This window comes from Clostridium disporicum (assembly GCF_001405015.1).
In the GTDB taxonomy this organism is placed as follows: domain Bacteria; phylum Bacillota; class Clostridia; order Clostridiales; family Clostridiaceae; genus Clostridium; species Clostridium disporicum_B.
Genome location: NZ_CYZX01000004.1, coordinates 1 through 57,671, shown reverse-complemented (window position 1 = coordinate 57,671; position 57,671 = coordinate 1). Strand labels below are relative to the sequence as shown.

At 28.6% G+C, this 57,671-nt stretch carries 56 protein-coding genes, 1 pseudogene and 1 riboswitch (1 of these 58 running past the window's edge); of the genes and pseudogenes, 10 read left to right on the top strand and 47 right to left on the bottom strand.

Annotation, left to right across the window (positions count from 1 at the left end):
* From ARA56_RS03575 to ARA56_RS03455, 25 genes are all read right to left on the bottom strand, one after another.
* On the bottom strand, nt 1–213 hold the 5' portion of the coding sequence (locus tag ARA56_RS03575) for a D-alanine--D-alanine ligase (RefSeq protein ID WP_055264028.1). It extends 12 nt beyond the left edge of the window; the window shows 213 of its 225 coding nt (coding positions 1–213); the start codon lies at nt 211–213; its stop codon lies off the left edge, out of view.
* A 78-nt stretch (nt 214–291) separates the two neighbouring features.
* Nucleotides 292–1,509 carry an L-cysteine desulfidase family protein gene (locus ARA56_RS03570; protein ID WP_423230661.1) on the bottom strand — a complete coding sequence of 406 codons (1,218 nt, stop codon included), beginning with the start codon at nt 1,507–1,509 and terminating at the stop codon, nt 292–294.
* Between the two features lie 222 nt (nt 1,510–1,731).
* Nucleotides 1,732–2,949, bottom strand: a complete 1,218-nt coding sequence (pepT, locus tag ARA56_RS03565; protein WP_055264024.1) for a peptidase T — start codon at nt 2,947–2,949, stop codon at nt 1,732–1,734.
* A 239-nt stretch (nt 2,950–3,188) separates the two neighbouring features.
* Nucleotides 3,189–3,734 (bottom strand): hypothetical protein, encoded by a 546-nt coding sequence (locus ARA56_RS03560; protein WP_055264022.1) that lies wholly within the window; start codon nt 3,732–3,734, stop codon nt 3,189–3,191.
* Between the two features lie 128 nt (nt 3,735–3,862).
* On the bottom strand, nt 3,863–4,438 hold the full coding sequence (locus ARA56_RS03555) for a hypothetical protein (protein WP_055264020.1): 576 nt from the start codon (nt 4,436–4,438) through the stop codon (nt 3,863–3,865).
* Nucleotides 4,439–4,526: 88 nt separating this feature from the next.
* Nucleotides 4,527–5,882, bottom strand: coding sequence for an MATE family efflux transporter (locus ARA56_RS03550; protein WP_055264018.1), 1,356 nt, complete (start codon nt 5,880–5,882; stop codon nt 4,527–4,529).
* A gap of 191 nt (nt 5,883–6,073) precedes the next feature.
* Nucleotides 6,074–7,102, bottom strand: coding sequence for an FUSC family protein (locus ARA56_RS03545; RefSeq protein ID WP_242855863.1), 1,029 nt, complete (start codon nt 7,100–7,102; stop codon nt 6,074–6,076).
* Nucleotides 7,103–7,205: 103 nt separating this feature from the next.
* Complete coding sequence (locus ARA56_RS03540) at nt 7,206–8,234, bottom strand: FUSC family protein (protein WP_055264016.1); 1,029 nt, start codon at nt 8,232–8,234, stop codon at nt 7,206–7,208.
* 112 nt (nt 8,235–8,346) lie between these two features.
* Nucleotides 8,347–10,158, bottom strand: coding sequence for a WG repeat-containing protein (locus ARA56_RS03535; protein WP_084758943.1), 1,812 nt, complete (start codon nt 10,156–10,158; stop codon nt 8,347–8,349).
* A 158-nt stretch (nt 10,159–10,316) separates the two neighbouring features.
* Nucleotides 10,317–10,772, bottom strand: a complete 456-nt coding sequence (locus ARA56_RS03530; protein ID WP_055264014.1) for an MOSC domain-containing protein — start codon at nt 10,770–10,772, stop codon at nt 10,317–10,319.
* Between the two features lie 4 nt (nt 10,773–10,776).
* Nucleotides 10,777–11,748, bottom strand: coding sequence for a GTP 3',8-cyclase MoaA (moaA, locus tag ARA56_RS03525; RefSeq protein WP_055264012.1), 972 nt, complete (start codon nt 11,746–11,748; stop codon nt 10,777–10,779).
* A gap of 14 nt (nt 11,749–11,762) precedes the next feature.
* On the bottom strand, nt 11,763–12,245 hold the full coding sequence (moaC, locus tag ARA56_RS03520) for a cyclic pyranopterin monophosphate synthase MoaC (RefSeq protein ID WP_055264010.1): 483 nt from the start codon (nt 12,243–12,245) through the stop codon (nt 11,763–11,765).
* Nucleotides 12,246–12,258: 13 nt separating this feature from the next.
* Nucleotides 12,259–13,275, bottom strand: a complete 1,017-nt coding sequence (locus tag ARA56_RS03515; RefSeq protein ID WP_055264008.1) for a molybdopterin-binding protein — start codon at nt 13,273–13,275, stop codon at nt 12,259–12,261.
* A gap of 202 nt (nt 13,276–13,477) precedes the next feature.
* Nucleotides 13,478–13,969, bottom strand: coding sequence for a MogA/MoaB family molybdenum cofactor biosynthesis protein (locus ARA56_RS03510; RefSeq protein WP_055264006.1), 492 nt, complete (start codon nt 13,967–13,969; stop codon nt 13,478–13,480).
* Nucleotides 13,970–14,545, bottom strand: coding sequence for a molybdenum cofactor guanylyltransferase (locus ARA56_RS03505; protein ID WP_055264004.1), 576 nt, complete (start codon nt 14,543–14,545; stop codon nt 13,970–13,972). It lies immediately after the preceding gene.
* Nucleotides 14,546–14,558: 13 nt separating this feature from the next.
* The gene (locus ARA56_RS03500; protein ID WP_055264002.1) at nt 14,559–15,764 is read right to left on the bottom strand and encodes a molybdopterin molybdotransferase MoeA; all 1,206 of its coding nucleotides are present in this window, start codon (nt 15,762–15,764) and stop codon (nt 14,559–14,561) included.
* Nucleotides 15,765–15,930: 166 nt separating this feature from the next.
* Nucleotides 15,931–16,070, bottom strand: a riboswitch (molybdenum cofactor riboswitch).
* A complete protein-coding gene (gene mobB / locus ARA56_RS03495) occupies nt 16,067–16,570 on the bottom strand; it encodes a molybdopterin-guanine dinucleotide biosynthesis protein B (protein ID WP_055264000.1) in 504 nt (167 codons plus the stop codon). It overlaps the preceding riboswitch by 4 nt.
* Nucleotides 16,571–16,924: 354 nt before the next feature.
* Nucleotides 16,925–18,217 (bottom strand): MFS transporter, encoded by a 1,293-nt coding sequence (locus ARA56_RS03490; RefSeq protein ID WP_055263999.1) that lies wholly within the window; start codon nt 18,215–18,217, stop codon nt 16,925–16,927.
* 125 nt (nt 18,218–18,342) lie between these two features.
* Nucleotides 18,343–18,726 carry a lactoylglutathione lyase gene (gloA, locus tag ARA56_RS03485; protein ID WP_055263998.1) on the bottom strand — a complete coding sequence of 128 codons (384 nt, stop codon included), beginning with the start codon at nt 18,724–18,726 and terminating at the stop codon, nt 18,343–18,345.
* Nucleotides 18,727–18,820: 94 nt separating this feature from the next.
* Nucleotides 18,821–20,002 (bottom strand): SAM-dependent methyltransferase, encoded by a 1,182-nt coding sequence (locus ARA56_RS03480; RefSeq protein WP_055263996.1) that lies wholly within the window; start codon nt 20,000–20,002, stop codon nt 18,821–18,823.
* 227 nt (nt 20,003–20,229) lie between these two features.
* The gene (locus tag ARA56_RS03475) at nt 20,230–20,610 is read right to left on the bottom strand and encodes a RidA family protein (RefSeq protein WP_055263995.1); all 381 of its coding nucleotides are present in this window, start codon (nt 20,608–20,610) and stop codon (nt 20,230–20,232) included.
* Between the two features lie 14 nt (nt 20,611–20,624).
* Nucleotides 20,625–21,800: a MalY/PatB family protein gene (locus ARA56_RS03470; RefSeq protein ID WP_055263993.1), complete on the bottom strand. Its 1,176-nt coding sequence runs from the start codon at nt 21,798–21,800 to the stop codon at nt 20,625–20,627.
* 2 nt (nt 21,801–21,802) lie between these two features.
* Nucleotides 21,803–22,558, bottom strand: a complete 756-nt coding sequence (locus tag ARA56_RS03465; protein ID WP_055263992.1) for a MurR/RpiR family transcriptional regulator — start codon at nt 22,556–22,558, stop codon at nt 21,803–21,805.
* Between the two features lie 21 nt (nt 22,559–22,579).
* Nucleotides 22,580–23,887 (bottom strand): PTS sugar transporter subunit IIC, encoded by a 1,308-nt coding sequence (locus ARA56_RS03460; RefSeq protein ID WP_055263991.1) that lies wholly within the window; start codon nt 23,885–23,887, stop codon nt 22,580–22,582.
* A 273-nt stretch (nt 23,888–24,160) separates the two neighbouring features.
* Nucleotides 24,161–24,931, bottom strand: a complete 771-nt coding sequence (locus ARA56_RS03455; RefSeq protein WP_242855861.1) for a class I SAM-dependent methyltransferase — start codon at nt 24,929–24,931, stop codon at nt 24,161–24,163.
* Between the two features lie 174 nt (nt 24,932–25,105).
* Here ARA56_RS03455 and ARA56_RS03450 point away from each other — a divergent pair, with 174 nt between their 5' ends.
* Complete coding sequence (locus ARA56_RS03450; RefSeq protein ID WP_055263989.1) at nt 25,106–25,852, top strand: GNAT family N-acetyltransferase; 747 nt, start codon at nt 25,106–25,108, stop codon at nt 25,850–25,852.
* Between the two features lie 39 nt (nt 25,853–25,891).
* Here ARA56_RS03450 and ARA56_RS03445 read toward each other — a convergent pair whose 3' ends face one another.
* From ARA56_RS03445 to ARA56_RS03425, 5 genes are all read right to left on the bottom strand, one after another.
* Nucleotides 25,892–26,863: an HD domain-containing protein gene (locus ARA56_RS03445; protein ID WP_055263988.1), complete on the bottom strand. Its 972-nt coding sequence runs from the start codon at nt 26,861–26,863 to the stop codon at nt 25,892–25,894.
* Between the two features lie 149 nt (nt 26,864–27,012).
* A complete protein-coding gene (locus tag ARA56_RS03440; RefSeq protein WP_055263987.1) occupies nt 27,013–27,321 on the bottom strand; it encodes a PTS sugar transporter subunit IIB in 309 nt (102 codons plus the stop codon).
* 226 nt (nt 27,322–27,547) lie between these two features.
* A complete protein-coding gene (locus tag ARA56_RS03435; RefSeq protein ID WP_055263985.1) occupies nt 27,548–28,183 on the bottom strand; it encodes a pentapeptide repeat-containing protein in 636 nt (211 codons plus the stop codon).
* A gap of 315 nt (nt 28,184–28,498) precedes the next feature.
* Nucleotides 28,499–29,245 (bottom strand): sulfite exporter TauE/SafE family protein, encoded by a 747-nt coding sequence (locus ARA56_RS03430; protein ID WP_055263983.1) that lies wholly within the window; start codon nt 29,243–29,245, stop codon nt 28,499–28,501.
* Between the two features lie 249 nt (nt 29,246–29,494).
* The gene (locus ARA56_RS03425) at nt 29,495–30,055 is read right to left on the bottom strand and encodes a zinc dependent phospholipase C family protein (protein ID WP_055263981.1); all 561 of its coding nucleotides are present in this window, start codon (nt 30,053–30,055) and stop codon (nt 29,495–29,497) included.
* 235 nt (nt 30,056–30,290) lie between these two features.
* Between ARA56_RS03425 and aspD the strand changes: the two genes are divergently transcribed.
* Nucleotides 30,291–31,925 (top strand): aspartate 4-decarboxylase, encoded by a 1,635-nt coding sequence (gene aspD, locus ARA56_RS03420; protein WP_055264294.1) that lies wholly within the window; start codon nt 30,291–30,293, stop codon nt 31,923–31,925.
* Nucleotides 31,926–32,129: 204 nt separating this feature from the next.
* Here aspD and ARA56_RS03415 read toward each other — a convergent pair whose 3' ends face one another.
* Nucleotides 32,130–33,164 (bottom strand): MerR family transcriptional regulator, encoded by a 1,035-nt coding sequence (locus tag ARA56_RS03415; RefSeq protein ID WP_055263979.1) that lies wholly within the window; start codon nt 33,162–33,164, stop codon nt 32,130–32,132.
* Nucleotides 33,165–33,377: 213 nt separating this feature from the next.
* Between ARA56_RS03415 and ARA56_RS03410 the strand changes: the two genes are divergently transcribed.
* Nucleotides 33,378–35,165, top strand: a complete 1,788-nt coding sequence (locus ARA56_RS03410) for an FAD-dependent oxidoreductase (protein WP_055263977.1) — start codon at nt 33,378–33,380, stop codon at nt 35,163–35,165.
* Nucleotides 35,166–35,279: 114 nt separating this feature from the next.
* On the opposite strand, the gene ARA56_RS03405 is transcribed toward ARA56_RS03410, so the two are convergent.
* From ARA56_RS03405 to ARA56_RS03385, 5 genes are all read right to left on the bottom strand, one after another.
* The gene (locus ARA56_RS03405; protein ID WP_055263974.1) at nt 35,280–35,672 is read right to left on the bottom strand and encodes a DUF3887 domain-containing protein; all 393 of its coding nucleotides are present in this window, start codon (nt 35,670–35,672) and stop codon (nt 35,280–35,282) included.
* A complete protein-coding gene (locus tag ARA56_RS03400) occupies nt 35,656–36,459 on the bottom strand; it encodes a YhfC family intramembrane metalloprotease (protein WP_055263972.1) in 804 nt (267 codons plus the stop codon). The genes ARA56_RS03405 and ARA56_RS03400 overlap by 17 nt, the downstream gene beginning before the upstream one ends.
* A gap of 80 nt (nt 36,460–36,539) precedes the next feature.
* Nucleotides 36,540–37,925 (bottom strand): PH domain-containing protein, encoded by a 1,386-nt coding sequence (locus ARA56_RS03395; RefSeq protein WP_055263970.1) that lies wholly within the window; start codon nt 37,923–37,925, stop codon nt 36,540–36,542.
* A gap of 3 nt (nt 37,926–37,928) precedes the next feature.
* Nucleotides 37,929–38,327 (bottom strand): GntR family transcriptional regulator, encoded by a 399-nt coding sequence (locus tag ARA56_RS03390; RefSeq protein ID WP_055263968.1) that lies wholly within the window; start codon nt 38,325–38,327, stop codon nt 37,929–37,931.
* 222 nt (nt 38,328–38,549) lie between these two features.
* Complete coding sequence (locus tag ARA56_RS03385; protein WP_055263966.1) at nt 38,550–39,143, bottom strand: GNAT family N-acetyltransferase; 594 nt, start codon at nt 39,141–39,143, stop codon at nt 38,550–38,552.
* A gap of 265 nt (nt 39,144–39,408) precedes the next feature.
* On the opposite strand from ARA56_RS03385, the gene ARA56_RS03380 reads away from it, so the two are divergent.
* Nucleotides 39,409–40,155 carry an FAD-binding oxidoreductase gene (locus tag ARA56_RS03380; protein ID WP_055263964.1) on the top strand — a complete coding sequence of 249 codons (747 nt, stop codon included), beginning with the start codon at nt 39,409–39,411 and terminating at the stop codon, nt 40,153–40,155.
* Between the two features lie 77 nt (nt 40,156–40,232).
* On the opposite strand, the gene ARA56_RS03375 is transcribed toward ARA56_RS03380, so the two are convergent.
* The 3 genes from ARA56_RS03375 to ARA56_RS03365 form a co-directional block, all read right to left on the bottom strand.
* A complete protein-coding gene (locus ARA56_RS03375) occupies nt 40,233–41,036 on the bottom strand; it encodes a putative ABC transporter permease (RefSeq protein WP_055263962.1) in 804 nt (267 codons plus the stop codon).
* Between the two features lie 218 nt (nt 41,037–41,254).
* Nucleotides 41,255–43,090, bottom strand: a complete 1,836-nt coding sequence (locus ARA56_RS03370; protein WP_055263960.1) for an ABC transporter ATP-binding protein — start codon at nt 43,088–43,090, stop codon at nt 41,255–41,257.
* Complete coding sequence (locus ARA56_RS03365) at nt 43,083–45,353, bottom strand: ABC transporter ATP-binding protein (RefSeq protein WP_055263958.1); 2,271 nt, start codon at nt 45,351–45,353, stop codon at nt 43,083–43,085. The genes ARA56_RS03370 and ARA56_RS03365 overlap by 8 nt, the downstream gene beginning before the upstream one ends.
* Nucleotides 45,354–45,541: 188 nt before the next feature.
* On the opposite strand from ARA56_RS03365, the gene ARA56_RS03360 reads away from it, so the two are divergent.
* Nucleotides 45,542–45,982 (top strand): MarR family winged helix-turn-helix transcriptional regulator, encoded by a 441-nt coding sequence (locus ARA56_RS03360; RefSeq protein WP_055263956.1) that lies wholly within the window; start codon nt 45,542–45,544, stop codon nt 45,980–45,982.
* 55 nt (nt 45,983–46,037) lie between these two features.
* Here the strand turns inward: ARA56_RS03360 and ARA56_RS03355 are convergent.
* Both ARA56_RS03355 and ARA56_RS03350 read right to left on the bottom strand, forming a co-directional pair.
* A pseudogene (locus tag ARA56_RS03355) lies at nt 46,038–46,727 on the bottom strand (DUF4956 domain-containing protein).
* Entirely contained in the window at nt 46,721–47,473 is a 753-nt protein-coding gene (locus tag ARA56_RS03350; protein ID WP_055263954.1) for a polyphosphate polymerase domain-containing protein, read from the bottom strand. The pseudogene ARA56_RS03355 and the gene ARA56_RS03350 overlap by 7 nt, the downstream one beginning before the upstream one ends.
* Nucleotides 47,474–47,762: 289 nt before the next feature.
* Here ARA56_RS03350 and ARA56_RS16920 point away from each other — a divergent pair, with 289 nt between their 5' ends.
* Both ARA56_RS16920 and ARA56_RS17160 read left to right on the top strand, forming a co-directional pair.
* On the top strand, nt 47,763–48,809 hold the full coding sequence (locus ARA56_RS16920) for a carbohydrate-binding domain-containing protein (protein ID WP_242855859.1): 1,047 nt from the start codon (nt 47,763–47,765) through the stop codon (nt 48,807–48,809).
* Between the two features lie 312 nt (nt 48,810–49,121).
* A complete protein-coding gene (locus ARA56_RS17160; protein ID WP_341379896.1) occupies nt 49,122–49,631 on the top strand; it encodes a hypothetical protein in 510 nt (169 codons plus the stop codon).
* A 240-nt stretch (nt 49,632–49,871) separates the two neighbouring features.
* On the opposite strand, the gene ARA56_RS03340 is transcribed toward ARA56_RS17160, so the two are convergent.
* Nucleotides 49,872–50,741 (bottom strand): tRNA 2-thiocytidine biosynthesis TtcA family protein, encoded by an 870-nt coding sequence (locus ARA56_RS03340; protein WP_055263952.1) that lies wholly within the window; start codon nt 50,739–50,741, stop codon nt 49,872–49,874.
* Between the two features lie 255 nt (nt 50,742–50,996).
* The gene (locus tag ARA56_RS03335; protein WP_055263950.1) at nt 50,997–51,557 is read right to left on the bottom strand and encodes a hypothetical protein; all 561 of its coding nucleotides are present in this window, start codon (nt 51,555–51,557) and stop codon (nt 50,997–50,999) included.
* Between the two features lie 159 nt (nt 51,558–51,716).
* Between ARA56_RS03335 and ARA56_RS03330 the strand changes: the two genes are divergently transcribed.
* A complete protein-coding gene (locus ARA56_RS03330; protein ID WP_055263948.1) occupies nt 51,717–52,748 on the top strand; it encodes a DUF3824 domain-containing protein in 1,032 nt (343 codons plus the stop codon).
* Between the two features lie 134 nt (nt 52,749–52,882).
* On the opposite strand, the gene ARA56_RS03325 is transcribed toward ARA56_RS03330, so the two are convergent.
* From ARA56_RS03325 to ARA56_RS03315, 4 genes are all read right to left on the bottom strand, one after another.
* On the bottom strand, nt 52,883–54,508 hold the full coding sequence (locus tag ARA56_RS03325; RefSeq protein WP_055263946.1) for a Na/Pi cotransporter family protein: 1,626 nt from the start codon (nt 54,506–54,508) through the stop codon (nt 52,883–52,885).
* A gap of 189 nt (nt 54,509–54,697) precedes the next feature.
* Nucleotides 54,698–54,835 (bottom strand): hypothetical protein, encoded by a 138-nt coding sequence (locus tag ARA56_RS16775; protein ID WP_172675735.1) that lies wholly within the window; start codon nt 54,833–54,835, stop codon nt 54,698–54,700.
* Nucleotides 54,836–54,886: 51 nt separating this feature from the next.
* Entirely contained in the window at nt 54,887–55,765 is an 879-nt protein-coding gene (locus tag ARA56_RS03320; RefSeq protein WP_055263944.1) for a cation diffusion facilitator family transporter, read from the bottom strand.
* Between the two features lie 136 nt (nt 55,766–55,901).
* Nucleotides 55,902–56,273 (bottom strand): DUF2500 domain-containing protein, encoded by a 372-nt coding sequence (locus ARA56_RS03315; protein WP_055263942.1) that lies wholly within the window; start codon nt 56,271–56,273, stop codon nt 55,902–55,904.
* Between the two features lie 151 nt (nt 56,274–56,424).
* Here ARA56_RS03315 and ARA56_RS03310 point away from each other — a divergent pair, with 151 nt between their 5' ends.
* Nucleotides 56,425–56,961 carry a chromate transporter gene (locus ARA56_RS03310; RefSeq protein ID WP_055263940.1) on the top strand — a complete coding sequence of 179 codons (537 nt, stop codon included), beginning with the start codon at nt 56,425–56,427 and terminating at the stop codon, nt 56,959–56,961.
* The gene (locus ARA56_RS03305) at nt 56,958–57,539 is read left to right on the top strand and encodes a chromate transporter (RefSeq protein ID WP_055263938.1); all 582 of its coding nucleotides are present in this window, start codon (nt 56,958–56,960) and stop codon (nt 57,537–57,539) included. Before ARA56_RS03310 ends, ARA56_RS03305 begins: the two co-directional genes overlap by 4 nt.
* The last annotated feature ends 132 nt before the right edge of the window (nt 57,540–57,671 follow it).

Below are 57,671 nucleotides of genomic sequence, written 5' to 3'. Positions count from 1 at the left end.
ATATTCTATTATCCTATCTAATAATTCTGTAAAACTCATACCTACTGCTTCTGCACTTTTAGGAATTAAACTTGATTTAGTCATTCCAGGTAAAGTATTTATTTCTAAAAGATATAGTTCTCCATTACTTATTATCATATCAATTCGTGCATAACCCTTGCAACCCAATAAGTCCCATATTTCTTTAGATATATTATTTACTTTTCTCTGCATTTCATCATTTCTATGAGTTTAAGTAAAAATTAAAAGAACCATATTAGTATAACTTTTATACTAATGTGGCTCCTTTTCCTATTCTTCTAGCATTATATCTAATATCTTTTTATCTGTTTCTTTCATACCCTCTTTTCCAAGTCTACCAACAGCTATTATAGTATCCTCTATATCTTCTTTAAGTATTCCTGTATTAGCACGATATGATTGATCTGACATAGCAAGATAATGTGCCATCATAGCAGCATCTATACTTGTTGCTATTTTAGCTGCACATGAAGCTTTAGCTCCATCGCATACTATTCCTGATATATTTGCAAGAGTGTTTGTTACTGTTTTATTGATTTGTTCTAATGACCCACCTTCTAAATAAGTTATAGCAGCTCCACTAGCACATCCAGCACTAACTGCACCACAGAATGCTGAAAGTCTACCTATTCCTGTTTTTTGATGAATAGTCATAAGGTTAGAAAATACTAATCCTCTATATAATTGCTCATCTGTAAGACCTTTTTCCTTAGCATAAATTATAACTGGAATAGATGTTGTCATACCTTGATTTCCACTTCCACTATTAGTCATAACAGGCAACGAACTTCCAGTCATTCTTGCTTCAGAAGCTGCTGCCGCATAAGCTTTTAATTTAGTAACTACAGAATCTCCTGGGAAGCTTTCTAAAATGACCTTCCCTATCCCTATTCCGTAAGTACCTTTTAACCCTTCTTCTGCTATGCTTATATTATAAGCTATTTGCTTATCTAAAAGCTCTTTAACATCTTCAATTTTAACTGTATTTGCAAATTCATATATATCTTTTACATTTAATATACCTCTATCAACAAATACACCTAAATATTTATCTGGAGATTCTTCAACTTCAAGTAAAACTTCATCATTCTTAGTTATTTTACATATATTTGTGTGAGCATATTTAGTTTCTACAGTAACCTTGTCATTTTCACCATATGCTTCTACTAAAATATGAAGTTGAACTTCTGTATCTAATCTCTTAACCTCACAGTAATCTGTTGTAACAAGTTCATTAGCTTTTTCAATGCTAACATCATCAACAACATTAATTACTTCTAATCCTTTACTAGCATCACCAGCTAAAATTCCAATTATAGCACTTGCCTTTATACCTACTAAATCTCCTGTATTTGGAACAGTTACACACTTAGCATTTTTAATTATATTACCACTACACCATACTATAACTTTTTTAGGCATTTCACCTAAAACCTCCTTAGCCTTAGCTGAAGCATAGGCTATAGCTATTGGTTCAGTGCATCCCATTGCAGGTACAATTTCTTCTTTAAGTATTTCTAAATATCCATTGTATATTTTTTCATCTAGCAAAAATAACACTCCTAACATTTCGCCGTCAGGCTTACTTCTTATCTATCGTAATTTTTTATCTACTATAATAACTATTAATATTTCTATTAGAAAAGCTCTAACTTCATAATGTATATTTCTAATTGTCGTTTCTTAAATACTCACCTAAGTCAGCGGGTGTTACTTAGCATAATTTTTCACTATGTTTACAATAACTTCAACAGCTTTTTCCATTGATTCTATAGCTATATATTCATATTTACCGTGGAAATTTTCTCCTCCAGTAAACATATTAGGTGTTGGTAATCCCATATATGAAAGTCTTGATCCATCTGTTCCACCTCTTATTGGTCTAATTTCTGGTGTAACTTCAGCCTCTTCCATAGCTCTTTTAGCGTTATCAACTATGTGTATTACTGGCTCAACCATTTCTTTCATGTTTCTATATTGTTCTTTTATATCTACAGTTACTGTTCCTTCACCGTATTTTTGATTTAAATCCTTTTCTATTTCTTTTAATCTTTCTTGTCTTTTAACAAAAGTATCATTAAAGAAATCTCTTATTATATATTGCATTGATGTATTTTCAACTGTTCCATTTAGTTCTATAAGATGATAGAAACCTTCATATCCTGAAGTCTTTTCTGGAACTTCATCCACAGGTAGCATAGAAGCAAATTCATTTGCAATAGTTATTGAATTTACCATTTTATTCTTTGCATATCCAGGATGAACATTAACACCTTTAATAGTTACCTTAACTCCTGCTGCATTGAAGTTTTCATACTCTAACTCTCCTATAGCTCCTCCATCAATAGTGTAAGCAAAATCTGCTCCAAAATATTTAACATCAAAATGGTCTGCACCTTCTCCTATTTCTTCATCTGGTGTAAATCCTATTTTAATATCTCCATGCTCTATTTCTGGATGATTAATTAAATATTCTACAGCTGTCATTATTTCAGCTATACCAGCTTTATCATCAGCACCTAAAAGAGTATTTCCATCTGTAGTTATCAATGTTTTCCCTATATAATTTTTAAGTTCTGGTGAAAACTTTGGTGATAAAATAGTATCTTCATTTAATTTTATATCTCCACCATCATAATTTTTAACTATTTGAGGGTTTACATCTTTTCCACTATAATCTGGTGCTGTATCCATATGAGCTATAAATCCTATAGTTGGAATTTCTTTGTTACAGTTTTTTTCTAATGTTGCATATACATATCCATATTCACTTATAGTTACATCATTTAACCCCATTTCTTTTAACTCTTTAGCTAATATATCCGCTAAAACAAGCTGTCCTTTTGTACTTGGAGTTGTTCCTGTTGTAGTATCACTTTTTGTATCTACTTTAACATATTCTAAAAATCTTTCATCTACCTTTTTCATATTAATCCTCCATTCTGTAACGTCTTAGTAAAACTATAACTTAAAATCTTAATCTCTGATTTAAACTTACACTTTAAGTATACTCCTACGAATGTATACAAGTAGTAAGTTTTCTTAAGTATACTTATATTATAGACCTTATTTAATATGATATAAATGTTTTCTTAATTTTATTTTTTATATAAAAAAATATATTATGCTATAAAAACACTAGAAGTCTTTCTATAGCATAAATAATTTCATTTAATGTTATCTAGCTTTCTTTTAAGTTTTTCTATTTCATTCTCTAGAGATTCCACTCTCTTTTGCAATTCTTTATTATTACTATCATTAGAGGTTGTAGTACTACTCTTTCCAGATGACCTGCTAGATGTTCCTACTGTATTAGCACCACTTTCATCTACTGTATTTTCACAAAAAGGATTAGAAGCATTTCTATATATAGGATTATAGTATCTTCCTGGTCCACCTTGAAAATATTGTTGTTGTGCATTATAAGTTAATATAGCTTGACCTATTAATTGAAGCCAGTTTCCTAGAGCATTTTGTACATTAAATGGAATTCTACTAGCCGTAATATCCCCTATTATTTGTGCAATTATTATAAATAGCATCGGATTTAAATCTTGAAAACCACCTGGAATATCACTATCTCCACATCTACACTCTTCATCTGCCACTCCTGGTGGCGCTTCTTCGTTATCACTTGAATTATCATCTCTATATTCACTAAAATCATATCCACAATTCTTCATAAAATCATCGAACATCTTATAATAGTCCATATCTTCTCACTCAATAAGTATTATTATTATATATTACTCTTTATTATTTACTTTTGTACATCATAAAATTATATATAAAAATAGCCTCTGAGATATCATACTTTTATATCTCAGAGGCTCATAATACCCTATTTATTAATAGTTTCTAAAACATATTTTTTAAATTCTTCAAAACTTCCGTCTTCAATTGCTATACCTTTATTTATTTTATTGTAGTTAAAGTTAAATTCTACAGATCCATAATTTAATACTGCACTAATTATTGTTATACTTCCACCACTTAATCTATAATTAGCTCCATTTTCAACTGCAACTTTACATAATTCTAAGAAGCTTTCAATGTTTTCTTTCTCTTGTAATCCAGGAGTTTCTAATATAAACTTAATTAATCCATATCCTCCAATTAATTGAGTCATATCACTTTCTGATATATAAAACACCTTACCAGTATTATAGAAATATTTTAAAGGCCCAATAGTTACTGTCTTAAATTGTCCATTAATTTCTACATTTTCATTTTCAAATGATTTTATTGTCTCCTCAATATATAACCATGACTTATCATTATTGCTATCATTATTTTTTATAACTTGTTTAAATCTTTCAAAAGCCTTATCTACATCTTCTAGTTTTTCTACCTCTGACCCATCTATTGAAACTATGTATTTTTTATCTTCATAAACTAGCTCTATTTTCTTACCCATAATTGTTCTCTCCGTTCTATAAATAATAATGATTATTATATAGTATTATACCTTTATTGTAAATATAATAACACTATGCCTTCATTAATTATACTAACTTCTTATATTTCCACTTTCCACTTCTATACCTATAAATAAACAATATAGACCTAACAACCCAGTCAACAGTCATAGCTAACCATACTCCAACAAGTCCTAATCCTAAATCTCTAGCAAGTAAGAAGCTTAAGAAATATCTAAATATCCACATTGAAAAAATTGAAACAAGCATTGTAAATCTTGCATCATTAGCTGCACGTAGAGCATTAGGTAACGTAAAAGATATCGGCCATATAACCATTCCTACTATTGCATGTATCCAAATACATTTTAATGCCAAGGTAGTAGTTTGAGGAGAGAGAGAATATATCCATAATATCTTAGGTGAAATTAATCCCAAAAATAAACTTAATATAGCCATAGAAATAAAAGTTATCTTCATAAGTTTTTTAGTATTATATACAGATTCTTCATAATCATTAGCCCCTATACATTGACCTACTACTGTTATCATAGCTAGTCCAATTGCACTACCTGGTATTATCATCATTTGTGCAATATTATTTGCAACTGCATTAGCCGCAATAGAATATGTGCCAAATGTAGCAATTAAACTTTGTACTAAAATCTTTCCTAACTGAAACATCCCATTTTCTAATCCTGAAGGAATTCCTATTGCAAGAATCTTTTTAATATATTTTAAGTTCCATTTTATATTTAAATAATTATCTATATATAAATCATTTTTCTTTTTGGTTAACATATAAAGAATTATAATACAAGCAATAACTCTAGCTATTAATGTAGCTAAAACTGCTCCTAAAACTCCAAGCTTTAATCCGAAAATAAATATAGAATTTAGTATTATGTTAATGACATTCATAATTAATGAATTTATCATTGAAATTTTTGAATTGCCAATAGCCCTAAATAGAGCAGCTCCTGAATTATATAGTGCTATAAACGGATATGAAATAGCAGAATAGAAAAAGTAAATTTTAGCATTGTACATTACCTTTGAATCAACACTTCCAAAAATTAATCTTAATAATGCTTCATTAAGTATTAAACAAATTATCATAATAGCTACTGATAAAATAGTAGTTATTAAAATTAGTTGTTTTGCTGAAGTTCTAGCCTTCTCTTTTGATCCTCTACCTATTAATTGAGCTGCTACAACAGCTCCTCCTGTACCTAAGGCAGCAAAAATATTTATTAATAAAATATTTATTGTATCAACTAATGAAACAGCAGAAACAGCATATTCTCCTACATTTGAAACCATAACTGTATCAATTAACCCCACTGTAACAGCTAGTATTTGTTCAATTACCAAAGGAATTATTAATTTTTTCAAATTACTATTTGAAAAAATACTTACTTTAGCTTCACTTATATCGTCCATATTTTTTTATTTCTCCTTTAATTTTTAATTAATCTAACTATAAGCTATTTTACCACTTTTACCAATAATATTAAAATTTTATTTTTTATTCCATATATCTTTATAAAAAAATACTGATACAAATTATTATTTATATCAGTATTTTTGGAGTAATATATTTTATTGTAATTCTTTTTAGTATCTTACTTATTTTATTGTGTCTCAATATCTTTTTTTGATTTTCTTAGTATTAGAGCATTTGCTATTAATGATAATATTATTCCTATTATAACATACATTATTCTCTCAACTACTGCATATATGGACCCATTACTAATTGCAAGTGGTGCAACTGCAGATATAGTTACCAATACCACCATATCTCTGTAATCTTCTGCAAAGGAATTTAAATAACCTGCTATTAATATTATTAATCCTCTTAAAATATTATTTTTAATAAACATAAATAATATTAATAAAATTATGGACCCAATAATAGTTCCTTGTAATCTCTTCCAAGCTTTTATCTTACAGTTTTCTGAATAAAGCTCAGTCAAAGAAAATATAGTGTACACCATCCATCTTCCTTCTGCTAACTTAAAGTATTGTTGTATAAATGATGTTAAAGCAACAAGTATTCCAACTCTTATTGCATAAGAAGCCCTTATTGTATGTATTTTTACCTTCCTACCAAATATGTTTACCTCCTTATATACCTTATTACTTTCATTTTCATTAAAACCTATTATAGAGTTTTCTTTTTTAAATGCATTTTCTTTTTTAGCATTAACAATAAATTGACTAATCATTATGATAACTGCCCCAGCTACTAATGCTAAAATTCTTTTAACAAAGACTTCTCCATGCACTGGACTATTTAATAAAAATAGATATTGTAGACCATATGGAAGTATTAGGCCTTTTGTCATTGCATAACTAAAATAATATCCTATTAAAGACAAAGTAAAGAAATCTATAAAGATTCCTATCCATACATTATTAGCTGCAATATATGTTCCAAAACCAATAGCAAGATTAATTCCTAATAGTATAAGAAAATTTTTTAATGGCTTTTGTGTCAAATTCTTTCCTAATAACATAAGTAATATTATTACAGTACATATACCTACGGGCACATTTTCTTGCCCAAATATTAAAGTAAATATTGCTATAAATACCATAATACAAACAAATAATATCGTTTTTGCAATAATATTCTTTTTCACTTCTGATTTATCCATAATTTCATCTCCTTCTATACTGTTCTATTTTTTAGTATATGTATTATTTTCTTTTTTATAAAAAAAATAGAATTACTAAAAAGTAATTCTATTTTAAAATATTTTATTGTAAACCATGTTCTTTTTGAGATTTTCTTAATATAAATCTATTAGCTAATAATGCTAAAATAGTACCTATTATTACATACATTATTCTTTTTAATGCAATATATACTGATCCATTAGTAATTGCAAGTGGCGCAATTGCTGATATTGTTGCTAATATCATTACATCTCTATAATCTGAAGCAAATGAGCTTAAATATCCTGCTATAAGTATTATCAATCCTCTTAATGCAGGATTTTTTATAAACATAAAAGCTACTATAACTACAGCAGAACCTATAATAGTTCCTTGCAACCTTTTCCAAGCTCTAATTTTACAGTTCTCTGAGTATAACTCAGTTAATGAGAATATTGTGTATATCATCCAACGTCCTTCTGGTAACTTAAAATACAATGCTATAAAAGAAGTTATAGCTGTTAAAAGTCCAACTCTTATAGCATAAGAAGCCCTTATAGTATGTATCTTAACCTTTTTACCAAATAGTGCGTATTCTTTATAAACGCTATCAATTTCATCTTTATTAAAACCTATTATTGAATTCTCTTTTTTAAATACATTATTTTTCTTAGCATTTACTATAAATTGGCTTATCATAATAATTATAGCGCCAAAAATTAATGCATAAATTCTTTTTACAAAAATATGTCCATCTACAGGGCTATTCAACATAAATAAATATTGTAATCCATAGGGTAATATAAGCCCTTTAGTCATAGCATAACTAAAATAATATCCTATTAATGATAGAACTGAAAAATCTATAATTATTCCTACCCATACATTATTTGCTGCTATAAATGAACTTATTCCAAGTGCTAAGTTAATTCCTAAAAGTATTAAGAAATTCTTTACTGGATTTTGAGTTAAGTCCTTTCCTAACAACATAAGTATTGTTATTACTGTAGTAACTCCAACTAGCGTATTATCTTCTCCAAATAATAAATTAAACATTACTACCAAAATCATAATTATCAAAAATAATACTGTCTTTGAAATAATATTCTTTTTTAAACTAGCTTTATCCATTTTTACTTTCTCCCTTAATTAGTTTTATTCTTAGTATTAATCTATGTAATTTTCATTTTTTTATAGAAAGAGATTGCTCTTAAAGCAATCTCTTTTGAAAAGTATACTCCTATCATTTATTTATGTCAATGTTTTTATTTACCATAATATCCTGTATTAAACTAAACGGTATTTTAAATATAATAAATCCGGCTGCATATGGTCCTATATCATAAGGTTGGAAATAAATATACAAGTTATTATCATCAATGTAAAAATTTTGTCCTTCATCTATTCCCTTAAATCCATCTTTATATACATACTCATATTGCGGCTCTTTATCTATCATCTTTTGTATAATTGAATCCAATCTATTCTTCCAATCTGAATTTGGATTAAACAAATCTTCTAAGCTATAAAACTCTCCTGTATCAAGATTTATTACAGGTGTTATTTTAGATGATAATCCATGAGCAGCACCTAAAGGATAATAATATCCAGTTAAACTTAATATAAGTATATTCTTCTTAAAGAAAGTTACTTCAAATGTCCCATAATAACTATAGTCTAATACATCATTTTCATTTACACTATGACTTATTTGATCTTCTGCAAATGGTTTGAAATAGGATAATGTTTTTAATTTGCTATTTACTTTCTTCTCTACTTTTCTATTTTTAATACCTTTAATTTGTGGAATATAAATTAAAAAGCTAAAGTTCGGCTTATACTTTTCTTTAATTACAGAATATACATAATCAAGTATAATCTCATCATTTGGCTTATATATAAGCTTACCTGATCTAGTTAAATAATATGGTGAATAGTCTATATTAGCATATATTATATCATCTTTAATCATTAGCTCTCCACTTCCCTTTACCTTTGGTAATGTATTAATAACCTTCCCATTCTTATCTATAAAAAAAGTAGAGATATTATTAGAAGCGTAAGTTACTCCTTTATCATAATTACCTACAGCATAATATTTAAATTGAGTTAAAATATTTCCATTTGTATCACCTATAGCAAATATACTAGGTGCTATAAATTTATCATCTCCTAATGGTTTTCCTATAGGCATACCCAATGCCAATCTATTTTCTCCTAAATATCTAATTTCACTAAATATAGGAGTTAAAACATATTCTCCTTTTTTATTTATAACTCCATAAGGTCCATTATAATTTTCTTCAACTGATACTATAGCAATTCCATCAACAAACTCACTAGTAGATGTAAATCTAGGCGTAATTATCTCATTTCCTTCTATGTCTATATATCCATATGGTCCATCTATCTTTTCAGAAAACATCATAAGTCCATCTCCATATTGAGATACTAAATAATGCTTATAACTATTTAAAACTTTTCCTTCTTTATCAATCAAGCTATACTCGTTATCTTTTACCTTTACCAACGCAATATCATCTTTAAAATCATCAGCTCTTTCAAACTTAAGATGTATTAATTCTTTTCCTTCTCTATCTATATATCCATATTTATAATTTCCTGATTTACTATCTCCAACTACAGCTCTATGGTCATGAAATTCTCCAACTATCCCATATTCTTTCTTAGTTATTACATTTCCATCTTCATCAATTATTCCCATGCTGCCATCTTTACTATAAACTGCTCTACTTTCTCTAAAATTGCTTATACTATCATATATTGTATAAATCTTATATTCTCCTAATAAATCAATTACTCCATACTTATTATCCTTAATTACTATTGCTACACAATTTTCATTAAAGTCATAAGCTCCTTCAAATTTTGGCTCTATTACATATTCTCCCTTATTATTTATATATCCATATATTGCACCATTTTTAGTATTTTTCAATGCTGGATATAACTGCTTTGAACATCTTCTCTTTTTAGCTTTAATTCTTTTTTTCTTTGAGATTTTTTCTAATCTATATCTATCGCTGGAACCCACAAACTCTCTCCTTATATATCAAATAATTAATATTACATTATATGAAAAGCCATTAAATAAATAAACTATTACTCTCGTTGATTTTTGTCCAAATATATATTTTCTTAAAATCAAAAATGGTAGTATCAAACTACTTTTGATACTACCATTTTTTCTTATTATAAACTTAAAGTTTTTCTTTCACTTTCTAGAAGAATAACTTCGTCTCCAACTCTTACTTTCCCGCCTTTTATAACTCTTGTAAATACTCCATTAGTAGGCATTATACACTGCCCAACTCTATAGAATATTTCACATTTATCATGGCATTGCTTTCCTATTTGAGTAAGTTCTAAAATAGTTTCTCCAACTTTAAATCTTTGTCCTATAGGCATTTTAGTAAGTTCTATCCCTGATATAACTAGATTTTCACCAAAATCACCAAAGTTTACTCCTCCACCTTTAGAGTTAAACTCATCTATCTTTTCTAATCCTAAAAGGCTTACTTGTCTGTGCCATTTTCCAGCATGAGCATCTCCTTCAATTCCGAATTCTTCAATAAGATTCGCTTCATCTACCATTTGCTTAGCAGTCCCTTTTTTCTCACTCGTACATACAGCTATTACCTTACACATAATATTATCCTCCAATTTGATTCATAAATCTTATTTCTTCATGCTCTTTATTTTGATTAAATAAATGTTTCTCTGGTTTGTTATAAATAGTCTCTTCAATCTTTTTCTTTAACTCTTCGTTGGATATACCTTCTCTAATAAGGTCTCTTAAGCTTACTCCATAATCAAAGTGTAAACATTGCTTTAAAAATCCTTCTGGTGTAATTCTAACTCTATTACATTCTTCACAGAAGCAATTACTCATAGCACTTATAAATCCAACCTTACCTAAAGCGCCATCTATCTTTATATATTTAGCTGGCCCGCTACTTTTTTCTTTTCCTATCTCAACTGCATTAGCAAAGTTATCCTTTATAATATCTCTTATTTCTTGATTACTAACTCCTTTATAAACCTTTCCTACACCTATTGGCATAAGTTCAATAAATCTAACATCTATAGGCTTATTTATTGTAAGCTTTATAAAGTCCTTAATCTCATCATGGTTTATATCATTAACCATAACTGTATTAAGCTTTACTTTTATTCCAAACTCTATGCACTTATCAATAGCTTCTAAAACTTTTGAAAGTTCACCTCTTCTTGTTAAACTCTTAAATCTATCTTCCTTCAAAGAATCCAGACTTATATTTACTCCCTTAACACCACTTTTAGCTAAAGCCTCAACCTTATCAGCTAAAAGTATTCCATTAGTAGTAATATAAATTTCTTCTATACCTTCAATATTATTTATACTATCTATAAGTTTAGTTATATTAGGTCTAACTAGAGGTTCTCCCCCTGTTATTCTTATTTTCTTTATACCAACTTCAGCACAAGATTTAACTACTCTTAATATTTCTTCATCACTTAACTTCTCAGATGTTTTTAAGAAATTATTTTCTTTTTCATCCATGCAATATATACATCTTAAATTACAATTATCAGTTACAGATAATCGCAAGTAATCAATTTCTCTTTTAAATTTATCCTTCATCTCTAATTATGTGGCTATTCAAAGAAATTGAATTCACCACTTTTCCCTCCTGTTTTCTTTAACAGATGAGTTCCCTCGATTACCATTCTCTTATCTACAGCTTTGCACATATCATAAATAGTTAAGGCTGCAACTGTTGCTGCTGTTAAAGCTTCCATCTCAACACCTGTTTTATCAACTATTTTTACTGTTGCTGTTATATCTATAGCACTTTCTTCTTTATTTATATCAAAGTCAACATTAACGCTAGATATCATTAAAGGATGACACATAGGAATTAAGTTAGAAGTTTGCTTACTAGCCATTATTCCTGCTACTCTAGCAACTCCAAGCACATCTCCTTTTCCTATTTTTCCAGCCTCTATAAGATCTAATGTTTCTTTACTTACCTTTATCTTAGATACAGCTACTGCACATCTTGCAGTTTCTATCTTTTCAGAAACATCAACCATTCTTGCATTTCCACTATTATCAAAATGAGTTAATCCGTTATTCATATCTTTTCTCCTTTTATTTCCCAAATGAGCAATGTGGGAATGTACATACATTGCAATCTAAACATAATCCACCATGTCCATAATGAGCTATATCTTCAAAACTTAATCTTTCATCTGCTAAAACTCTTGGTAATACTAGGTCAAGTACTGTTCTCTTTGAATACATAGCACAACTTGGAACTCCAAGTATTGGTGTATCATTATGGTAAGCAAGTAAGAACATTGCACCTGGTAATACTGGTGAACCATATGTTACAAGTTCTCCACCACTTTCTTTTATCGCTGTTGGAGTAACATCATCTGGGTCAACAGACATTCCTCCAGTACAAATTATCATATCAACTTTTTCTTCTAATCCTTTTTGAATTTCTTCAATTATTCTTTCTTTTTCATCCGGTAAAATTACTTGTCTTACAACTTCACTTCCGTAATATCCAAGCTTAGCTTTTATAACTGGTAAGAATGCATCTTTAATTCTTCCCTTATAAACTTCATTACCTGTAGTTATCAAAAGACATCTTTTAGGCTTTATTTCATCAACCCAAATTACTTTATCATTAACTAACTCTTCAGCTTTTAATATTGGCTTTTCATCTATGATTAAAGGAATAACTCTAGTAGCACCTATCTTTTCACCTTTTTTTATAGGAGTATTATTATGCAGTGTTGATACTATAATTTCTCCTATTGAATTAATAGTAAATAACTTTTCTTTATCAATTCTTAAAACACCATCTCTATCAGCAAAAAAATCAACTTTTCCTTCTTTTATTTCTTCTGATTTAGCAACACCTTCACCCACAACAAGGTTTGAAATTCTTATAGCTGCATCATTTTCATGAAGTTCACCTTCCTTAGGCTCCCATACATAAATATGCTCTTTACCTATCTCAAGGAATTTTTGTATATCCTCCTCTTTAATAATATGTCCCTTTTTAAATACTCTTCCCTTAAACTCACCAGGTATTATTTGAGTAACATCATGAGATAAAATACACCCGATTGCATCCTCAACTCTTATCATTTTCATAGCTAACTACTCCATTCCTATATTAATTATCTATTCATACTTTTTAATATTCTAATAATCAAACTCTCCTTCTGCCATAAGCACTTTGGGACATTTGCGTCAGCAAATATTTTCTCCATTGACGAAATCAATCTTTTCTCCTCACGCAGTGACTTTTCCCCTTTGCGCAAGCAAACTTTTCACTTTACCACAAGTGACTAAACTACTTTCTAGCACACTCGCTTGCTGAACCTAATAATATGTCAATTCCATGTTTTATATCATCTAATACAAAATCTAACGCTTCTTTGCAAGCCTTTGGACTTCCTGGAAGATTTACTATAAGTGTATTTTTTCTTATTCCTGAAACTGCTCTTGAAAGCATTGCTCTCTTAGTTATCTGTAAGCTAAAATATCTTATAGCTTCACATATTCCTGGAGTTTCTCTTTCAATAACCATCTTTGTAGCTTCTGGAGTTATATCTCTTACTGAAAACCCAGTTCCACCTGTGCTTAAAACAAGATTAACACCTAAGTCATCTGCCATATGTTTAAACTCCTCCGCTAACATTTCTTTTTCATCTGGCAATACTACATATCTTACAACTTCAAAACCTTTAGCTTCTACTATTTCTTTTATAACTGCTCCGCTCTTATCTTCTCTTTCTCCAGCATATCCTTTATCACTACTCGTAACGATTCCTACAGTATACATTTATCTTTCCTCCAATTCATTAAATTCTATTGGTGTGTTTACATTTAAAAAATCTTCCTCTTCAAATTTTCTATTGCCTAGTTTTTCGATTACTTTATAATTTGAAGACATTATAAATCTTTGTAGTTTATTTTCGTTTTTTATTAAACTCTCTTCAATTTTACCTAATATATTTTTAGAATATATTGAACAAAGTGGCTGTAATCTATCCTTATATTTAGGCACTAATACATCATAATTTTCATTATAATTCCCTAAGAAATCTAATAACTCACTACTTACAAGAGGCATATCACAAGCTACACATAAAACACAATCAGTAGTAGAACTTTTCAATGCTGAATGTATTCCTGATAGGGGACCATTTCCCTTATATATATCTTCTACAACTCTTAAATTAAACCTTTCATAAACTTCTTTATCATTAGCTACAATAATAACTTCCTTGAAGTTTTTTCCTGCATTAATAATATGTTCAATAAAAGTTTTTTCCTTAAAACTTAAAAAAGCTTTATTATTATAATTCATCCTACTACTTTTTCCACCTGCCAAAATAGCTAGTGTTTTATTTATCAAAGCAACTCACCTCTTAAAATTTAATAATAGTAACTATATCTCCTTTATTAACGCCTTCATTACCAGCTTCCAGCTCTATTAAACAATTAGAATTTAATGTAGAGCTAAGAATTCCATTTCCACTTTTAACTTGTGTTATTTCTACTTTTTGACCATTAACATCAGAAGTTACTGTTCCTCTTAAAAACCTTCTATTCGGACTCTTCTTTTTAAATTCATTAGTTAAAATAGCTTTTTCTCTACTTATTTCTATATGTTCTTTTCCACTTAGCTTTTCTAGTGTTGTTTTAGCAATAAGTTCAAAAGTAGTTAATGCAGCTGTTGGATTTCCTGAAAGGCTTACTATAATTTTTTCATCATATTTGCTACAAAGCATAGCTGATCCTGGTTTAATATTAATTTTCCAAAATAATTTTTCACCATTAATATAATCTATTACTTCTTTTATTAAGTCCTTTTCTCCTACAGATGCCCCACCTGTAGTTATAATAAAATCTGCTACTCTTGAAGCTTCCTTAATTTTATTTCCAATCCCAATAAAGCTATCATTTTCATGATCCACATAGGTTACTTCATAACCTAACTCAGCTAATCTTCCTAATATTGTATACTTGTTGCTATTATATATCTTTCCTCCTATTAATGCTTCATCTAAATCTAATACTTCGTCTCCTGTACTTATAAAAGCTACTCTTGGCTTTTTATAAACATTAACAGTTCTTATTCCAGAACTAGCTAATATTCCTATGTCTGCATAATCTAATTTTTTACCTTTCTTCACCAAAAGGGTTCCCTCTTTTATATCCTCACCTTTTAAACAAATATTTTCTTCAGCTTTTAATACCTTATTTACCTCTATAAAACCATCCTTAAAAGTTACATCTTCTTGTTTTATTACAGCATTAGCTCCAATTGGTATAGGAGCTCCAGTCATTATTTTAATTGCTGTTCCTTGCTTTACTTCACTTTTGCAAACATCACCTGCAAAAACTTGGTCTATAACCTTTAAGGATTTTTTTCCTTCCTCTGTATCAATAGAAATCACTGCATATCCATCCATAGCTGATTTGTTAAATGGAGGATTATCTATCTTTGAAAAGATATCTTCACTTAAAATTCTACCTATTCCAGAAAGTAATGACACTTCTTCAATTCCAATAAATCTAACATTTTCACTTAAAATCTCTATGGCTTCTTCTAAACTAATAAAAGATTTCATAACTTGCACCTCATACTCAAATAATTAATGGAACTCACTACTCACACGCATTTGTAGGAGTGCCTCTACAGTATAACTTCAAAGTACTAACTCATAAATTTGAACTTAAAAAGCTTGCTACTTTACCCTTATTTTGGGTATAAGTAACAAGCTTAATACATTTCTATATTAAATCTACTTATTTTCCTTCCCAAAATACGTGGAGACAATAACTTTTCAATTACTGCCCTGTGAATGATAAACATTCAGGCGTAAAAGTCATAGAAAATTCCTTAGACTTTTACACACTAGAAAACACAAAACTATTTTTCAAATTTAAACTCTTTTTCTTTTTGGACTAAATCTGCTAATACTTTATAATCATCCTTTTTAACTATAGGTACATCACTATACTTAATATGTTCATTACTAGCAATAGCAATTAATTTTTCTTTAGGAGTTAATATCTCTTCACTAACTCCCTCTCTATAAACTTCTATTTTTCTTAAATCACTTTTTTTATATCCTTCAACAAGTACTACATCCTTGTCACTTACCATTTTAATTATATCATCTAAATTAATTTCTTGTTCTAATTCTCTAATCATCGCAAATCTATTTTTAGATGAAATAACTACTGTTTCTGCTCCAGCCTGTCTATGTCTGTATGTATCTTTTCCTTTTTTATCTATATCGAATCCATGAACATCATGTTTTATTGTTGATACAGTTAGCCCTCTATTCTTCAATTCATTAATAAGTCCTTCCATAAGAATAGTCTTACCAACATTTGAGCCTTTTCCTATAACATTGACTACCTTTGCCATTTATATGTCACCCTTTAATTTTTGATTCATTAGGAGTAAGTTTAATTGACAAAATCGCATATACTCCTATAAGTATAAATCTTAAATCCTATATAAATAGAATTTAAGATTTATATACTTTAATTCTATTATATAAATCTTATTATATCAACATTCTATTTTTACCTTAATTTTATATTTATTGTTATGATTTCTCTAATCTTTTAAGTTTTCTACCTCTAATAAAATTAACTAGTGAAATAATAAATCTCTTAAACCACTTAATCACATTGCCATATTCAATATTTTTTATATCATTAGTATCTTTCATCTTTTTACGAAGACAAACTTTTATCAAAGTGATTCTTATTTTATTTAATACCTTCTTCTCTCAACATATCTATGCCTTAGTTTACATGTACAATTTCTTTTATATCTTTCTAATATTATTGCTCTATCTCCAAAAATCTTAGAAATTTTCAAATAAAACATTAAAATTACTATAATCAATACTGAAAAACCATAAATATATATTCCTCTAAAATTTATATTTTCAATTATAAATCCTCCAATAAAGTTACCTATTGCAGAAGCTACTCCATTCACCAATAATTTTACTCCTGCAAATACATCTCTATTCTCTATTTCAATATAGCTCATCATTGAGCTATCTAAAGATGAACCAACTAAAGTTGCAAAAATACATCTAAATATTAATATAGTTACAAAGGGAATAGTATTTAATTTTAATGTTAAAAAAAACATTGTTGCTGCCAAGCATATTAGTGATATCAACTCAAATCTTTTTATTCCAATCTTACCTATTATTGTTGGCATAGCTAGAACGCCCATCATTACCACCGTTGTTATTATGAAGCTAACTATGGACATTGTTGTGTTACTTAAACCAAAGTAATTTTTCATAATTAAATTATTATATGGCCAAACAGCACTTCCACCTATAGCAATAATAAATAAAAAAATTGCAAAAAACCTTATATTTTTATGACCTCTAAGTAACTTAAATGTATCTCCAATAGATTCCTTAATTTCCCCTTCATCAAGCTTTCTTTTCTCATCCCTAGGTAATAAAAATAACCTCATAACAAAAGCTACTAAAGTCATACCTGCTGATAAGTAAAATAATTTTCTATATCCTATAATACTAAATATAGATAATCTATCTATATTCCCTGCCAATAAAGTTCCTAAAGTTGAAGCAATAAAATTAACAGAGGATTTATAACTATATGCACAACATTCTTTGTCTGGTGTTGTATATGAATAAAGTAGTTGCAATTCTGTAACTTGTATAAAACAAAGCCCTATATTAGTTAAGATTTGTGATAGTAAAAGTAATATATAGCTAGTAAATACAGCATATGCCCCTATTCCTATAGAACTTAATAAACATCCTAAAGCTAAAATATTTTTTCTTTCAAACATATGTATAAATGGTCCTACAAAGAAACCTACCATTGAAAATAATGAACCTAAAGAAAAGATGAGTCCAATTTTATCAGAGGGTATATTAATTTCATTTAAATAAAGTATTTGTAAAAATCCATATATACCAAAAGCCGCAGCTAATATCAATTCACTTATTACAATTATTTGTACATTTCTTGAAAAGCTAGCATAAGTTTTAATAGTTTTAAATCTCTCCACAACCTCACCTCTTAACCTAATTTTTCAATATATCTCTATTTAGGTTAAGCTTATATTATAGTTTTTATGTAAACTAAAATTTTCTAAAAAAATAGAGATGTATCTCTACATCTCTATTAATCTAACTATTTATTTCTTATAACTTCAACTTTATAGCCATCTGGATCTGTTACAAAATAGTATCCTGGCTTTTGCCCTGGAAGTCCCTTTAATGGAGTAACTTCATACCCTAAAGTTTTGTGTTTCTCTCTTTCACCCTCTAAATCATCAACACCAACTGCTATATGACTAAATCCATTTCCTAATTCATAAGGCTTTTCTGGATTATAATTATAAGTTAATTCAATCTCATATCCTCCAATTTCATTAGAAAGATACACTAAAGTAAACTTATGCTCTGGAAAATCTTTTCTTCTAGTTTCAACAAGACCTAATGCCTCTCTATAAAACTTTAGAGATTTTTCTAAATCCATAACTCTTATACATGTATGTAACATTTTAACTGCCATAAAATCATCTCCTATATTAATATTTTTATAATACTAATATACAGTAAGAAATACCCACTAACAAGAAATTTCCCTTTATAAAAATATTAAAATACTACTCTTTATATAAATAGTCTCTTGTAAGTGGTAAATCATTATCTATTCCTTTAGTAAATAGAATTTGATGTAAATCTATTATTCCATTATTGAATGTAGCAGCGCAAGAGCATAGATACATACTCCACATTCTAATAAACTTTTCATCAAACATCTCTCTAACTTTATCTATATTATTATTAAAGTTTTTATACCATTCTAATAAGGTCTTAGTATAATGTAACCTCAAGCTTTCTACATCTATAACATGATAATTGTAATCTCCTGAAATATTTATTATCTCTCTTAATGATGGTATAACCCCACCTGGGAATATGTACTTTTTAATCCATGCATCTCCTTCAGATTCTTTTATTCCACTTATATAATGTAATAAGAATACTCCTCCTTCTTTTAAAACTGCATTTACATTTTCAAAAAATAAGTCGTAATTAGGTCTTCCTACATGTTCTATCATTCCTACACTTACAACTCTATCAAATGATAATTTTGATTTCTTTAAATCTCTATAATCCATTAGTTTTACTTCTAAATAATCTTCTAAATTTTCTTCCTTTATTCTTTCACTAAACTTATTAAATTGTTCTTGGCTTAATGTTATTCCTAATCCTTTTATCTTGTATTTTTTAGCTGCTTCAATAAGTAACATTCCCCATCCACAACCTATATCTAAAAGACTTTGACCTTCTTTTAAATTTAACTTCTTTAATATATGATGAATTTTGTTCATTTGAGCTTGATACAATGTATCATTTTCATTTTTAAAATATCCACAAGAATAACTCATAGTTTCGTCTAACCACAAGCTATAAAAATCATTTCCTATATCATAATGAGATGAAACTTCTTCTTTCTGCTTTGATTTATTAGTTATTTTATGAAATATTTCTGGTAATGCCTTATTGTCACTATTAAATTTATTCATGTACTTTAACACTGTATTTAGCGCTAAGAATAAATCTCCTTCAAATTCTACATCACCATTCATATATGCTTCACCAAAAGCTAATGATGTACTACTTAATAAATCCTTTTTATTCAATGGCTTTTTTATATGTACCCTAAATAATGGTTCCCCATTACCTAATACAACCTCTTCTCCATCCCAAAAATCTACTGCAAATGCTTCTCCTTCAAAGTTTTTCAAAAATGTTTTAAGAAAAGTCTTTTCTACGTTCATACTTCACTTCTCCTCCTTTATATATCTTGTAGTATGAACATAATTTTATAAATTTAACCATAAGTGGATTTTTCATTAGTATTTATGTAAAATGTAGATTACTTTACTCTAAAGTAATACATAACTATAATTAAACAAATAGAAATAGAGAACTATATTAAATTGTTGCACATACAATTCATTATAGTTCTCCTATTAAAAGTGTTATTTACTTTCGAAATCTAATATTATTCTGCTATTGCTATAACTTCTATTTCTACTACTGCATCCATAGGTAGTTTAGCAACTTGAACACAACTTCTTGCTGGAGGATTTTCTCCAAAATACTCATTGTATACTTCATTTAATTCAGCAAACTGAGTTAAATCTTTTACAAATACTGTTGCTTTAACAACATTTCTAATAGATGACCCAGCCTCTTCTAAAATACTCTTAACATTTTCTAAGCTTTGTCTTGTAGCTTCTTTAATATCTGTTTTTAATTCTTTAGTTTCTTTATCCAATGGTAATTGTCCTGAGGTAAATATGAAATTACCTACTTTATTACAATGTGAATAAGGTCCTATTGCATCTGGAGCCTTAACTGAATTAATTACTTCTCTTTTCATTTCTATTCTCCTAACTACTTTATATATTCTTTGTAGAATTCTACTATCATTGGAATTGCTTCTTTTAATATTGCTTTACTTGTAGCTACATTTATTCTTAAATATCCTTCATGATCTTTAATAAACCTACTTCCTGTTTCAAGCAATACTTTTTTTTCTTGCGCAAGCTTAATTATGAAATCATCAATATCTGAAATATTATCGAACTTTACCCATAATAAATAACCTGCATCTGGAACCATAGTACTGATTCCTTCTACATTAAGCATGTCCACAGTTAAATCTAAATTTTCTTTTATGTTCATTATAAGTTCATCAACCCAAGGTGAGCCATTTTCATAGCATAAGGTTAAAGCTCTAGTTCCAACTCTATTTGGATGAAGCTTTCTTTTGCTTAACTCATTTGCTAAATCAATTCTCATCTCTTCATTACTACATAAGAATGTTGAGATTTCCAAACCTGCTATATTAAATGTTTTATTCGGTGATGATAAAACTATTATATTTTTATATTGGTTTAAATAATCACTAAAAGTATTGAAATTATTTCCTAAATCTAAATCTCCATGAACTTCATCACTTATAATAATTATGTTTTTTTCCATGCAAATATTAATAATCTCGTTTATCTCTTCTTTGCTCCAACATCTTCCTGATGGGTTATGTGGATTACAGATTATTAACCCCTTAATATCTTCTTTTTCCACTAAAGCTTTTACTTCTTTAAAATCTAAAGTATATTTATTATTATTTAATTTCATTTTATAAGAAACTAAATTCATACCATTATTCGATACAACATCTTTAAATGGTCCATAAGCTGGAGTGAATACAAGTATATTGTCACCTTTTTTAAACAACTTATCTACTATAACATTCATAGTAGATAATGCTCCTATTGAAGGAACAATCCATTCACGTTTAATTTCTGATCTATATCTATCTTTATACCATTTTAATATACTACTATAAAATTCTTCTTTTATATCAAAGTACCCAAAATCACCTAAAGCTATAAATTCCATAAGAGGCTCTATTACCTCTTTAGGTAATTTAAAATCCATGTCAGCAATGAATAGTGGATAATAATTTGCTGCGTCTTTTACTTTGAATCTTTTTTCAATATACTCTTCATTCCACTTCTTAGACCCATTATTTCTTCTTTGTAATATGTCTTCGAAATTATACATTGCTACCTCTTTTCTTCATATTTCTCAATAAATTTCTTTATTATATAATCCATTGCAATATGAAAGTTTAATCGAGTATCTATATTACTATCTGAATCCTGAGTATACGCTGTATAAACCTTATACTTACATAACTTTTCAAAGGTAGAATTTCTAGACTCTGTTATAAGTACTACGTCAACCCCTCTAAGGTTAGTTTCAACTAATACCTCTAGTAGTTCTGGTGTTTCCCCACTTCTTGATAACATAAATACTAAATCTTCATCTTTATTTAATATTCTACTAGATAATCTCATAAATCTTGAATCATCATGTTGCTCTGCAGGTATTCCTAATAGCTGTAATTTTATTTGAAATATCTTACCTAAATAATTGCTCATACCCATTCCATATATAGTTATTCTTTTGCATTTCATCATCTTTTCAACTATTTCATCGATATCAGATTGCTTAACTAACTTATATGTATCTAACATTAGATTTACAAAATCGGTATCATCTATATTGGGTTTGTTTTCTTCTTCTAATTTATCTCTTTGAAAATAATCATCTTTAAATTGTATAAAACTTTTATACCCTAACTTTTTAGAAAGTCGGTGCACACTTGTATTACTAATAGAAAATTTTTCTGAAATATTAGCTATTGTAAAATTATCATATTTAAATAGCGCGCTATTCTCCAATAATAATTGTAATAACTCTTTTTCTAATTTAGTTAAATACTTTGAGTTCTCTGAAATTCTTCTGTGTATTTTCATATGTGCACCTCACTTTAAATTCTAAGCTTCTATTAACTCCTCAGTTAATTCTTCAGCTCTATATTGCTTATCTAAAGCTAACACAAATGGGTAGTATATTGCAAATGCTGCTGCTATGGCAACTACTTGTACTAATGCACCTTGCCATCCACTTACTAAGAATCCACTGAATATTGGTGGTGTTGGCCATGGAGCTACTACACCGTTAAATGGACTTAAGAATCCTATCTTCATAGCAAATATTGCAATAAGAACTGAAACTATTGGTGCTAATGTTAATGGAATTAACATTAATGGGTTAAGTATTACTGGTAAACCAAATATTATTGGTTCATTTATATTGAATAATGCTGGAACTGTACTTAAGTTTCTCATCATTTTCATTCTTTCAGATCTAGCAACAACTACCATAGCTAAAACTAGTCCCACAGTCATACCTGCTCCACCTATAGTTGCAAATTGGTCAATCATTTGAATTGTTCCGATATTTGCATTTTCTAATGTTAAAGCACCTTGTTTAAATAACTCTAAGTTTTCTACTGAGTTTGCATTTAATAATGGGTTTACAATTGAGTTAACAACTGTTGGGTGAATACCAAACCACCATAAGAATCCATTTAACCCTGCAACTACTGTTATAGCAGCTGGAGATGCTGTTAATCCTTGAAGTGGAACTTGTAATATGTCATATATGAATTCATGCATTGAAGTTCCCATGCTTAAGAATATTCCGTTTATTAGTAATGCATATGCAACAACTATTACTCCTGGTATTAATGATACGAATGATTTATATACCATTGGTGGTACATTTTCTGGTAATTTAATTACTAAGTTCTTTTTAACTACAAATCTATAAAGCTCTGTTGAAGTTATACTCATTATAATTGCTGTTATAACACCTTTTGTTCCAAGCCATGCCATTGGAAGTACTTTATTTATTACTTCTCCTGATTCAGCAGTAACAAATTTAGGTGTAACTATTACGTAAGCTACTATAGAAATAATCATAACTGGTAGCGGATCCATCTTATCATCTTCTGATAATTTGTAAGCTATTGTTCCAGCTAACATAATCCCCATTATGTCAAATGTAGCTCTATATGCAGGTGAAAGGAAACTATCCCAACCTTCACCAAATATTCTTGCCATAAATTCTGGATAACCATTTATAGGGAAGTCTGTTATTAATAAAAATACTGATGCAATAATTGTTAATGGCATTATAACCATAAACCCTGATTTAAGAGCTCTCATATATCTTAGATTAGCAAATCTAGATACTACTGGAACCATTTTTTCTTCAATAAATCTTGAAATAAAGTTCATTTTAATTTCCCCCTCATTTTTAATAACGTTTTCAAGTTTTATTATACGGATTTTATTCCAGATTTGAATTCCTACTCTCGGAAAATTTTCCATACTTTTTTTGGATTTTTTATCACTATCTTAATTCTAATTTATCTATTTGTTATTCTTTTATTATTAAAATAATTATTTTAATAATAAAATACTCTGAAATTAATTTTTTATTAAAGAAATCAATTTCAGAGTATGTATATTAACTTAAATATTCATTTATTTTATAATAAATTTTTGATTTTATTTACTTGCAACAAAGACAATATGGTTACTATATCCTAATAACTCTGTCTTTTCACAAGTATAAAGATGAAATCTCATCCATTCATTAAACTCAGCTTCACTAAATTCATTAATCTTATCAGCCATAAGTTCAGCTAGCCCATCAGCTGCAAACTGTGTAACTTTATTTAAGTTGCTCTTTCTCATTAATTCATCCATTTTTCCTACTGTCATAAAACAAAATGGAGTTTCATCTATTAATTTAAAACTTTCCTTATCATACTCATCACCTAATAAGTGATTTTTAGTATTATAAATAAAAGTTTCAGTAACAAAGACCATATCATTTGAAAGATAAGCAAATAATATTTTACCATCTTTCTTACATACCCTTTTACTTTCTTTAATAGCTGTTAATTTATCTTCATCACTCTTTAAATGATATAAAGGTCCAAAGCATAAAACTATATCAAAACTATTATCCTCAAGATATGATAAATCCAATGCATTTCCTTGATGAACTTTTATATTCATATCTCCAGTAACATTTGATTTTAATATATCAATATTTCTCTTTACTGGTTCAACAGACGTAACATCATATCCCTTTGATGCATAGTGCAAACTATAAGCTCCAGTAGCAGCTCCTATATCTAATATTTTTGAATCTTCTTTTAAATACTTGTCTATAAAGTTTGTAGTAGTTATAAATTCTATACTACTTGCATTTGAAGTATTCAATCTTTTTTCCTCATTGAAATACTCATAAATCTCATCTAATTTCATCATACCCCTTCACCCCTATTACTTAATAATTCTCATGCAAAATTAATATCTAAGTTTGTATTATTTCTATTATACATAAACCTTGTTAACTTTCAACCATTTTTTGTAATATATTACATTTAATTGTGTTAGAATTAGTTTATAGATTAATAAATACCAATAAAGGATGTTGATTATATGCTTACTAAAAATGAAATTTTACAAATTGCTAAAGCCCAATTTGCATTAGACTATAATTTTAAAGATTATGATATTACTAAAGATACTAATATAATTACTGAAAATAGTCTTATTTCTGGTAGAAGAATATATGACAATGATGGATGCTTTTTAAAAATACTATGCTTTAATGGTAAAGCTTTTATTTCAGCTGATCCTAAAATTATTCCTTGGTGTAAAGAAAATCTTTTAACTATAGATGCTGCCTGGCTTTCTGAATACCCAAAATTAAAAGCTATAGATACTAAACTTAGAGAGTTTGGCCACGAAATTGCTGATATACATCATTATTACCTTCCTAAAACAATGAATGAAAAAATTGAAATTCACTTCTCTATAAAATGGTATGAAAAAGAAGAGATTAATCAATTTACAAATGATGATAGATTTGGTGAAGCCTTTGCTTTTGATAAAAATCACCCTGATATTCTTGCAGTGGCAGCTTTTGATGGAGATACTATGTTAGGAATGGCTGGAGCTAGTGCAGATAGTGATACCATGTGGCAAATCGGAATTGACGTTTTTCCTGAATATAGAGGAAAAGGGATTGCTACTACTCTTGTAACCTTATTAAAAAATGAAGTATTAAATAGAGGTAAAGTTCCTTTCTACGGAACTGTAGAAACTCATTTTATCTCTCAAAATGTGGCTATTAATTCTGGATTCTTTCCTGTTTGGGCAGAACTTTATACAAAAGCCCTATAATAAGATAGTAATTAAAAAAGTGCGAAAATTTTTCGCACTTTAATTAAACTTTACAAATACACCTTCTCTTGATTTTTGTAATGCTTGCTGGGTTAATATTTTAATTAACGGTGACTTTTCAGAGGATTTACTTATAACTCCATCTATTATAACTGTAGGGTCAATAATTCTTAACTTATTAACCTGATGTATATCATACTCTTCTTTATTCTCAATAACATCTACATTATAATTTAATGATTGAATCAAACTTCTTATTTCTTGATTTTTAGAATTTTTTAATATATTTAAAACATAATTATCATCCTGAAGTAAATCTTCTAAAGTTATAATATCATTATCTAAAGCTACTTTTAAAGCATTTGATAATCTATTATAAGCATATATATTTAATGGATTTAAGAAAAATCCTATTACCTCCTTATAATAAGTATTTACGAACCATTCTGCTGCATTTATAGTAGTAATAATTATTTCTCCATCTATAACCTGTAAACTTTCTAAGAAATTTTTTATTGCAACTAATGAAATATATCCATAAGAGTACATATCTCTTAAAGTATAATCTATTCTATCTGCACATAAATCTGGAGCTGATCTTTCTAATATAGTCCATTTCTTTTCATTATATAGTATATCCTTATAATCATACCCATGTTTTATAAGGATTTCAGGTATACCTGAATTTTCTATTATTTTTTCATAAATCTCTTCATGATAATCTTCATTACTTTTATTTAATGCAAAATCAACCACATGAGAAAATGCAGTATGTGAAATATCATGTAATAATCCAGCAATTTGTTCTTCTATAGTTCCATTCATCTTCTTAATAAGTAGCATCGTTCCTACTGAATGCTCATATCTAGTAACATTCCAATTTGGATTTACAAGATAGCTTGCACCACCTTGATGAATATTTTTTAATCTTTGAAATTCTTTAGTATTTATTAACTCTTCTAAAACACCTTCTATTTCAAAGTCACCATATATATCGTCCTTTATTTTCATAAGCTATCCTCCTCATAAGAATTAGGCTTTTATCTTATCATTTTAACCAAATCATTACAAACATTTACACAAATTATATTTACTATTTTATTCCACTAATAGAAAAACATTTGCTAATACCAGCAAATGTTTTAATAAATTCATATATTCTATTTTTTGTCTAATAAGTTTAGTACTTGATCTAATATAGCTTTTTCGTTCATCATTCCATATAGTATTACATCTATTACTTTTACTGGAACTCTTCCATTAACTAATGCATTAACTTGTGGCATTTGAAATCTAACTTGTGGTGATAGTAAAACTATGTCAACATCATTTATTACCTCTTCACACTCTGTTATCGGTAAAGCTTTAATATCGATATCAACCTTTTTCACTTTAACGTATTCTCTCATTTTACTAAGTAAGATACTTGTTGACATTCCTGCTTCGCATACTAATAATATTTTTTTCATAAATCCTATCCCCCATCGTCTCAAGAAATTCCTGAAATCGTTTCCTGTTTATATTTTACATTTATACCTTTTACTTGTCAATGTAGTTATATTAAATCAAAGTCTGTTTACTATATATATATATTACAATAATAAACTCTATATTATTTTTTATAAAAAAAAGCTGTAGTTTTTTATATGGTAAAAATCTACAGCAACTCATCATTTTATATTTTAATACTTTGTATTATCCTCTAAAAAATCTTAATAAATAGCTTAATGTATGAAACTCTCTATCTATTTCTTCTATCATATCATTAAATCCTTTTATTAATTCTTCCTCAGTAAATTGTTTTTCAAGCAAATAAATCTTTACCGGATTTATCTTACCTTCCTTAGTATCTAACACTCTAGATGCTTTAATATATTTATTTGTCATAGCCTTATTTATAGCAGCTTCTAATTCTTCACTTATATTTAATTCAGGTATCTCATCAAATATAGTAATATTTAATGCATCAATTCCCATATTAGTACATTTACTTAAATCACACCCAACAAATATAACATCTTTAAATTCTGCATCTCTAAAGTCTACATTATCTAAATTTACTTCTTCAAAAATAGTATTTTCAAATTTTGCATGTCTAAACTTACTATTTTTAAGATTAGTTCCTATAAATTCTGCTCCTTTAAAAGTACATCCATAAAAATCACATGACTTAAAGTGAGCTCCTCTAAAACTTACAAAATTAAAGTTTGATCCAGCAAAGCTACTAGCATAACAATTACTCCTAGCTAAATTATTATACATAAAATTTTTATTCATCTTTTCAACTTTGTTGTAATGAAAATTTCCTTTAGCACTATTATTTCTAGCCATTTCTTTTCTCCTTATTAAGAAATTTTGATATGTATATATCCCTACTATCTTATTCAATAGTATATATCATACTATAACAAGCCAATGGATGTATACATAATTATTTCTCAAACATAATTTGTATTAGAATTTTATTAGCATTTTTACAAATAATATATATTATTTATTGCGAAATGTAAGAAATTTATGCATAGTAACAATACAAAAGAAATATTGAATCATAGAAAAAATATGCATCTAAAACTTCTGATATATACGAAGAAATAACAGCGATAACATTAGCAGATTAAAAAGAGTGCCTTCCAGCACTCTTCTTTACATCATCATCAAAATTCCTGAAATAAATAAAGCTACATATACAAACTTTGTAAATGAATCTCCCTTTATCTTTTTATGTACTATATTACTTACTACTATAGCAACAATTACAAATATCATTGTTATTAAAGACATCGTTACTATACCCGAGGTTATTTCACCTCTAAATATGTTTATAGATAACATAATTGCATTTAGTGTTGCCCATAAAGCACATAAAGTTGCTCTAAAACTTGATTTATCTTTTATATTTGCAGTTGCATATACTACTACAAAAGGACCTCCACAAGTAAATGCTCCATGTACTATTCCACCTAGAAAAAGTACAATATTATGTATAATCCCAATATACCTACTTTTAATTTTCTCTACATTTTCTTCCACTTTTTTTCTACCATCATATAAACCTCTTATAGCCACAATAATCATAAATAAACCAAGTGCTATTTTCAAAGGTCTCTCTGGTAATGATGAAAATAACCACATTCCTATAGGTAAACCTAATACCATTAATGAAGTTATTTTAATAAACTCTTTTTTATTTATATACTTGAAGTCTCTTATTGCTATAACCACTGAAGCTATTAATACTACTATAGTCATTACTGGTACAGTAACTTTTAAACCAGCTATAGCTGATGCAATAGGTAATGCCATTATAGTTCCACCAAACCCAATAAGACCTTCAATAAAATATGCACACATTACTATAATTGCAAATGATATTACTTGACTTAAATCCATCTGTTATCCCCTTTTAATTTTTCTTTTGATTAATTATATTTCATAGTGAGTATACCACCAAATTTAACAAATATAAATAAATTTCATTTTTATTTTTTTGTTAAATCGTTCCACAATTAGTTCTAATATCATGTATATTAGATTGTCTTTTAAGAAAATTTATCTCCTCAAAAAGCTCCAGCATAATTTATATATGCTGGAGCTTTTTATTATTGTAACCTTATCTTTTAAACAAATTTTATATATAATTTACGCCATTACTAGATTGCCAAAATAAACTTGTGTCATATATAAAAGATAGCATGTAGTTTTAATTGTAAAATATATATCATTTATACAATCTTCATCTAATGAAAGATAGCTTTCTCTATTAATATTAAGCTCTTCTAAATAATCTCTATCTTCTTTCATATTATCTAAAACATTATCAAAAATCTCTTGTTTGTATCTTAAAATATTCTTTAGTTTTTTATGCAGTGTTACTTCATACATAAAATGCTTAGCCATATCTTTTCCATAGTACTCTTCTAAATGATATTTACAAAAGCAATCAGCAATATAATGAGCTATCCTTCCTAATGTAAAAGATATTTCATCTGTATTCATATTACCATTTTCTATTAGGTCATTATATTCCTTCATCTTTTCTTTAGATACTGTATAAGTATGTTTTATCTTATTTTTTCTTTTATGCAAATCTGGTTCAATACATCCATATAAAAACTTTCTTTTATTAAGCATTAAATCATATTTTTCATTACATAGATTAAAACAAAATTCTCCTATAATCAAATGTGTATTAATTAACATTTACATATCCCCTTCCCGCATAGCAGGTATTAAATTTCATTCTCTTTTTCTAGTAATAATATTATTATACACTATCTATTAAAAATATAATAAGGATTTTACCTGTATATTTGCCTTTATTATGAATTTTAAAATTTAATGTTTTATCTATAATTTTTTATTAATTTATTATAAAATATATAAATGTGTAAAAATAATAATAATTTAATAATATTTAGTATATAAGGAGATGTTCATTTTGGATACAACATTAACAAAAGAAGAACTTTCTAGAATATATGGTAAGATAAGTCCTTTTGAATTTAAAGACAAGCTTATTTCCGTAGCTAAAAAGAATAATAATAACATTTTAGATGCTGGTAGAGGTAATCCTAACTGGACTGCCGCAACTCCACGTGAAGCATTTTTTACTTTTGGTCAATTTGCTGTTCAAGAAACTAAAAGAACTTGGAATATATCTGATCTTGCTGGAATGGTTCAAAGAAATGGCATTGCAAAAAGATTTAAAGAATTTATAGAATCAAACAACTCTGCTCCTGGAATTGAGCTTTTAAAAGATATAATAAATTATGGTTCTAATGTTTTATATTTTGATAAAGATAACTTTATTTTTGAACTTACTGACGCAATTATAGGTGATAATTATCCATTTCCTGATAGAATGCTTACACATATCGAAAAGATTGTACATAACTACTTAATGAAGGAATTATGTCAAAATAAATCCTTTGAAAGCGAATTCGATGTTTTTGCAGTAGAGGGTGGAACTGCTGCTATGTGTTATATTTTCGATTCACTAGTTGCAAACTCACTTTTAAATCCTGGTGATAAAATTGCACTTATGACACCAATTTTTACTCCGTATTTAGAAATACCTCACTTACCAAACTATAACTTTGAAGTAGTTAATATTCATGCTAATGAAGTAGATTCAGAAGGTTATTCAACTTTCCAATTTCCTAAAAGCGAATTAGACAAGCTTAAAGATACAGATATTAAAGTAGTCTTCGTAGTAAATCCAAATAACCCTGCTTCAATAGCTTTAAGTGATGAATGTAAAGAAAATCTTATAGATATAGTAAATAATCATAATCCTAACCTTATGATTATTACTGATGATGTATACTGTACTTTTGTAGATAACTTTACTTCATTAATAGCAGATTTACCTTATAATACCTTAGCCGTATATTCTCTTTCTAAATACTTTGGTGTAACAGGATGGAGACTTGGTGCTATAATGCTAAATCAATATAATATATACAATAAGCTATTAAGCGAGCTTTCAAGCGAAACAAAAGCAAGACTTAATGAAAGATATACTCATTTATCTTTAAAGCCTGAAAGTCTTCCTTTTATTGATAGAATCGTTGCTGATAGTAGACAAGTTGCATTAAATCATACAGCAGGTCTTTCTACTCCACAGCAAGTTCAAATGGCATTTTTCTGTGCTTTTGCATTAATTGATACAGATAATAATTATAAAAGCTTAACAAAGGAAATATGTAAAAATCGTAAAAAATTATTATTTGATGGACTTGAAACGGAATTAAGAAATCAACCTCATGATGCTGCTTATTATACAGAACTTAACTTATTAGATTTAGCCCGTGAAAAATATGATAATGGCTTTGCAGAATATATAGAAGCAAACTATAGACCATTAGACATAATATACACTTTAGCTAATAACTTCTCTATAATATTATTAAATGGAGATGGATTTGCTTCATCTGAGTGGTCATTAAGAGTATCTTTAGCAAACCTTAATGATGACTCTTACTACATAATAGGTAGTTCGATAAATCAGATGTTAGATAATTTAGCAACTAAATATAATCTAATAAATTCAATAAACGTTTCTATTTAAATAAAATTCGAAGCACTTTAGTGAAAAGTTTGACTTCGTCAAAAGGGAAAAACTCATTGACGTTACAGTTAAAATGTTGCCTATGCAATAGTGAAAAGTATATATATTAACACCTTTCACTGCTACGATAGTAGCATTTTCACCTCGATGAAGTCGACTTTTCACTATGAAGCTTGCTTGTTGCTTTTATTGTATTACAACTTTCTATCTCTCTTCATTAAGTAGCTCTTTTAAGACTTCTAGCTTTACTTGAGTAAAAATACTATCTCTAAATGTATATATACATACAAGCTGTGAATGATTGAATATTTCAATATCAAGCTTATTATCTAATGTTGCATTTAGTTTATTTAAAAGTTCTTCATTTTCTTTAAGTCTTATATATACTCTTTCAGCAATCTTTTTCATATTATCACTATATCTTTTAAATACTGGATTATATTCTTCTAATAGCCTCATACCCTTATTTATAAAAAAATTTAATGTTGGCATTAAAATAGGATTATAAACTAATTTCCAATAGTTTTGAAGTTCAACATTATTAGATAAATCTACACAGTCAGCATATAATTCTTCTTCATAAACATTAATTTCTTCATCTTTTATATTAGCGATTTTTTTACTGAATTTATATTGCTCTATGCAGATTCTATCTATTTGCTCTGGGGCTAATAAATAAATTAATTTCTTAAGATAGCTTAAATTATTTTCTAGCTGTAATTTAAGTTCATTAGAAATCTTATCTAATAAGAAATTATGATATTCACTAGATTCTATATCTGTAAATGGTGCACATAATAATATTGATATCATTCTTGAATCTATATTAGGAAAATACTTTTCTAAAACTAAGTCATTCGATATTCTTTGCTTTTCTAATATATGTAAATGTATTTCTAGATTTTTAGGTGTTGCATTAGCCGGAATATCTTCAATTAACTGATAACTAGCTTGTAACTGTCTTATATTATCATACAAACTTTTTTTTAAATTGTTAATTTGCCTATGAATAAAGAAATTTGTCAGCGTTGGATATATAAATAAATCCTTAATATCTTGTATAGACATACCAATATTTCTAAGGGAAATGATAATTTGTAATTTTCTTAAATCTTCTTCTGAAAATTCGTAATACCCATTATCAATATTTTTAGTTGGCTCTATAAGTTCTTCCTTTATATAAAAATATACCGCTTTTTTACTTAATTTAGTCAATTCTAAAACTTTTTGTAATTTCAAAATTTTCCCCTCCAAAACAGTACCCTAAGGTAACACTTTTTGTATATGTTTTCTTAAATATTAACACTTTGTTAAAAAATAATCTATACTTTTCCTTGGATATGCCCTTATTTTGTCGCAAAAAAATATATTTGACATTCCTCTTAGGGTATCTGATAAGATTATTGTGAAATAAAAAACAATATTTTTTTAACGATTTAGGGGGAAATAAAAATGAAAAGAGCTTTATGTTTATTATTAACGTCTTTAGTTCTTGCTTCTACAGTTACTGGTTGTTCTAGTAATAGTAACGATGGAGCTACTAGCAAAGGTTCAAACAAATATACTCCAGGTGTTTATACTGCTACTACACAAGGAATGCATGGTTCTGAAATGGTAGTAGATGTAACTTTTGATGAAAGTTCAATAACAGATGTTAAAGTTGTAAGCCACGGAGAAACTTTTGGTATCGGATACGGAATGGAAACAACTCCAATTGAAACTATACCAAATAAAATAGTTGAAACTCAAAGTGTAGATCTTGATTCAGTTACAGGAGCGACTTTAACTACTACATTTATATTAAACGCTGTAAAAGATACAGTAGTTCAAGCTGGTGGAACTGTTGAAAACTTATCAGCAAAACCAGAAACTACTAAAGCTGAAGATCAAACTTATGATGTTGATGTTGTTGTAGTTGGTGCTGGTGTTGCAGGTATATCTGCAGCTATCGAAGCAGCAGCAAACGGAGCTGATGTTTTAATACTTGAAAAACAAGGTATAGTTGGAGGCGCTACTACTAGATCTGGTGGTAAGCTTATGGCTAACGGAACTGACATCCAAAAGGCTGAAGGAATCGAAGATTCAAATGAATTAATGTTTGACTACCTAAAAGAAGTAGGTGGCGATTTAATAGATGATGAAAAATTACACGGATTTGTTGATAACTCTTTAGACACATACAACTGGATGACAGATATGGGTGTTCAAGTTCAAGACGTTGAACCAATCCACTCTTCATTAACACCTTACAGAGTTCATAACACTCTTGGTGGTGGCGGTATGACTGATGGTCACGGTGGACAAATTATCGTTCCAATGATGAATAAGTACAACGAATTAGATGGTGATATACTTTACAACGTAACTGCTAACGAATTATTAACTAATGATAATAACGAAATCGTTGGTGTTAAAGGTTTAGCTAAAGATGGTAGCACAGTAACTGTTAATGCTAAATCAGTTATTATTGCAACTGGTGGTTATGCACAAAATAAAGAAATGATGGCTAGATATGCTGATTTCACAACTGGATATTCAACTCAAGTTCCTACAGGTAACGTTGGTGACGGTATAACAATGGCAGAAGCTGTTGGAGCTCAAATATTCAATAGTCCATCTACTCAAACTGTTTATGTAAGCTACACTTGCGGTGTTGGTATAAACGAAGAATCAGGTCTTATTGTTACTGAAGATGGTAAGAGATTTGTAAATGAATATACTTACCAATATCATGTTGGTGATGCAATGCGTAAAGAAAATAGTTCTTTAGGATACTATATTGCAACAAGCAATGATCCAACTCCTACAGTTCAATACGGAATGAGTTTAGAATCAACTGTAAGTGCTGATTCTATAGAAGAGTTAGCTAAACTAATCGAAGTTGATCCAGCTACATTACAAGCAACTGTTGATAGATACAATGAATTATGTGAAAAAGGTGTTGACGAAGATTTCGGAAAACCAGCTGATAAAATGTACCCAATCAAAGGCGAAAAATACTATGCTATAAAACTTAACCCAGCTGTTACAGTTACATTTGGTGGTATAGTTACAGACGTTGAATCAAGAGTTTTAGATGCTAACAACACTCCAATCAAAGGATTATACGCTGCTGGAGAAACTGCATTTGAAGGATTATTCGGTACTGAATACCCAGGATGTGGTGTTGCAATCTCTGCTGGTTCTTACTACGGAAGAGTTGCTGGTGAAAATGCAGCTAACGAAGCTAAAGCAAACTAATTAAATTGCCCTAAAAATATTTTCATTATAAAAAAACCACCTAGTTTTGGTATTATACCATTGCCTAGGTGGTTACTTTTATATTAACCTTAAGATATCTACTGGACTACTTTATTATTTCATATATATTCCTGCTAACTTCATCTCTTTATTAAATGATAATGTAAATGTAACCTTTTTATTATCATATTTAACATTTGTTATAGCAACTGCATATCCGTTCTTTTCAGCTAAAGTCATATTTAATATAGAATTAAACTCTCCTATATCTTTACTAAACCCTTCCCATGTTTCTTGTAGCTTATTATCTGGTAATGAAATTTTCAATTCATCACTACTATCTTCTAAAATCCCATCATAGTTTTTATCATTTAATTCATTAATTACCTCTTCAGCTGCTGCTTTAACTTCATCTTCATTATAAGCATCACTTAATTTTCCAGCGCTACAACTAACAAACATAAATAAGCATAAAATAATTGATAATACTTTAATAAACTTTTTCATTCTCTTCAACCCCTTTAAAATTATCAAATCTACCTTTAACCTTAATAGTGCCAAACAACAGTATAATCGCAAATACAATACATATTAGTTCAACCATATATATACTTGCTCCCGCCTGTTGTACTACTACAACTGTAGTGTCCACTACTCCATGGGCTAATATAGCCCAAAGTAAATATAAAGCTTTTTTCCCCTTATTTATTCCATACAATACAAGCATTGTAAATCCAATATGCATTATAATTGCTGATATTCTCTCTATCCCCCCATATAAAACCATAATACTGCTAGTTGAATCAAATATTCCTCTTACAGTCTCTTCACTTGCTCCAACTAATGATGAATTAAATGTTCCGTTATTCAAACTAAATATTACATATAAATTTTGTATACTTGATATTCCTGCAAATAGAATTGCTTCAATCCCTCCATGTCCTAATCCAAAAGCTATTCCATCATACCATCTCCTATTTTTCTTAAGTCCAATTTCAAAACCGATGAACCTTCCTACTTCCTCAAATATTCCTGCCGTTAACCCTAAAAATACAGCATACAATATTGGATTTAGTACTGACATATTATAAAACCAATCAGTTTTAGCTACCACTCCATTTAGAAGTGGTATTCTTAATACTACCTGAGAAACTAAAAATACCAATGCCCCTACTAAAAAAGGCTTTACAAATTGTTTTTTCTTTATTGCAAAATAAATTAATATCCCCAAAGGAATTCCAATAGATATAATTATATTTACAATAAAACATATTATTAGTGATAAATAATTCATCCCCCTCACCTCTCCCCCTTAATAAATATTATTCAAGTTTGGATTTACATACTACAAAATATATAAATAAGTTGTGAACTTTAACGAATAACATTTTTTATAAATTCTTCATAATATCTCTCTGTTTCTTCTTTGCTTGTCCCAGCTATAAAAATATATCCTTCATCCTTTACTTTAACCATGATATATGGATTCTTTTTATCATATATATACAGTCTACAATTTCCATAACCTTCTACATCAAAATATCCTATAGAGTATTTATCTGTAGCTGCTCCATTTGTTCTTATGTTCACCTTAATGCTATCTACCATCTTAACTTCTTCAATTTGATCTATATTAAAATCAAAGCCATAACTTGGAGTTTCAATTTTAACTACTTCATTATTAATAACTATCTTCATCTTGCTAAAATCTAAACGTAAAGTCATAATAGATATTCCAACTAATAATATAGCTACGAAAATATACATTCCGTAGAATATTCTTCTACCTTTTTTAGTCCCTAAGTTATACGTCATTTTATATCCCACTCTAGGTTCTACTATATATCTTCTATCATTAGGATTGTTATATATATCTCTAAACCAATATTCATCATTATCCACATAAATAGGATTATTACTTGTATTTATTAATCTATTTTGCTCTTCTGTTACTTTATTATTAATATAATAAATCCCTACAAATATAATTGTAGCAGGCACTATTGCTGATAATATAAGCAATATAGTGCTATTACTATTTAAAGTCATTGGTAAAAATATGAATAACATTCCTATACTTTGAACTGTAGCAGCAACAACAGTTCCCATTGTCCACATTCTCTTATAAATTAAGTTATAAGCTATATTAACCTTTGAATCTTCACTATAAATCTCTGTTGGTTTCTTACAATATACTCTATAAACTATTATAAATATTACAGTTCCAATAAATCCTGTTGATGCTGATATTAAAAGTCCAAAACTAAAATTTTTATTTATAACAACAATAGCTATTGGAATAAGAGATATGATTATACTCGGAATAAACCACAATGCTGAAACCGGCATTTTATCTTTAAGCCTTGTAACTTCCGTATCTATAGTCAAGAGTCTAGTTTGTGAAATGAACCATTTATTTTCTATCTTCAAAATTTTTAGTCTCTTATTATACTTATCAAATAATTTATAACTTAATAGTTCCATAAAAAATATCCATATAAACAAATATATCATTTTAAGTGATGGATACTTTATAAGAACAATAGGAAAAAATACTATAATACCTATTAAAGCAAATATCTTATTACCCTTTTTATATTCTTCTACAATCTGTAATACATCTTTATTTTTAATTTCAGAATAAGGTAAAGTTACTCCAAGCAAAACACCATTTTTAGCTTTCGTTGCCGTATTGTTTTCAAAATAAAATGCTATTAATGCCACTAAAATAGCTGATCCTAATATTAAATCAAATATCATATTCTACCCCTCATTACCCACTATCTTTAACCCATTCATATTATTAAAAATATCTTCACACATTTTCATAAATTCTTTATAATCAATTCCCTTAATAGCTGATTCAGCAATTATAAGTTCAAGTTCCTGCTCTACTTTTTCCTTAAACTCCTTACTAGTATCTAAAGCTGGATTAACTTTAGCTCCATGTCTTCTATCGATTTCAATATATCCTTCAGCTTTTAAAATATTATAGGCTTTATTTACTGTCATCATATTTACCCCAATATCATCAGCCATTTGTCTTACAGTAGGAAGACCTTGCCCTATTTCTAACTCCCCTCTTCCAATTCCCATCACTATCTGATTTCTAAGCTGAACATATATAGGAATACTACTTGTCATATCTAATTTTAAAATCAAAAACATCACCTATCCTTTGTATACTTTGTATTACTAATAGTAATACAAGGTATACAAACTTGTAAATATATTTCTCAATAATTTCCCAAAGAAATATACCTAATATATATATGAATTAATATTTATAATTTCATCTTCTTTCTATATATTATTTAAAAATAAAAAACTCTTTTATTTCTTTATATTGATATGATACATTATAAAATAACATAAATTTTATTATTAAATCACCTTAACCATTCGATATAAGTTGTGTGAAAAATATCTTTCTTCTTTTTCTAATTTATAATCTAACTTAGAATAAAATTTTATAAGACTCTTATCTTTTGCTAATAATGAACATCTTTCATACCCTTGTTCCTTAGCCATTTTCTCTGCTAAAATCATAAGGGATTTTCCGATACCTTTTCCTCTTACCTCTTCATTAGTTGCAAGATTAGCTACATATATTTCGTGTTCTCCACATTCGTCTAATCTAGAAGCTAAAATAATATCCTTTATAAATTTAATTTTTCTTATTACTCCTTTTATAGACAAAAATAATTTTATACTTGTAGTAATGTCTAGCCTTGGTATATCATCACTTTTTAATAATATTATAACTCCACAAGGTTTACCATCTAACTCAGCTACCTTTATATTCTTATAATAGTATCTTGATCCTTCTACCTTTACTAAATAACCAATCCTGTCTAGAATTTCCTCTTTACTGCCTTCACCCCATTCATGATGTGGATCATCTTCCGTAACATAAACTAGCTCGGCTATAATGGGGGCATCACATTCTGAGGCATCTCTTAAATTTAAGTTGTTCATAAATTATCCTTCCTTCTTTTTAATCTTTTATATTTGTTAATAGTATAGTCTTACTCAATCTTAAAATTAAGGCTTTATGGTCCAATAAGTTTGTACTTTTGTGTTATCTTTTTATTCTTATTTCTAAATATTATTAATATAAATGTACAAATACTAGATACCTTTAATCCACTTTATGGAATATTTTTTCACATTATATTGACTTTTGCTTATTATTAGTAGATAATTATTATTAATTAATAATAAAATTAAAGGAGGTTTTTATATGATTAACGGTTCTTGGAATGGTTTTAGAGAACTTATCTTAGTAGATAAAGTTGAAGTGTGCCCAGAAATAATTTCTTTCTATTTTAAATCAAAAGATGGTGGTAAACTTGTAAAGCATAAAGCAGGTCAATTTTTACCTTTTAAGATAAAAACTAATGACCCTAAATATAAAGATATTATTAGAACTTATAGTTTATCAATGTTTCCAAATGATGAACTATATAGAATTAGTGTTAAAAAAATTGACGGTGGTTTAATAAGTACTTATTTACATGAAAATCTTAAGGTTGGCGATTCAATAGAAGCTATGGTGCCAACTGGCTTATTCACAATAAGCAATTCTTCAAAAAATACTCCTCTAGTTTTAATATCTGCAGGAATTGGTATTACTCCTCTATTATCAATGCTATATGAAGAATCTTCTGCTAGAAATAATATTCATTTTATTCAAGCAGTTCAAAATTCCACAATTCATCCTTTTAAAGATGATATTGCTTCTATAGCAAAAGTACGAGGTATAAAAAATACTATTTTTTACTCTAAACCTTTAGAAAATGATAAACTAGGTATAGATTATGATTATTCAGGATATGTTAGCAAAGATTATTTGGAAAACAATGTAGATTTGAACTCTGATTTTTATTTCTGTGGTCCTCCTCCATTTATGAAAGCATTAGAAAATTCTTTATTAAAATTAGGAGTTCCGACTACTAGAATTCATTATGAACTTTTCTCCAATAAATAATATATTCTGCAAATAAAAAACTCCCAAATGGGAGTTCTTTATTTTCTAATAATTAATTTCACAAAATATTTTGCTACTTATTTTTTTATCTTTTTATTAATAATTTCTTTTAGTCCAATAAACTGTTCTTTATACTTTTTATGCTCTATATTGGGAAATGCTTTAAGTATCCTTCTTTGTAATATTGATCTAACGTTTAACTTTTTATATCTATCATAAATTTTTGTTAATTGATCTATTACATATGTTGATTCATTTTTATCTTTAAGCATTTTTATAACCTCTTCAAATTCATGCTCATTTAACTCTTTTAATTTAATATTCATACTCTTTAGCTCTATTAAAACTTGGATTAAGTCATTCAATTTTTTATTTAACTTAATCATAGCAATTAATGTAGTAATAAAATCTAATAAAAATATAATCATTGCTACACATGCTAAAACTACATTAACCATCTTTGGTATACTATTTACTACTGTAGTAATTCTAACATTTATTACTTCTATAAGCACTACTGACAATAATCCAAAAAGTGTTGAGTTTAAAAGACATACTCTACCATGAATATTAAATTTATGTTTAGAATAATCCCACCATTTTGTTTGGAATGCTGTCTCCAATATTACAGCAGTTATATACTCAACAACAGATGTAACTATCATCCCTAAGAAAAATATAGCAAAAATATCTCCTCTATATTTATTTAATAAAGCTATAACTAATAATGCCCCAAAACCATATACAGGACATACAGGTCCATTTAAAAATCCTCTATTAACAAATTTTCTATCAAGTATAGAGCAATATATAGTTTCACATATCCATCCTAAAAAACTATATATTAAAAAGTATAAAATAAATTTAATAAGTGTATACATACTAACAGCCCCCTCAAGTTAACATATTAATCCATTAACTGCCTAATATATTCTTATTATTAACTTTTTAATTTAATTCTTAATCAAATCACTTTAAAAGAAAAAACTCCCCTTTAGGGAGTTTCTCTATAATTTTACTGTTACTAAAGGAAACACGCTACTCAAATACGTTTGAATGAGTAAGTTCGCCTTGCCAAATCTAAGATTTGGAGGCTCACTTACGCTTCTACTTCTTCGAATTGGCTATTGTATAGATTTGCGTAGAATCCTTTCTTAGCTAATAACTCCTCGTGGTTTCCTTGCTCTACAATGTCTCCATCTTTCATAACAAGGATTAAGTCAGCATCTCTAATTGTAGATAATCTATGAGCAATTATAAAACTTGTTCTACCATGCATTAAATTATCCATAGCTTTTTGAATTAATACTTCTGTACGAGTATCAACTGAGCTTGTAGCTTCATCAAGTATTAATATCTTCGGATCTGCTAAAATAGCTCTAGCAATAGTTAATAATTGCTTTTGACCCTGTGATACGTTACTTGCTTCTTCATTAAGAACCATATTATATCCATCTGGTAATGTCTTAACAAATCTATGAACATGAGCAGCCTTAGCTGCTTCTATTACTTCCTCATCAGTAGCATCTAATTTACTATAACGGATATTTTCCATTATTGAACCATTAAATAGCCAAGTATCTTGAAGCACCATACCAAATAAACTTCTTAACTCTCCACGATTAAACTCTCTGATATCATGACCATCTATTAAAATTGCGCCATCATTTACGTCATAGAATCTCATTAACAATTTAACTATTGTAGTCTTACCAGCACCTGTAGGTCCAACTATAGCTACTCTTTGTCCTGGCTTAATCTTAGCATTAAAGTCATTTATTATAATCTTATCTTCATTATATCCAAAATGAACATGCTCAAAGTCAACTTTTCCTTCTATTTCTTCAGTTGAAACTGGAGATACAGGATCCTTAGTTTCTTCTTCTTCATCTAAGAATTCAAATACTCTTTCAGCAGCAGCTGCTGTTGATTGAAGTACATTTGCTATCTGAGCTGTTTGCGCTATTGGTTGGTTAAAACTTCTTATATATTGAATAAAAGCTTGAATATCTCCAACCTCTATTCTATTTTTAATAGTCAACCATCCACCTAATATAGAAACTACTACATATCCTAAATTACCAATAAAGCTCATAATAGGCATCATCATTCCTGATAAAAACTGAGATTTCCAAGCACTGTTATATAATTCTTCATTTAATTCGTCAAATTCTCTTATAGCACGTTCTTCTCCATTAAATGCTTTCATTATATTATGTCCTGAATATATTTCTTCTACCTGCCCATTAACGCTACCTAAAAACTTTTGTTGGTCTTTAAAATATTTTTGTGACTTCTTAACTACTCCAACTATAAGCCCTACTGATAGTGGCATTATAAGAAGTGCTACTAATGTCATAGTTCCACTTATTGATAGCATCATTATAAGTACACCAATAAGAGTTGTTATAGAAGTTAATATTTGTGATAAGCTTTGATTTAAAGTTTGGCTTACTGTATCAACATCATTAGTAACTCTTGATAAAACTTCACCATGAGTCTTTGTATCAAAATACTTAAGTGGCATTCTATTAATCTTTTCAGATATATCTTTTCTCATATTATAAGATACTTTTTGAGATACACCTGTCATAATAAAGCTTTGTATAAATGAGAATAAAGCACTTATTAAGTATAAACCTAATAGTAAAAGTATTGTTCTACCTATAGAAGTAAAATCAATTCCTCCACCTGTTATTCCCTGAACCTTTTCCATAAGTCCTGTAAAAATCTCTGTTGTAACATTTCCTAATATTTTAGGTCCAACTATTGAAAATGTAGCTGACGCAACAGCAAATATAAATACAAATATTATAGATAAAGAATATGGCTTAAGATAACTTAAAAGCTTTTTCATTGTACCTTTAAAATCTTTAGCTTTTTCAACTTTTCTCATTCCATGTCCACCCATTGGACCTTTTTTATGATTACTCATTCTCTAGCTCCTCCTTTGAAAGTTGTGATAAAGCTATTTGCTTGTAAACTTCACAGTTTTTCATAAGCTCGCTATGAGTTCCTTTTCCTACTACTTTTCCTTCATCAAGTACAATAATTTGTTCTGCATTCATAATTGTACTAATTCTTTGTGCAACTATAAGCATTGTACTTCCAGATATCTCACTCTTAAGAGCTTTTCTTAAAGTTGCATCAGTTTTAAAGTCTAGAGCTGAAAAACTATCGTCAAATATAAATATTTCTGGACTCTTAGCTAGAGCACGAGCAATAGATAATCTTTGTTTTTGCCCACCTGAAACGTTAGTACCACCTTGAGCTATTTCAGTTTCAAATCCTTTTTCTTTGCTTGAAATAAACTCCATAGCTTGTGCAATATTTGCAGCTTTAACCATTCCCTCTTCAGATAAATTTTCATCTCCATACTTTAAGTTGCTTTCTATAGTTCCAGAGAAAAGCATTCCTTTTTGAGGGACATATCCAATTTTGTCTCTTAAATCATGTTGACTTACTTCTTTTATATTTGTTCCATCAATAAGTATTTCACCTTCAGTTGCATCATAGAAACGAGGTATTAGATTAATAAGAGTTGATTTACCACTTCCTGTACTTCCTATAAAAGCAGTAGTTTCTCCTGGCTTTGCAATAAAACTTATATTTTCTAATACATTTTCTTCTGCACCTGGATATCTGAAGCTTACATTCTTAAATTCTACTATACCTTTTTGATCTTCATTAAAGCTCTTAGGATTTTCTATATCCTTAATAGAAACATCTGCTGATAATACTTCTGCTATACGTTGTACTGATGCAGCAGCTCTTGGTAGGATAACTGAAATCATAGAAATCATTAAAAATGCCATTATAATTTGCATTGTATATTGAATAAATGCCATCATATCTCCAACTTGAAGCAATCCATCATTTATTCTATGAGCTCCTATCCATACTATTAATAATGAAATAGAATTCATTATCAACATCATAATTGGCATCATCATAGATGTAATTCTAGTAACAAAAAGATTTGTTTTTGTTAAGTCTCTATTTGCATTATCAAATTTCTTTTCCTCGTACTTTTGAGTACTAAACGCTCTAATTACAAGCATACCAGTTAAAGATTCTCTAGTTACAAGGTTAACTTTATCTACAAGTTTTTGAACAACCTTAAACTTAGGCATAGCTAATCCAAATAAAACTGAAACTACTGTTAATAGTGATAAAACAGCTATTCCAATAATCCAACCCATATTAGTTCTAGTTCCAATAACCTTTAAAATTCCTCCTGCTCCTAATATAGGTGCATAAAATACAACTCTTATTAGCATTACTACAAGCGTTTGTATCTGTTGAATATCATTAGTACTTCTTGTAATAAGTGATGCTGTTGAGAAATGGTCAAATTCATTATTTGAGAATCCAACAACACTTGTAAATACATCTTTTCTTAAATTTTTTCCTAATGCTGCTGCAATTCTAGCTGCTATAAATCCTACTATAACTGTAGCTATCATACTGATTAATGCTATTCCTAACATCTTAGCTCCAGCTATAATAATGTAGTTTGATTGTAATTTATCTGTATTTATTCCTATAGCATTATATTCAGATTTTATATATGTAGTTGCTGCTTGAGTAATCATGCTATCTGATACAGCTGATATCTTTTCATCAACTTGAGACAACATACTATCTAATTGTTCTTTAGGCATCATTGATAACATTTGAAATACATCTGTTCCTTCAGGCATCTGGCTTAATGCTCCAGTAATCTGATTTGAATCTGTATTATTTCCTGCCATATTATTAAGCATAGATTCATTTCCTTGGTTTTCAAACATCATAGTTACCATTATAGCTTTTCCCATAACAGTATTTAAATTTTTTATATCCTCTTTATTCTTTGTATCTAACTTATAAAGATTTTCATTTGCTAACTCAGGATATTTTTTTACATACTTATCATATTCATCTACTGATAAAGTACTTTTATCTAATAAATTATAGCTATCCTTAAATAAACTTTTATCTTCATCTTTAATGAAAATTAATAATTTATCAAATTCAGAAGCTCTTATTATTTCTGGTACTGCATTGTCTACCCCACCTTGTTGAATACCAACATTAACTATATTACTCATATAATCTGGAAGAGAAAGATCACAGATAGCTTGAACAAAAAGCAATACAAAAGAAATAAATATTGCTCCAACAAAAGGCTTTAAGTGCTTTATAATCTTCTTCATTTACTCTATCTCCTTTACAAACTATTTTTTAACATAAAATAATTATATTTTTATAACTATTATATGTCAATAACTTTTATGGAAATATAATTATATTTTTATAATAGTTATATTTCTATAACTATTTTCTTGTATATTTTTATCAATTGAATTATAATAATACTAAAGAATTCTCTAAGGAGGCAAAAATGGATAACACTAATTTAAATAATATTTCAAATGATTTATATATGTTACTATTATCTCTAAATAAAAGGATATTTAACCATGAAGAAATGTTGAAAAACTGTAACTTACCACCATCTCATGTAAAAGCTCTATTTTATTTAATTCATAATGGACCTCGCGCTATATCTCAAATTGGAAATGATTTATCTATATCTAAACCTAATATGACACCTATTATTGATAAGTTAGTTAGTGAAGGTTTAATAAATAGATTCCAAGACCCTAATGATAGAAGAGTTATACGAATTCAGGCTACTGAGGCAGCTTGTAACTTTTTAAAAGAACGAGAACAAAGAGTAAAATCTAACTTAATAAAAAAAATATCACCTTTGTCTGATGATGATTTAAAAGAATTAGAAGAGTCAGTTAAAAAAATGCAAAAAATATTGCTTAAAATTTAAAAAGCTAGTGCTGCGTTTATAAGCAGCCCTAGCTCTTTATAATATAAAACTTTACTTATGAATATACTCTCTCATCTGCAAAATCACTTGTAAGAGATATGTTAAGATTTCCATTGCGACATCTTAATTCGTCTATAAACTTTTTAGTATCACATTCTGGTTTAACATTAAGCTTATATCTTAATTCAAATAAAGCTCCAAAATCTCTTGTTCTAACTCTAGATAAATTCTAACTAATTGTATATTTATTTAATATTTCATCAAAAATCCCTTCATAATTTAAATTTTCAGGAACAGTAATTTTTAGTTCTAATGCTTTACTTTTTGGAACTGCAAATTTTGTTACTTCTATAATAATCATTAATAGACAAAGAATTATTGTGAATATTACAGCATATCCTATGAAGCCCATTCCAGTTGCAAGCCCAACTGCTAGAGTAAAAAATACATATGATAAATCCTTTGGATCTCCAGGTGCACTTCTAAAACGTATAATTGAAAATGCTCCAGCTAAACTAAATGCTCTTGCTACATTGTTTCCAACTAAAAGAATTATAATAGCAATTATTACTGGAAGCATTATTAATGTAACTGTGAAGCTTGGTACATATCCTTCTTTTTTATGTGTTTTTATATAGGTTAGACTAATAACTAACCCTAATACTATAGCCGTGGCTATTACTATTAGAACATTGTTTAGTGTAAATGTTCCACTGTTGATTGATGTCATTAATTTTTCTAACATATTTTCTCTCTCCTTCTTAGATCACTATTTTGTCTTTCTAAAGTATATTTAACATACTCATCTCCATATTTTGAAAAATGCGTATTATATATCTCTAATTCTGAAAGTATATTGGCAAACCATAATGGCATTGCACCTAATATTTTCACTTCCATCAAATACATATTATCCTCTAATAATTCATTACCATAACTTCCACTTTCTAATGATAAATCATCTCTTCTAGCCATAATCTCTGAATCAAAGGTAACTCTAAAATCCCTATCTTCTTTTCCAAAAAGAGCTTTTCTACTATAACCTATATATACCTTGGGATATACTGGATTGTTTTTTAGATAATATTCTATTTCATTTAAAACTTGATTATTTATATAATCCTCTGTCTGAGGTCTCTTTCCTGATTCTAAGAACTCATATGCTGCTCCTAATGTCATTACTACTCTTCTTTTATTAACTATTCCATTTATTTTCTTTTTAAGTTCTAAAAACACCTTATCTTCTAAAGTTTTTGGGGTTCTATAACTTCTTAACCTAAGTTTCTCTTTATAATAAGGCTTATAAATCGAATATCTTATTACATCATCGTTTTCAGTATCATAATATAAATTATAAATGCTATATTTCCTTCCATCTTTGCAATACTCATCATAATCCATATATTTAAGTAATATCGGAATCAAATTATCATATTGTTCTTTATTTATTAAAATTTTTTTTTCATATCTTTTAAATGATTTTATTGCCATACCACGTAGTCTCCTTTCGTTTAATAGTTCATTTGCTTTTATTATAAGAACGAAACCTTAACCGAAGCTTAACTTAAAAATATTTTTTTAACTTTCACTTAATAAAAGGATTTTATCTGTTAAGGTTTCTTTAAGGTTAATTTTTTATAATTTAAGTATTAAATAATTATTACCTCTGAAACATATTGCTTATTTTAAGTTTCAGAAATAACTTCAATTATTTAAATGTAAATTAAATAATTTCATTTAAAAGAAATTATTTATTAAACTTATTTTGGAGGAAAATATTATGAAAAGAAAATTTATTGCAATGCTTACAGTAACAGCACTATGTTTAACAATAGTTTCCTGTTCACAAAGTGCTACATCTAATAATACCGAAACTTCTAACACTATAACTTCAACAGTAGCTACTACTGATACTTCAGATGAAATGGGGCCAGTAGATGCAACTATTACTTTAGGAAATAGTATCTCAGTTGATGGAACTGGTGCCACTGTATCTAATAATAAAGTTACAATAACAGCTGGAGGTACTTATTCTATCAATGGAAGCTTAAGCGATGGACAAATAATAGTTGACAGTCCTGATTTAAATAATGTTTATCTTGTGCTTAATAATGTAGATTTAACTTGTACCAATAGTGCCCCAATATATGTAAAGGCTGCTGAAAATGCAATAATCGTTTTACCTGAAGGTACTACAAATACTATAACTGATGGAGAAAATTATGTTCTTCAAGATGCGACTTCAGATGAGCCTAATTCTGCAATATTCAGTAAAGATGACTTAACAATAAAGGGTGAAGGTTCTTTAACTGTAAATGCTAATTATAATGACGGAATAACTAGTAAAGACGACTTAAAAATCACTGGTGGAAATATAACTGTTAATTCTGCAGATGATGGGATTAGAGGTAAAGATTCTATTACTATTAAAGGCGGAAATATAATTGTCAACGCTCAAGGCGATGGATTAAAATCTACTAATACAGAAGATACGACAAAAGGCTATATATCAATAGAGTCTGGAACATTAAATATAACTGCAGGTTGTGATGGAATTCAGGCTGAGAGCAATGTAACAGTATTAGATGGTAATATTACAATATCTTCAGGTGGTGGAAGTGCTAATGCTAGTACTAAAACTAATAATGATAGGATGAATCCATGGGGACAATGGGGTGCTACAACTTCAAGCTCAGATACTGACTCTTCATCAAGTGCTAAAGGTATCAAAGCAGTAACTAATATTACTATAGATGGAGGAAATATTACTATAGATTCTTCTGATGATTCAATCCATAGTAATGATAGCATTACTATAAATGGATGAGATATAATTTTAGCTTCAGGTGATGATGGTATACATTCTGATACATTACTTGATATTAATGGTGGAAATATAGATATATCAAAATCTTATGAAGGTATTGAAAGTTCTACTATAAATATAAATGATGGTAATATCAGACTAGTAGCTAGCGATGACGGCTTAAATGCTGCTGGTGGAAATGATGGCTCTTCAACTAATGGTAGACCAGGACAAAACGGATTCAGTTCTTCTACTGGTGTAATAAATATAACTGGTGGATATCTGTATGTAGATGCTGCTGGAGATGGTGTTGACTCTAACGGTTCAATTGAAATGTCTGGTGGAACTGTTATTGTTAATGGTCCTGAAAATAGTGGAAATGGTGCTTTAGATTATGATACTACATTTAATATAACTGGTGGAACATTTATAGCAGCTGGAAGCTCTGGTATGGCCCAATCTCCAAGTTCATCTTCTACTCAAGCTTCTATTAATATATTTACAAATGGAATAGCTAATACTTTAGTTAATGTAACTGATGAACCTGGCAATGAGATTATCACCTTTGCACCATCAAAAACATTTAGTTCTATAATAATCTCTACTCCTGAACTTCAAACTGGAAATACTTACACAGTTTCTACTGGTGGAAATTATAGCTTAGAAGATATTGATGGACTATATGAAAATGGAAATTATAGTGGTGGTTCAAAGCTTACAAATTTCACTCTATCTAGCTCTGTTATGAGTGTCACTTCATCTGGTGCTTCAGAAGGAGGAAGCATGAATGGTGGAATGCCTGGTGGCGGAGGTATGGGTGGAAACCGTACCCCAAGACCATAAAAAAAGTGCGCACTAAGTGCGCAAGTTAAAAGTCGACTTCGTCGAAGTGAAAAGGCTACTACGTAGCAGAGAAAATTTAACTATGTTAAGGTGAAAACGCTACTGTAGTAGCAGAAAAAGTATTTCATCTCGTTAGAGATATTTCCCCCTATTGCCATAGGCAATGTTTTCCCCTGAACTTTAGTTGACTTTTCCCCTTTGACGAAGTCAAACTTTTCACCAAAGTGCTTCGCACTTTATTTATTCTTCTCCGTCATATATATCTAAAAACGAATACTTCTCTCCATCTTTTTCCCATCCTAAGATAGAATTCATATTTACGTTAGCTGCTGCTTTAAATATAGATTTATCTACATCATTAAAGTTTTCTTTTAGCTTAGCTATAAGATCTTTAATTTCATGTCTCTTATTTCCAACCTTTTTAGCTGCAACCATACATGCACAGTTTAATGGCCAAAGTCCTGTATATCTTATAAATCTCTTTATATATTCTTCTTCAACATAGTAAAGAGGTCTTATAAGTTCCATATCTGGGAAATTATCAGCCTTTAATTTAGGTAGCATTGTCTTAAAGTTTCCAGCATAAAGCACATTTAACATAGTAGTTTCAATTACATCATTATAATGATGTCCTAAAGCAAGCTTATTACATCCCATTTCTCTAGCCTTTGCATATAAAGAACCTCTTCTCATTCTTGCACAAAGGTAGCATGGATATTCCTTAGCCTTTTCATCTATTATGTCAAATATCTTAGTCTCATAAATATTAACTGGAATATTTAAATGCTTACAGTTTTCCTCTAATAATTCTCTTATTTGTGGATGGTATCCTGGATCCATAGCTATAAACTCTAAATCAAATTTAACTTGACTATGTTTATGAAGCTCTTGGAATAACTTTGCCATAAGTAAAGAGTCTTTCCCTCCTGATATAGCAACAGCTATTTTATCACCATCTTCTACAAGATTATAGTCTTTTATTGCCTTTATAAACTTAGACCAAATTCCTTTTCTATATCTTTTAATAATACTTCTCTCAATCTCCTCAAGAGATTTTCTTTCTTCCTCAGGTATTATTCTTTCACAACCACTTCCAGCAATACCGCTCATCTAATCACCTCATAAGTATATTTTCATTTTATCTTAAAATAAAGTAATCTCTTTTAAGTAAAGTTATAAATATCAAACTTAACTAAAAGTCAAAATCTTAGATTTTGTAACTTGAAGTTACACTGAGTGCATTCCTTCAAAGAAGGAGTTTACTTTAGTCATAACAATTTTACTCTAATTGCAATATAAAATCAACTTAATATACTTCAATCACTATTTATATAAAAGCTGACTTATTTATTTCTATCAAATAAACTATCTATACTTTATTTGATCTAAACCTTCAATATGTTGAAAATTTTTATTTTCTTCTCCGTTATATAAAAATCTTACCCCATCTATCCATTTACCATCATACTCTGGTTGAAGCATAGTTGTTTGTAATGTATAACAAGTCCAACTTCCACCTGCTGACCCTTGAAAGAAATTCTTAGCCCAACTAGGTTCTGAATATTTAGTCCAGTCTGATTCATTTAAATTTTCTTCATTCTCTTTTAGATTAAATGTAGCTATAATTTTACCATCTATCTCTTCAATACCTATAAGCTCTATTGGCAACATTTTAAACTCACTATCTGACAACTTACTTGCAATTATCTTCAATCTTTTTTCTATAGTATCTACATCTTTATAAAAGCCAAACTCTTCAACTATTATCTCTTTATCAGTATTTATATCTTTAGAATAAATTTTAAATTTTCCAATGGTCTCAGGATCAATCTCATTTTTTCCTAAAGACGATATTCCAGACATAGCAAAAAATAAAATAACAATAATTATAGTAATCCCTATAAACTCTCTAATACTTCTTTCCATCTCAAATCCCTCTTTCATAAAATCTTATTATATAATTTTATCATATACAGTTTCATAGTAATATTTAATTTTTATTAACCTATATATAGAGTTCAATTTTGTCACAAAACCCTCTCTATTTAATATAATAACTATGGATAAATTTATTAGGAGTCTGCAATGAAAGAAGATAGAAAATACTATGAATCCAAAGATGATAACTCTGATTATATAAACTTCGAGTTTACTCTTGTTCCATATGAAGAGGAATATAGACAAGGTCCTCCTTTTTTCCCAATGCCAAACATACCTTTTTTCCCGGGAAATACACCCCCTCCACCTGGTTCTCCTGTAAATTCTGGTGGTCCACAGGGTGGTCCTCCAAATTATATACCTAGTAAAAATGATAAAGGAGTTCAAAAATTATCCGGTTCTGGAGATAAAAAAGGGGAAAAAGACGGATTATCTACCAAAGCTGTCAGTCCAGGTTCTATAAGTTTTTGTCTTTATAAATTCACATATATCTGGGAAACTAATGGTAGAAGTTATTGGTGTTATTTATTAAATGTTGATAGTCGTTCTGTATCAGGATTTAGATGGCTAGGTCGAAGTTGGGTATATTTCGGTGTTGATTTAAGAAGAATAGATTCATTTATTTGTTATAGAGCAGAAGAAAATTATAATTACGAAACTTCCGATTTAACTAGAGGCTCAGAAGTTGAATATGAAGCAACCAAGCAAGAATTTTCTTTATCTGATGTACGAGAAATTTACAGTAAGACTCTAGCATATATTGATATTCCTGAAACTAAAGACGATTATTTAGTTGAGACAATTGGTGTAGTTGAGGGCAATAGTGTTCAAAGTAAAATTCCTTGTAAAAAAACAAGGGTAACATCTTATAGAATAGTACTTGAAGTATCTTATCCTTCTGATTTTGATGAGTCAATAAAAGAAAGTATAAATAATATAGTTGACGAATGTTCTGAAGCTGCTGTTGATACATTAAATATGATGAGAGAGAAGGATAAGTATCTTAATCCATTAGAGTTATTTAATACAGCTTTAAAGGCAATTCCTACTGCTTTAAAGGCTTTCTCTGCTAAATTCTCAGTGTGTATCAAAAAAATTCCTGGCTATTCAGAAATATCTAAATATATTAAATATACTATAAGACGAGAAAAAAACTCTGATAGGTGGAGAACTCTTTAGTTAAGAGTTAAAAGAGAAAAGCTAATATCTATTTTTCATAAAAAATTCTCTTACTTTTAAATTTATATTTCTAAGTAAATTAAAAGAAACCGCCTCACAGCGGTTTCTTCATTAACTCTTAACTATTAATTAAATTAAGCGTGTAATCTATTATTGTGTACTTCCTTAGCTGTTGCTATATTATTTGCATGATCTCCTATTCTTTCAAGGTTAGATAAAAGGTCAAATAACATTACTCCAGCATCAGCCATACATCTCTTACTATTTAATCTCTTAATATTATTGCTTCTAAATTTCTTTTCTAATGAATCTATTCTATCTTCAACTTTATCGATAATTGAATTATGTTCTGTTGATTCATTTTCATAACTACTTATCGCAATCTCTAACGCATCTAATGTTGCTTTATAGATTTCTTCTAACTCTTCTAATGCATCATCAGTAATTTCAATATTCTTCTTTACTCTAGCCGAAGCAAGCTCAACAATATTTTCACAGTGATCCCCTATTCTCTCTATATCATTAATAGAGTGATAAGCTTCACTTAATAATTTAGCATTTTCCTCTGGTAAATTATGTTGAGATAACTCTACTAAATACTCAGTAATCTCTTTTTCTAATATATTAATTAAATTCTCATTTTCATAAACTTTGTTTATATCTTCTTCGTTACCTTCAAAGAACGCCTTCATAGCTAATTTAAAGTTATCTTTTGCTATATCAGCCATTCTTACAGTTTCTTTAACAACTTGTCCACTAGCAACAACCGGAGTCTCTAATAACTTTTTGTCTAGGTAAATAGCTCCTTCTTTTTCTTCATCTTCTTTATCAGGTAATATACGATTTACAAATTTAACTACATACCCTGCAATAGGTAACATTATAATCGTTATAGATAAATTAAATATAGTATGTGCATTAGCTACTTGTCTACCAACATTGTCTGGTGTCATATAACCAACTAGTTTTACTACTTGTGATGCAAAAGGTAGGAATATTATAGTTCCTAAAATCTTAAATGTTAAATGTAATAGAGCTGCCTTCTTAGCTGTTCTATTAGCTGTTATCGCTGCCATCATAGAAGTTACACAAGTCCCTATATTACAACCTAACACAACTGGGAAAGCTAATTTCATATCGATAGTTCCAGCTGCTGCTAAAGCAACTAATATACCTGTTGTAGCAGATGAACTTTGTAATATCGCCGTCATTATTACTCCGACAAGTACTCCTAATAACGGATTACTTCCCATTATAACTATGAACTCTTCAAATATAGGTAGCTTAGATACAGGTTTCATAGCTCCTGACATCATCCCCATACCCATGAATAATATACCAAACCCTAAAAGTATGTACGCTAAATCTTTAGTTTTCTTCTTCTTAGCTGCAAGCATTATTACTGCTCCAACACCTATAAATATTGGTGCTATAGCATCTAACTTAAAGCTTACCATTTGAGCAGTGATAGTTGTCCCAACATTTGCTCCTAAAATTACACCTGTAGCTTGCATTAATGACATTAAACCAGCATTAACGAAACTTACAACCATAACTGTAGTTGCGCTTGAGCTTTGAATTATAGCTGTAACAACAGTCCCTACAAAAACCCCCATAAGTCTATTGCTTGTTATTTTTTCTAGGATGCTTTTTAGCTTGTCCCCAGCCATATTCTCAAGACCATCTCCCATTAGCTTCATTCCATATAGAAATAAACCTAAACCTCCAAAAATTCCTGTAAAAATTTCAAAATTACTCATATTTAATTATTATTCCTCTCGATAATTAATAATTTTTTACAAGTATATAATACCATTATATACACTAGTTAAACAATGCTTTTTTATGTAAACTTTTCATTTTACAGATTTTTTATCTCTTCTATCTATCATTAAATGTTAAAAATATATTAAAAAGATTTAACATAATAAACTATTGTTTACTAAAGCTCAACAGTTATGGTTCATCTCATGAAAGTAATGCACAAACCACGTAGAAGTGATAGATTCATTATGTAATGGTGATGGTTGCTTCGCCAAATCCATAACCTGGGTCCAAAGCTTCCCAATAACCTTTGACGAAGTCAAACCATAACCTCAGCGTAAACTGACTATAATCTTGTAAACTTATCTAGTAAATCATTTAAATGGTTCTACATGAATTATTGTTTCAATAACCCTCTCATCTTTTTTCTTTATTACTTTATCGATATTATGAACAAGAGAGTGAACTTCACTTACTTGTAAATCAGGATTTACCTTTATGTGCATATCCAGAAAAATATAATCTTTTCCACCTCTTGATCTTATATTATGAACATCTTTAACATTGTTGAAGCTCTTCATAACCACATCTCTAACTTTCTCTTCATCCAAAATTTTACTATCTATAAGCACATTATAAGCATCCTTAAATATCTCGTAGGCAGCATATAAAATAAAGCAAGCAACAATAATTGATACAAAAACATCTATTATTGGAGGTACCCCCATTTTTATACATATCAAAGTAGTTAAAACTCCAATAGATACAAAAATATCGCTTTTAGTGTGAATTGAATCTGCTATTAAGAAAGAGCTATTATATTTTTTACCTTGCTTGTTTTCATAATAAGCCACAAAAATATTAATACACAAAGTTGATAATAATATTAAAATGCTTTCTAAACTAACTGTAATTTCTGTCTGATTAAAAAACTTCTGTATTGACTGTACCACTATATTATAAGTAAGAAATACTAGCATTCCTCCAATTATTAAACTAGCCATTGTTTCTATTTTTTTGTGACCATATGGGTGCTCATTATCTATTGGTTTTGAAGCTAAAGTTATACTTATTAATCCAACAATATTTGATGCCCCATCAGAAAAGGAGTGAAAACCATCTGCCGATAAACTTAAGCTCTTAGTTATATAACCAATAATTATCTTTGCTACCGATACTGCAAAATTTGCTATCAATATTATTATTAGTACTTTTTTTATCATATGATACTTATTTTCTTTTCCTTCCACCATAGTAATATCCCCTTTTTAGTACTTCTTTAATATTATATTGATATTTTCAAACAAAGTTCTCATTTTTACTATGATAATAATTATCATTAAGTATATATGATAATTAAAAAAGAAACTACGTTATGTAGCTTCTTTTTTAATATCTATTCTCTCTTTCAAAACTAATAAATCTTGTTCCTTGAAAAGATAAAATCCCCTTATCTCCTTCAGCCATTAATCCATATTCCTTACCTGATACTTTTAGCTCAAGTCTTTCACCATTATCAAATTGAAAAGTTGTATAATATGTTGTACTTCTTGAGGTAGTATGTGTCTCTCCATGATGGTGATGAGATACATTAATCCTCTTTGAGATAATAGTTGAAGCTACTGGTATAATTGGTTGTTTATTATTATTACTCCATTCTTTTATATTGCTAACTATTATAAAAATAAACATTGCAAAAAATACTATAAAAAATATTGGAAATATAAATGACATTATATTAAACATTCCCATTTCAAACATGATGTCCCCCCCTTAAATAATTCATAATTTATTAATATTTAAATATATAAAAAAAAGTGCTATTATAATTTAGTATATCTTTATTATACCATCTAAGTATAAAAACTTGGTAATATAATCAAGTATTTTTAAATAAGGAGAATTATAAATAATGAAACAATTATTAGATTTATTCTTCACATTTGCTAGGATTGGTGGGCTTACCTTTGGTGGTGGTTATGCAATGCTACCAATTTTGCAACGTGAGGTAGTAGAAAAAAGAAAATGGGTAACTAATGAAGAAATAATGGATTATTATGCTATTGGCCAATGCACTCCTGGAATAATTGCAGTTAATACAGCTACCTTTATAGGACAAAAATGTGCTGGTAATATCGGAGGTATTGTAGCTACACTTGGAGTTGTTTTTCCTTCTTTAATAATAATCACTCTAATCGCAGCATTTCTTCAAAACTTCGCTGATTTAGCCATTGTTAAAAATGCTTTTGCCGGAATACGTATATGTGTAAGTGTACTTATTATCAATGCTGTAATCAAGCTTTGGAAAAGTTCTGTTATAGATATAGCTACAACAATAATTTTCTTTATAATTTTTATTGCAGCTATTTTTACAAATTTATCACCTATAGTATTTGTCCTTTTCGCTGGTATAGCTGGAGTAATACTTAAATGGAGGGAAAATAAATGATTTATTTAATGCTTTTTTATGAATTCTTTAAGACGGGCCTTTTTGCCGTTGGTGGTGGTATGGCTACTCTTCCATTTTTAGATGCTATGGCTTTAAAGACTGGTTGGTTTACGCAAGCTCAACTTGTAGATATGATAGCAGTATCTGAATCAACTCCTGGACCAATCGGTGTAAATATGGCTACATATGTTGGTTTTACTTCTGCAGGACCTCTTGGTTCTGTAATAGCTACTTTAGGACTTATAGCTCCATCTATAATAGTAATTCTTATTATAGCTAAGTTCTTATCTAAGTTTAAAGATAGCCATATAGTTAAATCAATATTTTACTCTTTAAGACCAACTTCTACAGCATTAATAGCTGCTGCTGGTGTACCTGTAATAATGCTATCATTAACAAATTCTGATAAATTTAAAGCTACTGGCTCAATATTAGACCTATTTAATTTTGGAGCAATTTTACTAGCTATAATACTTTTTATACTTACTAATAAAATAAAAGCTACAAAAAAACTACATCCAGTAGTATTTATTGCAGCTTCAGCAGTTATTGGAATTATTTTTTCAATGGCAGGATAAAAAAAGGGGCTGTCTCTGAAATGATTTTTAAAATCATTTCAGTAGACGGTCTTTTTATTTTTTATTCATATATTTATATGAAATTATTTCTAAATGAACAAGTTTTTTGACACGACAAATAGGAGGTTATAA

Coding starts and splice junctions, on each gene's coding strand:
- ARA56_RS03570 (WP_423230661.1), bottom strand. CDS start 1,509: ATGGGATGCACTGAACCAATAGCTATAGCCTATGCTTCAGCTAAGGCT.
- pepT (WP_055264024.1), bottom strand. CDS start 2,949: ATGAAAAAGGTAGATGAAAGATTTTTAGAATATGTTAAAGTAGATACA.
- ARA56_RS03560 (WP_055264022.1), bottom strand. CDS start 3,734: ATGGACTATTATAAGATGTTCGATGATTTTATGAAGAATTGTGGATAT.
- ARA56_RS03555 (WP_055264020.1), bottom strand. CDS start 4,438: ATGGGTAAGAAAATAGAGCTAGTTTATGAAGATAAAAAATACATAGTT.
- ARA56_RS03550 (WP_055264018.1), bottom strand. CDS start 5,882: ATGGACGATATAAGTGAAGCTAAAGTAAGTATTTTTTCAAATAGTAAT.
- ARA56_RS03545 (WP_242855863.1), bottom strand. CDS start 7,102: ATGGATAAATCAGAAGTGAAAAAGAATATTATTGCAAAAACGATATTA.
- ARA56_RS03540 (WP_055264016.1), bottom strand. CDS start 8,234: ATGGATAAAGCTAGTTTAAAAAAGAATATTATTTCAAAGACAGTATTA.
- ARA56_RS03530 (WP_055264014.1), bottom strand. CDS start 10,772: ATGTGTAAGGTAATAGCTGTATGTACGAGTGAGAAAAAAGGGACTGCT.
- moaA (WP_055264012.1), bottom strand. CDS start 11,748: ATGAAGGATAAATTTAAAAGAGAAATTGATTACTTGCGATTATCTGTA.
- moaC (WP_055264010.1), bottom strand. CDS start 12,245: ATGAATAACGGATTAACTCATTTTGATAATAGTGGAAATGCAAGAATG.
- ARA56_RS03515 (WP_055264008.1), bottom strand. CDS start 13,275: ATGAAAATGATAAGAGTTGAGGATGCAATCGGGTGTATTTTATCTCAT.
- ARA56_RS03510 (WP_055264006.1), bottom strand. CDS start 13,969: ATGTATACTGTAGGAATCGTTACGAGTAGTGATAAAGGATATGCTGGA.
- ARA56_RS03500 (WP_055264002.1), bottom strand. CDS start 15,764: ATGAAATCTTTTATTAGTTTAGAAGAAGCCATAGAGATTTTAAGTGAA.
- mobB (WP_055264000.1), bottom strand. CDS start 16,570: ATGGCAAAGGTAGTCAATGTTATAGGAAAAGGCTCAAATGTTGGTAAG.
- gloA (WP_055263998.1), bottom strand. CDS start 18,726: ATGGCAGTTAAAATGTTACATACATGTATAAGAGTTATGGATTTAGAA.
- ARA56_RS03480 (WP_055263996.1), bottom strand. CDS start 20,002: ATGAACGTAGAAAAGACTTTTCTTAAAACATTTTTGAAAAACTTTGAA.
- ARA56_RS03475 (WP_055263995.1), bottom strand. CDS start 20,610: ATGAAAAGAGAAGTAATTAATTCAGTTAAGGCTCCAGATGCAATAGGA.
- ARA56_RS03470 (WP_055263993.1), bottom strand. CDS start 21,800: ATGTATAATTTCGAAGACATATTACAAAGAAGAAATAATGGGTCTAAG.
- ARA56_RS03465 (WP_055263992.1), bottom strand. CDS start 22,558: ATGAAAATACACAGAAGAATTTCAGAGAACTCAAAGTATTTAACTAAA.
- ARA56_RS03460 (WP_055263991.1), bottom strand. CDS start 23,887: ATGAACTTTATTTCAAGATTTATTGAAGAAAAAATGGTTCCAGTAGTA.
- ARA56_RS03455 (WP_242855861.1), bottom strand. CDS start 24,931: ATGATGAAATTAGATGAGATTTATGAGTATTTCAATGAGGAAAAAAGA.
- ARA56_RS03450 (WP_055263989.1), top strand. CDS start 25,106: ATGCTTACTAAAAATGAAATTTTACAAATTGCTAAAGCCCAATTTGCA.
- ARA56_RS03445 (WP_055263988.1), bottom strand. CDS start 26,863: ATGAAAATAAAGGACGATATATATGGTGACTTTGAAATAGAAGGTGTT.
- ARA56_RS03440 (WP_055263987.1), bottom strand. CDS start 27,321: ATGAAAAAAATATTATTAGTATGCGAAGCAGGAATGTCAACAAGTATC.
- ARA56_RS03435 (WP_055263985.1), bottom strand. CDS start 28,183: ATGGCTAGAAATAATAGTGCTAAAGGAAATTTTCATTACAACAAAGTT.
- ARA56_RS03430 (WP_055263983.1), bottom strand. CDS start 29,245: ATGGATTTAAGTCAAGTAATATCATTTGCAATTATAGTAATGTGTGCA.
- ARA56_RS03425 (WP_055263981.1), bottom strand. CDS start 30,055: ATGTTAATTAATACACATTTGATTATAGGAGAATTTTGTTTTAATCTA.
- ARA56_RS03410 (WP_055263977.1), top strand. CDS start 33,378: ATGAAAAGAGCTTTATGTTTATTATTAACGTCTTTAGTTCTTGCTTCT.
- ARA56_RS03405 (WP_055263974.1), bottom strand. CDS start 35,672: ATGAAAAAGTTTATTAAAGTATTATCAATTATTTTATGCTTATTTATG.
- ARA56_RS03400 (WP_055263972.1), bottom strand. CDS start 36,459: ATGAATTATTTATCACTAATAATATGTTTTATTGTAAATATAATTATA.
- ARA56_RS03395 (WP_055263970.1), bottom strand. CDS start 37,925: ATGATATTTGATTTAATATTAGGATCAGCTATTTTAGTGGCATTAATA.
- ARA56_RS03385 (WP_055263966.1), bottom strand. CDS start 39,143: ATGAACAACTTAAATTTAAGAGATGCCTCAGAATGTGATGCCCCCATT.
- ARA56_RS03380 (WP_055263964.1), top strand. CDS start 39,409: ATGATTAACGGTTCTTGGAATGGTTTTAGAGAACTTATCTTAGTAGAT.
- ARA56_RS03375 (WP_055263962.1), bottom strand. CDS start 41,036: ATGTATACACTTATTAAATTTATTTTATACTTTTTAATATATAGTTTT.
- ARA56_RS03370 (WP_055263960.1), bottom strand. CDS start 43,090: ATGAGTAATCATAAAAAAGGTCCAATGGGTGGACATGGAATGAGAAAA.
- ARA56_RS03365 (WP_055263958.1), bottom strand. CDS start 45,353: ATGAAGAAGATTATAAAGCACTTAAAGCCTTTTGTTGGAGCAATATTT.
- ARA56_RS03360 (WP_055263956.1), top strand. CDS start 45,542: ATGGATAACACTAATTTAAATAATATTTCAAATGATTTATATATGTTA.
- ARA56_RS03350 (WP_055263954.1), bottom strand. CDS start 47,473: ATGGCAATAAAATCATTTAAAAGATATGAAAAAAAAATTTTAATAAAT.
- ARA56_RS16920 (WP_242855859.1), top strand. CDS start 47,763: ATGAAAAGAAAATTTATTGCAATGCTTACAGTAACAGCACTATGTTTA.
- ARA56_RS17160 (WP_341379896.1), top strand. CDS start 49,122: ATGTCTGGTGGAACTGTTATTGTTAATGGTCCTGAAAATAGTGGAAAT.
- ARA56_RS03340 (WP_055263952.1), bottom strand. CDS start 50,741: ATGAGCGGTATTGCTGGAAGTGGTTGTGAAAGAATAATACCTGAGGAA.
- ARA56_RS03335 (WP_055263950.1), bottom strand. CDS start 51,557: ATGGAAAGAAGTATTAGAGAGTTTATAGGGATTACTATAATTATTGTT.
- ARA56_RS03330 (WP_055263948.1), top strand. CDS start 51,717: ATGAAAGAAGATAGAAAATACTATGAATCCAAAGATGATAACTCTGAT.
- ARA56_RS03325 (WP_055263946.1), bottom strand. CDS start 54,508: ATGAGTAATTTTGAAATTTTTACAGGAATTTTTGGAGGTTTAGGTTTA.
- ARA56_RS03320 (WP_055263944.1), bottom strand. CDS start 55,765: ATGGTGGAAGGAAAAGAAAATAAGTATCATATGATAAAAAAAGTACTA.
- ARA56_RS03315 (WP_055263942.1), bottom strand. CDS start 56,273: ATGTTTGAAATGGGAATGTTTAATATAATGTCATTTATATTTCCAATA.
- ARA56_RS03310 (WP_055263940.1), top strand. CDS start 56,425: ATGAAACAATTATTAGATTTATTCTTCACATTTGCTAGGATTGGTGGG.
- ARA56_RS03305 (WP_055263938.1), top strand. CDS start 56,958: ATGATTTATTTAATGCTTTTTTATGAATTCTTTAAGACGGGCCTTTTT.